This window comes from Serratia sp. PF-27 (genome assembly GCF_030053255.1).
GTDB classification, from domain to species: Bacteria; Pseudomonadota; Gammaproteobacteria; order Enterobacterales; family Enterobacteriaceae; genus Serratia; species Serratia bockelmannii.
This window is the reverse complement of sequence record NZ_JASGBT010000019.1, coordinates 113,397-155,092: the sequence shown is the minus strand read 5'-3', so window position 1 is coordinate 155,092 and position 41,696 is coordinate 113,397. Positions and strand designations below refer to the sequence as shown.

Genomic DNA, 41,696 nt, shown 5'->3' with positions numbered 1-41,696 from the left:
TAAAGCAACGTTGTCTCGCTTCGCGAGGCTCGAACCTCCTGCGGAGGTACTCATCCTCATAAACTACGGGCGAAAAAAAACCTGCTTTAAAAAGCAGGTTTTTCGAATGGTGGTCGGCGAGAGAGGATTCGAACCTCCGACCCACTGGTCCCAAACCAGTTGCGCTACCAAGCTGCGCTACTCGCCGATGCGGGGCGCATCTTACTGCTGGCGGTTATAGGCGTCAATCACTTTTTTTCGCCTGCATTTCAAGTGGTGATAAAAGCGCCATAATGCGCTGCGCCGGGGGCTGCGCAGCAAATTTTACTCAGGCCTTGGCCGGTTTCAGCGCCGGCGTCTGCGCACGCAGGAACGGCAGCAGGAACAGCGCCGACAGGCAGGCGGCGATAGAAATCACCACGAAGAAGCCGTTCCAGTGCCAGACTTCCATCACTCGCGCAATCGGGTAGCCGGACAGCGCTGCACCCAGGTAGGCGAACAGGCCGACGAAACCGGTCGCCGCGCCCGCCGCATCCTTGTGCGAGCACTCCGCCGCCGCCATGCCGATCAGCATCTGCGGGCCGAAGATGAAGAAGCCGATGGCGAAGAAGCAGCAGGCCTGCAGCAGGTAGGTCACGCCCGGCATCAGCCACAGCGCCGCCACCGACAGGAAGATACCGATGGCGAAAATCAGGTTCATCGGGCCGCGGTTGCCGCGGAACAGCTTGTCGGAGCCCCAACCGGCCACCAGTGAACCGATAAAACCGCCCACTTCAAACAGCGAGATGGCCGAGTTGGCGGTCATCAGCGAATAGCCCTTTTCCTGCGTCAGATAGAGGTTGCCCCAGTCGTTGATCGCGGTGCGCACGATGTACACCAGCACGTAAGAGACCGCCAACAGCCAGATGTACTTGTTGGTCAGCACGTAGCGTTTGATGATCTCGCGATTGCTCAGCCCCTGGCCTTCCGATTCCTGCACCAGCTCCATGGCGTCGTTACGCCATTTGCCGACGCTCGGCAGCCCCAGGGTGGATGGCTTGTCGCGCAAGCGCCAGCACATCAGCAGGCCAAGCACCACGCCGATGATACCGGGAATGATCATGCCGTAACGCCAGCTGAAGTGCAGCGAGATAAAGCCAACCAGCAGCGGGATCAGCGCCCCACCGACGTTGTGCGAGGTGTTCCAGATCGCCCACCAGCCACCGCGCTCGGAGCGCGAATACCAGCTGGTGAGGATTTTGGAGCACGGCGGCCAGCCCCAGCCCTGGAAGAAGGCGTTGAGGATCCACAGCGTGCCCAGCATCAGCAGCGACGAGCTGAGGCCGAAGAAGATATTCAGCACCCCGGTCATGATCAGGCCCAACCCCATAAAGTAACGCGGGTTGGAGCGATCGCTGATCATGCCGGAAATGAATTTCGAGCAGCCGTAGGTGATGTAGAACAGCGTGCCGAGGATACCGACGTCGGACATCGTCAGACCCAGATCGCTCAGCATCGCCGGCATGATGAAGTTGAAGCTTTTGCGCGTGAAGTAAAACGCAGCGTAGCCGATGTACATGGTGCACATCAGCTGGATGCGCCAGTATTTGTAGCTGGCGTCGATCTGCCGTTGATCGGTGACCTGCGGCGCGTCCGAGCGGCTTTTAAGGAAAGACCACATGTGGAACCTCAGAGGATTGAATAAAGTGCCGCTATGATGCTCCCCGCGCGCGCGGGAGGCTTACGCCGGATTCCCGACGCAGTTAGGAGTTTTTCCTAGTTTTGCGCTTGCTCCGGTGAAACTGTGGGCAAGATCACACTCAAACAGGCGCCCCGCTCCGAGGTGAGCCGCAGGCTGCCGCCGAGGGCGCTGATGCGCTCCTGCATGCCGCGCAGGCCATACCCCGGCTGATGGTTTTCCGCCTCGAAGCCCACGCCGTTGTCGCGGATGGTCAGGGCGATCAGCGGCGCGGCGCCTTTGCGCGGCTGCAGGCGTGCGTCCAGCTCCAGGCGGCTGGCGCCGGCGTGGCGGCACACATTGGTCACCCCTTCCTGGCACACCCGGTACAGCGTGATTTTCAGCGTTTCATCCAGCAGCTCGTCCGGTACCTGCCACTGCAGGCTGCTCACCAGTGACGCGTCCTGCGGCAGCGATTCCCGCAGCATCGCCGCCACCGCCGCCGACAGCGGCAGGTTGTTCAGCGCCGCCGGCCACAGCTGGGTCAGCACGTCGTGCACCCCGTCGTAGACCCGCAGCGCCAACGCATCGATGGTGTCGGCGCAGCCGATCACCGCCGGTTCCGGCGCCAGGCGTTTGACGATGCTGGCTTGGGTGCGGATCACGGTGATGGTCTGCCCCACTTCATCGTGCAGCTCGCGCGCCACCTCGCGCCGGGTTTGCTCCTCCGCCGTCACCAGCGCCCGCGCCAGCTGGCGGTTCTCCGCCAGCCGCAGCCGCAGCTGTTGATTCAGTTCGCGCTGGCGCTGAATGCCGGCGCCCAGCAGCAGCCCGGTCAGGCTTTGAGCCAGCAGCGACAGCAGCAGATCGCGGTGCGACTCCGGCTGCGGCGGCTCGTTGACCATCAGCGCCACGCCGTTGAGCAGCGTCGCCAACAACGCGCCCTGCCAGCCATAGCGATAAGACATGAACACGATAGGAATGGCCAGGCAGAACGGTGCGAAACGCCGCAGCTCGGCGGCGTTCACCTGCTGCTGCAGCCAGATGCTGAATGCAAACAGCAGCAGATAGCTGGCCAGGTGGCCCAGACGCAGCTCCACCGGCTTGTGGATCAGCCCCGGCTCCAGCGGCACCCAGATTTGGCGTGCCAGATAGTGCCACAACAGCAGGCAGGTCGGCGCGATGGTGAAACCGCCGGTCAGGCCGAGCAGCAGCGCACGGGCGCCTTCGCCGCTCACCAGCTGCCACACCAGCGCCTGCAGCAAGGCGGCGGCGGTGACCACCGCACCCTGCAACAGCGGCCATCGCCATTCGCTGTCGCTCTGCTGATGGCGCAACAGCCACGGCGAGGCCAGCAGGCTGAGCAGCACCGTCAGCACCAGCACCGCCACCGACGCCCACAGCGCCGGGCCGTAACCGAACTGGTCCGCCAGTAGCGCCATCAGCAGCAGGTCGGCCAGCAGGATCCCCGGCCAGAAACGGTACGGGCTCTGCAGCAAAATGCCCATGCGCAGGCCGAACGGGAACAGCAGCAGCGCCTGCCAGGGCGGGTCGATCAGCGCGGTGCCGATGCCCCACAGGCAAAACGCGCTGGCGGCATAGATGAAGAACAGCGCCAACTGGGTGATCAGGCGCTGCGTCACAGGTTCAGCATCCGTCTGGCCAGCTCGACGTTATTGTTGATGCCCAGCTTGGCGAACAGGTTGGCGCGATGCACATGCACCGTCTTCGGCGACAGCCCCAAGGCGGCGGCGATCTCGCGCACCTCCTGGCCCTGCGCCAGCAATAGCGCGATCTCGCGCTCGCGGCGGGTCAATGGATCCACCTTCACCCGCGCCAACTGCTGCGCGATTTCCGGCATCAGGTAGACGCCGCCGCCGGCGACGGTGCGCACCGCGGTGATCAGATCTTCCGGTTTGCAACGCTTGGAGAGGAAACCGCTGGCGCCGCGTTCCAGCGCCATTTCCACCAGCGCCGGGTTATCGTGCATCGACAGCATCACCACGCGGATGCCGGAGGGAATGTCCGCCAGCAGATCCAGCCCGCTGCCGTCCGGCATCGAAATGTCGCAAATGCAGATTTCCGCCTCTAGCCCCGGCAGGCCGGCGCGCGCCTGCGCCGCGCTGCTGAACTCGCCCACCACCTGAATATCGGCCTCCAGCGACAGCAGCTGCACAAAGCCCGAACGCACAATGTCATGATCGTCGATAAACGCCACGCGCAGGGTCATGGAAATCTCCGGTTAGAAGGGGAAGTGCGCAAGTATACCGTATGCACACACCGGAATAATTGATGAAGAGAATGTATTGGGTGAAATTACCGGGTGCGCAAGACAGGCACCCGGCGGGAGAGGTTACAGGCGGGCAGGCGCCGTTTTATCCTGCGGCAGATGGCACCAGTTGTTTTTATCCACGATGCCGCCATCGGGAGACGTGTAGCCGAGGCAGCCGAGGATGGTGTCGAACAGCTCGACGTGGCGATGCGTTTTGCCGATGCGCTGCTGCGCCTGCAGCTGCTCAAAGGCGCTGAGGTGCTGCGGGTTTTCGAGGAACTTGTCCGACGCCCACACGATCATCGGCACGCGGAATTGCTCCGGCGGCGCCATTTCGCGCGGCGTGCCGTGCAGGTGCGTATTCTCACCGATCGATTCGCCGTGATCGGCGGCATAGAACACGATGGCCTTCTTGTCCCGCACCTGGTCGATCACATTACTGATAAAGCTGTCGGTATACAGCACCGTATTGTCGAAGGCGTTGATCAACTGGGCCTTGGTGCACGAATCATCCACCCCCATGCACTCCGGCTGATAGCGCGCATAGCTGCGCGGATAGCGCTGCGAGTACAGGTAGTGCGAGCCTTTGGTATGCAGGATCACCAGGTGTTTGCCCTTCGGATAACGCGCCAGCGACTCCTTCATTTCGTCCACCAGCAGCATATCGTCGACCGCCTTACCGTCGTTGCGCTTCTCGGACGCGATCATCTCGCGGAACGAATAGTTGTTCACCTCGGTGTTGTTGTAGAACCACACCTCGCTCTGCATGGCGAACAGCTCGGAAGAGAAGCCCAGATCCTTCAGCACCGCGAACACGTTCTGCTCTTTCAGCGTGCGCTGCGGGTTGTCTTCGGTGCCGCCTTCGCGCACGAACATGCAGCGCAGCGACAGCTTGGTAGCGGTGTCACACGACTCGCCGCGGAACGCCACCAGATTCTTCTCTTTAGACAGCCGCGGCGTGGTATCACGCTCATAGCCCAGCATGCCCATGTGATCCCAGCGCGTGGTCTCACCGATGATGAACACCACGTAGGTATCGTCGATATCCGCCGGTGGTACATAAGTGAAGTGTTTGCCCGGATCGAACATCGTGCTCTGGTCCTGGCTTTCGTCATAGCGGGTGTAGGCAAACAGCCCCAGCGCCGACAGCCAGTTGGACGGCAGATACGAGTGCGCTACCACGCCGCCGTAGCTCGGCAGATCGACGTTGGAGAGCTTCTCTTGCACGCTTTGCTCATCGTCCAGCATGCGCAGCGGCAGCCAGACCAACGCCACCACCGCCAGCAACACCATCAGCGGTTTGATGCGATGGCCGGGGGTTTTCAGCTGTTCGATCAGGGTGTAACGCAGGCTGTTTTTCCAGATCAGCAGCAGCGGCAAGGCGCTGAGCGCCACCATCCACAGCACAAAGTGCAGGCCAACCACCTCTTTCGACAGATCGATGTCGGTGGTCATCACCGACACCACGATGCCGTAGCCAATCACCACGTTGAAAAACGTCATGTAGTAGCTGGCAGCCACCGAAATCAACACCAGCAGCGAGGCGACGATGCGATAAAACAGCCGGCCGCCGAGCGATACCAGCCGCATGATGAAGAATGTGAACAGGACGATAGCGATGACTTCCGTCACCGCCGAAATAAGCTTAATCCCCTGAATGCCATGCGCCAACGAATCAAAACGGCGATAGAAAACGGACAGGTTGAGAAAGATGCCGATATAGATCGCTAACAATAACGATAAATTCTGCTGCGATAGCGATTTAACTTTGTTCATGTAACGCGGTGGCTCCGGGGGCGGTGTAGCGGTTCTGACTCAGTCAGACACTGATTGCGGCTTCTGGTTCAGCCAACCGGCAATAAGCGTTATTTTGCGGGTAATAATCAAGAGAATTCTCACAAAACGGACAAAATTTACCGTTTTTTTGAACGATTTTCAGGCAGGGCACGCAAGAAAATGGAGGGACAAACCCTCCATTTTTTCCATATTTCGGCAAAAATCTTACTTAACGTTCAGAGTCACATCGATATTTCCACGGGTAGCGTTGGAGTATGGGCACACCACGTGCGCCTTTTTCACCAGATCTTCCGCCACGCTGCGCTCGATGCCCGGCAGCGAGATATCCAGCTGCACTTCGATGCCGAAGCCGTTCGGGATCTCACCGATGCCGACGGTGCCGTCGATCTTGGCTTCGGCCGGGATTTTGACCTTTTCCTTCGCCGCGACAAACTTCAACGCGCCGAGGAAACAGGCCGAGTAACCGGCAGCGAACAGCTGCTCGGGATTGGTAACTTCGCCGCCGGCGCCGCCCATCTCTTTCGGCACGCCCAATTTCACGTCCAACACGCCGTCGGAGGAGGTCGCACGGCCGTCGCGGCCGCCGGTTGCGGTGGCGTGAGCGCGGTAAACCACTTTCTCAATAGACATCGTTCATTCCTTCTTGCTGGTTGGCGAGATGACTACGGCTTCCACGAGGTAAAGCCGGTCACATATTTATCTTTTGCGATTAAATCGCGCACTACTTATTTTTGACACTTATTAACCAGTGTAGACCACCCGTGCCGTTCTTGCGTCCGGCGGCGGTGGGTCAAATCTGATCGATCAGGCTGCCGCGCAGCTTTTCCAGCTGCTGTTTGAGCGAGACGATCTCGTCCAGGCTGCAGTCGGTAGCGCACATCACCGCCTCGGGCACCGATTGCGCCCGCTCGCGCAGCGCGCGGCCGGCTTCGGTGAGTGCGATGATCACCTGCCGCTCGTCGGCGGTGGCGCGATAGCGCACCAGCAAACCGGCGGTTTCCAGCCGCTTCAGCAGCGGCGTCAGCGTGGCGGAATCGAGGAACAGCCGCTCACCGATATCCGATACCGTCACCCGATCGCGTTCCCACAGCACCATCATCACCAGGTATTGCGGGTAGGTGAGTTCGAGCTGACTCAACAGCTTGCGGTAGACTTTGTGCAGCGCCAGGTTGGCGGAGTACAGCGCGAAACAGAGCTGCTGATCGAGCTGTAGCAGGTTCTTCGCCTTGGGTTGTTCGGTATCGGTGCTTTTCATGTGTACGAATATAGATAGCGCACGATGTAATCGCAAGCTATTTCTTGTGAGGTATGCTACCTTTTTTTATGCAGAGGATGCTCGGAGGGAAAGGAAATGACGAACACGCTTGTAGAACGCGCGCGCCGCTACGCCACCAAGGCGCATGCGGCCATCGATCAGCGCCGCAAATACACCGACGATCCGTATATCGTCCACCCGCAGGCGGTGATGGAGCTGGTGCGCAGCGTGCCGCACACCGAAGAGATGCTGGCGGCCGCCTGGCTGCATGATACGGTGGAAGACACGCCCACCACCCTCGGCGACATCGACAGCCACTTTGGGCCAAAAGTGGCGGAACTGGTGCGGATGTTGACCAACGTCAGCCACGCCGAGGACGGCAACCGCTTCGAGCGTAAAAACCGCGATCGGCGCCACAGCGCCGGCGCGTCGCCGCAGGCCAAAACCATCAAGCTGGCGGATCTGATCGACAACACCCGCTCGCTGCTGGACTACGACAGCCACTTCGCCCAGACCTACCTGATCGAGAAACAGCGCCTGCTGGAGGTGCTGACCGAAGGCGACCCGACGCTGTGGCGCCAGGCCAGCCATATCGTTGAACAGGGGCTGCTCAGGTTGCAGCAGCCACCGCACAACGTGCCGGCCAGCTGGTTCGAACACGCCCGCCGGCGCTACCGCGAGAGCGACGCGGCCTGATCAGAAGGTCACCACCGTTTTCAACGCCGTCACCCAGGCATCCTGCGTCTCGCTGACGCCCGCCGGGTGATGCCAGTACTGCAGGCCCGGCTGCAGCTGTAGCCACGGCGTGACGTTAACGCGGTAATACAGCTCCGCCGTCACCGAGTGGCCCGGCACTGGCCGGTAGTTCGGATCGTGATAATCACTGATGCCGCTCATCTGGTTGAGATACCGCTGATTGTCTTTATAGCGGTCGCTCAGTTTCACCACCGAGACGCCGAGCCCCAGCCAGTCGTCCGGCCGCGCATCGAACAGCCCGCGATAGCGAATGCCGGTCGAGGTAGACCAGTGCAGGTAGTTACTGCGCTGATCTCCCAGCCCCAGGCTGTAGAACACGCTCAGGCCGCGGTTGACGTCATCCGCATGGCGCGTCACCTGCTGGTTGAAACCGGTATACAGGAACCAGGTGCGATCGTGGTTGCGATAGCCCTGCGGATCGCTGGCGCCCGGCCCGCCGGACACCCCTTCATAAAGATCGCTCTGGCGCGCGTTGGTGAACAGCACGCCCAGGTTATACACCCCCGGCAGCTGGTTGACGGCGTGGGTTTTCAGCTCCAGCTCCATCGGCAACAGGAAGCCTTTGCTGCCCTTGGTGGACCAACTCCAGGCGTGGCTGCGGCTGGGGGCGCTCGGGTTCTGCTCCATCACCCCGCCCTTGAGCGTCAGGCCATCGGTCAGTTTGTACTGCAGCGTGGTTCCCCAGTAATGCACGTTCCAGTTGTACCAGGTCAACGAGTTGGCGGACTTGCCGCCGCACAGCGTCAGCGTCTGAAAATCGCAGGGGATGATCTGATCGAAATCCTGCACCTTGTTCATCATGCCGATGCGCCACTGCAGCCGGCTGTCGAGGAAAGAACGGCTGAAGGTCAACCAACCCAGCCGGGTAATCGACTGTCCGCCATAGCTCTCCTGCGACAGATCGGTCAGGCCGACGCGCGGATCCTGCAGCCGATCGCGGGTCAGGTTGTTGTCATGGTTGCGGTTGACGATATTGCCTTCGATCGCCGCGTCCGGAATGCCGGTCAGCGCCTGCAGATCCTGGCTGAAGGTCAGCGAAAATTGGTCGATATACGACGCCTGTTTATCGTGGTTGTAACCGCCGCCGGCGTTATACGACAGCTGGCTGAGGTAGCCGAGGTTATAGTGGAAGCCATGATCCTCCAGGATCGGCCTGATCCCCAGCATATCCCCCAACAGCCCAGGCTGCGGCGGTTCAAAACCGAGCGCCACCCCTTCCCATTTAGCGGTGGGGGCTTCAACGTCCTTGCCGGTTTGCAGCGTTTCCGCCTGCGCCTGGCTGCACCACAGCGCCAGCGCCGCCAGGGTCATGGAACGAGGTAATAAGCTTTTCATCATTATTATATTTCTCCGCATAACGGCTGACTGCGGGCAACAGCATTCCCTGGGAGAGAATTTCCCATCATGAACAGCAGCGAATAACGTTAGGTTAACGCCCGGCGCTTGCCGCCGGGCTGAAGGGTTACCGTCGGTCTTTCAGACTGGCGCCATTGCTGTGGATCACATCGCGGTACCAGTAGAAACTCTTCTTGCGGCGGCGCTCGAGGCTGCCGTTGCCGGCATCGTCTCTGTCGACGTGAATGAAGCCGTAGCGCTTCGACATTTCGGCCTTCGAGGCGCTGACCAGATCGATCGGCCCCCAGCTGGTGTAGCCCATCACCTCGACGCCGTCGTCGATGGCTTCCGCCACCTGCACCAGATGGTCATTGAGGTAGTTGATGCGGTAGTCGTCGTTGATACTGCCGTCCGCCTCGACGCGGTCTTTGGCGCCCAGCCCGTTCTCGACGATGAACAGCGGCTTCTGATAGCGGTCGTACAGCACGTTGAGCAGGTAGCGTAGCCCGATCGGGTCGATTTGCCACCCCCACTCCGAGCTGGCCAGGTGCGGGTTCGGCACCATATCGAGAATGTTGCCGCGCGCCGTCTCGTACTGCTCCGGGTCGGCGGTGACGCAGCCGCTCATGTAATAGCTGAACGAGATGAAGTCGATGGTTTCGCGCAGCGTTTGCCGATCTTCCTCGGTGATCGTCACCTGAATGCCGTTTTCACGGAAAAAGCGCTGCATATAGGCCGGGTAATAGCCGCGCGCCTGCACGTCGCCGAAGAACAGCCAGTCGCGGTTTTGCCGCTGGGTTTCCAGCAGATCTTCCGGCTTGCAGCTCAGCGGGTACAGAATGCCGCCCAGCAGCATGTTGCCGATTTGGCCCTCCGGCACGATCTCGTGACAGGCCTTCACCGCTTTGGCGCTGGCCACCAACTGATGGTGGATCGCCTGATAGACGGCGCTCTTGTCGCTCTCCTGCGGCAGGCCAACCCCGGTGAAGGGCGCGTGCAGCGACATGTTGATTTCGTTGAAGGTCAGCCAGCGTTTGACCTTGTGCTTATAACGTTCGAATACGGTGCGCGCATAGCGCTCGAAGAAATCGATGGTGCGCCGATCACCCCAGCCGCCGTAGCGCTTCACCAGACCGTAAGGCATCTCATAGTGCGACAGCGTGATCAGCGGCTGAATGCCGTATTTCGCCATCTCGTCGAATAGCCGATCGTAAAACGCCAGCCCGGCTTCGTTCGGCGTCTCTTCGTCGCCCTGTGGAAAAATGCGCGTCCAGGCGATCGAGGTGCGCAGGCACTTGAAGCCCATTTCGGCGAACAGCGCGATGTCCTCCGGATAACGATGATAGAAATCGATCGCCACGTCCTTGATGCCGCTGTCGCCCGCCATGCGCGGCGTAATCGCGCCGAAGATGCCCTGCGGCTGCAGATCGGAGGTCGACAGCCCCTTGCCGTCAGCCTGATACGCGCCTTCTACCTGGTTCGCCGCTACCGCGCCGCCCCACAGAAAATGTTGCGGAAACTTGCCGTTCATCGCTTGCTCCTCAATTAACGTAATAAAGTCAGCAGCGGCGCCTGTTCCTGCACCGGAGACAGGCCGCTGGTCAACACGTCCACGTAGTCATCGCTGTTGCTGATGATGATCGGCGTGGTGGTGTCATAGCCGGCGGCATGGATCGCCGCCTGGTCGAACTCGATCAGCAGATCGCCCGGGGCGACCCGCTCGCCTTCCCGCACGTGGGCGGTGAAATGCGCCCCGTCGAGCTTCACGGTATCGATGCCGACGTGGATAAGAATCTCCGCGCCGTCGTCCGATTCGATGCCGATGGCGTGTTTGGTTTTGAACAGCGACGCCACGCTGCCGCTGACCGGCGCCACTACGCGCCCCTGCTGCGGCGCAATCGCCACCCCTTTCCCCAGCAGGCCGCTGGCGAAGGTCGCGTCGTTCACCTGATCCAGCGGCACGATATCGCCGGCGATCGGGCTGAGAATGACCTGTTTGCGGTTAAGCGGCGCGGCGGCTTCAGGCTGTACCGTCTCTTCCGCCGGTGCGACGCCGAACAGATAGCTGGCCAGCGCGGCGAACACGAACGACAGCAGGGTGCCGCCGATCGCGCCCCATACCGTGGCGTCGATGCCGCCGCCGGGGATAATCTGCGCAAAGGTGAATACGCTCACCAGGCCGAACGAGTAGACCGAGGTATGGAAGTAGCCAATCACCGCACCGCCCAGCGCGCCGCCGATGCAGCCGAAGATGAATGGGCGTTTGTTCGGCAGCGTGACGCCGTACACCGCCGGTTCGGTGATGCCGAAGATCCCGGCGCCGATGGCTGAAGCGGACAGCGCCCGCAGCTTGGCGTCGCGGGTGCGCAGCATCACGCCCAGCGTGGCGCCGACCTGCCCCATCACCGCCGGCAACAGCAGCGGCACCATGGTGTCGCGCCCCAGCACACTCAGGTTGTTGATCATCAACGGCACCAGCCCCCAATGCAGGCCGAAGATCACGCACACCTGCCACATCGCCCCCATAAAGGCGCCGGCGATGATCGGGTTAAAGGCGTAAATGCTCTGATAGCCGTTGGCCAGCAGGTGGCTGAGCCAGGTTGCCGCCGGGCCGATCAGCAGGAAGGTCAAGGGAACGGTGATCGCCAGGCACAGCAGCGGCGTGATGAAATTGCGCAGCGCGCTGTGGATCACCCGGTTAAACAACGGCTCCAGGCGGCAGGACACCCAGGCCGCAAAGATGATAGGGATCACCGACGAGCTGTAGTTGATAAAAGTCAGCGGAATGCCGAAGAAATATTCGCGCACCGCGCCCGGCTGCTGCGCCGCTTCGAACGCCGCCATCATCAGCGGATGCGTCAATGCGCCGCCGATCGCCATGGTGACGAAGGGGTTGCCGCCGAATTTTTTCCCGGCGGTGTAGCCGAGCATGATCGGGAAGAAGTAGAACAGCGAGTCGCTGGCGGCGAACAGCATTTTGAAGGTGCCACCGCTCTCCAGCAGCCAGCCGCAGGCCAGGCTCAGCGCCAGGAAGCCTTTCAGGATCCCCGAAGCGGCCATCACCCCGAGCAGCGGGGTAAAAATGCCGGACACCAGATCGATAAAGCGGCTGAGCAGGTTGTCTTTTTTACCGCCCGCGTCGTCGCTCGGCGCGCCCTCGGCCAATCCGCCGACCCGATTGACCGCGTCGAACACCTCCGCCACGTGGTTGCCCACCACCACCTGGAACTGGCCGCCGCTCTCCACCACCATGATGACGCCCGGGTTTTTCTTCAGCGCTGCCGCGTTGGCACGATTGTCGTCGCGCAGCTTGAAACGCAGGCGGGTGGCGCAGTGCACCAAGCTTTTCACATTGTCGCGGCCACCGACGCCGGCCAAAATCTCACTGGCTAATGTGTCATATTTCATACGGTTATCCTTAGACTTCGCGTTCTGCCGCTCCCCTCCCCGCACTGGCCTGGCGCCGGGGCGAAATGCGGCGCAAAAAAAAACCTAAACCTCGCGGCCTCTGTCCCATCGGGGAACAGAAACGCGAGGTTTAGGTTTTGCCTGCCGCAGCAGTAACAACCCTAAATCGGTTGAGCTATGACGTTAACACCGTGGATTTTGCCGGGGCAAGGCTTTGCGCCGGCAAATTGCCGAACTGTGATCGCGAGGGCAAAACGGCCTCAATGCGCGAAATAATGCATGCCGCCATCTACCGGGATCACCGCACCGGTGATATATCGCGCGAGCGGGGAACAAAGAAACGCCGCCAGATAGGCCATATCTTCCGGTTCGCCGAAGTAGCCAATCGGGATATGTTGCGCAATGAACGCCCGGCGCGCTTCATCGCAAGCGTATAAGCGCTCGCGGATCTGTTCACTGTTGATGCGCCCCGGCTGTAACGTATTGACGGTAATCCCCTGCGCAGCCACGTCGCTGGCCAATCCTTTGGCCCACAGATGCAGCGCGCCCTTGGCGGCGCTGGCGGCGCTCAGGCTGCGCGGCTCCATCGATCCGCTGATATTGATCACCCGGCCCCAGCCTTGCGCCTGCATGGCCGGCAACAGCGCCTGAGTCAACCGCCGGGCCGGTGTGAAGTTCAAAGCAAAGGCGTCATCCCAGCTGCGATCGCTGTCGTTCAGCGTCGTGGGGTGAAACGCACCGACCGCGTTGATCAGAATATCGACTGTCCCCGCCTGGCGCAGCGCCTGCGCCGCCAGCTGGGTTATCGCGTCGGGGTCGGTCACGTCTGCAACGGCTACCCACGGGCGCACCGCCCCTTGCCGTTCAACCTCATCCGCCAGCGCCTGCAGCCGATCACCGCGTCGTGCGGTAGCCACCACCTTGACCCCTTGAGCAGCCAATACCCTGACCATGCCGGCACCGATCCCTTCGCTGGCGCCCGTGACCAATGCCGTACGGTGTTGCAACTGTAGATTCATAAGAAAACCTAACCTAATTTTTCGGTTTTAAAGGGAACGTTCACACATTGAATCACGGCGCGCTCTGTGTGAATATTCCTGAAAATTACGTCGATACCGTGCAGGAATTCACTGATGTTTGACTGGCAGGATTTAAAACACTTCGTGGCGCTGGCGCGTACCGGTTCCTTGTCGGCGGCAGCGCGGGAGCTGGGTTGCGATCACGCCACCGTCGGGCGACGCGTAGCGGCGCTGGAACAGGCGCTCGGCCTGCGTTTGATCGTGCGTCGGCCACGCAGCACGCCCTTGACCCAGGACGGGCAGGCGATTGCCGGGCTGGCGGCGGAGATCGAGGCGCAAAGCCAGGCTATTGCCCGCCATGCGCGCAGCGCCGGCGCAACGCCACAGGCCGGGGTGCGCATCAGTGCGCCGCCGTCGATCGCCGCGCATATTCTCGCGCCGCGCATTGCCGCATTTAACCAGGCTTTTCCACAGATCGTCGTCACGCTGTCGGGTGAATCGGCGCTCGCCGAGCTGGATCGCGGCGAAGCCGACATCGCCGTGCGCATGGTGCGCCCACAGCAACCGGAGCTGTTGACGCAGCGCATCGGCATGATGCGCTACGCGCTGTATGCCGCACCGGAGCACGCGGCTCTGCCCGACGCGGCGCGCCGCTTTCTCGCCTATGACCATCACTATCGGCAGCAGCCGCATCAGCAATGGTTGGTGCAGCTGTTGCAGGGGCGTCCGGTGGTCTTTCAGGCCAGCGATCTGTTTTCACTGCAACAGGCGGCGCGTTCAGGGCTGGGCGCCGCCGTTTTGCCGACGTTCGTCGCCGATGGCGATCCGGATCTGGTCGCATTGCCAACGGCCAACGCCGCGCCAACGCGTGAGCTTTGGCTGGTGACGTATCCCGATTTAGCGCGCACCGCAGCCGTGCGTGCGGTGATGAATTTCCTGGTCGAAACGCTCGGCACAACGTGCCCATTACCGGCATAAAGCATCAGAATGACTAATATAAATACTGGACAAAAGTCACGCAGGGGATTATTACTGGTCAACGCTTAATCGAGAGTAGGGATGGCAGTCACCATGGTGTTGCGTACTGATGTAGGACGGATTCTGATCACCGGCGCCGGCGGCCGGGTAGCCACGGCGTTTCGTCAGGCGATGGGCGATCGCTACCCGCTACGGTTGGCGGAACGGGATGTCAGCCTGCTGCGCGATCGGCAGCCCGGCGACGAAGTCATCAGCTTCAACATCGCCGATCTCGACGCCTGCCGCGCGGCCTGCGCCAATATCGACACCGTGTTGCATCTGGCGGCCGATCCCTCCCCCGATGCCGACTTCTGCGGTTCGTTGATGGACAACAACATTCTGGGCACCTTCAATATCTTCCGCGCGGCGAAAGACGCCGGCTGCCGCCGGGTGGTGTTCGCCAGCAGCGCGCAGGCGGTGGAAGGCTATCCGCTCGACTATCAAATCCGCCCGGATGACGCACCAAAGCCGAAAAACCTGTACGGCGCCAGCAAGGCCTTCGGCGAAGGCATCGCCGCCTACTTCGCCCATCAGGAAGGGCTTTCCGCCCTGTCGGTGCGCATCGCCAACTTCACCACCCTGAGCCGGGGCGAACAGCTTAGCGCCCGCGACATGAGCGCTTTTCTCAGCCATCGCGACGCCGCCGATCTGCTGGAGCGCTGCATTCGTGTCGAAGGGGTGCAATATGCGGTGGTGCACGGGGTTTCCAACAACCGCTACAAACGTTTATCGCTGGAAGAGACCCGACGCCTGCTCGGCTACGCCCCGCAGGACGATGCGTTCAGCCTGCTGGGCTTTGAGTGAGCGCGGCGGGGAACCCCGCCGCACGTTATCGTTTAACCGTTGACGTAGGCCACTTTTTCGGCCTGACGGTGGGTGAACAGCACCAGCAGCAACGCCAATCCGGCAATAATTGCGCCCATCACCGGCACGAAGCTGTATCCCAGCCCGGCGGAGACGACCGCGCCACCGGCGGCGGCGCCCAGCGCATTGCCCAGGTTAAAGGCACCGATGTTGACCGAGGACGACAGGCCCGGCGCTTCGCTGGCGACACGCATCACGCGCATCTGCAGCGGCGGCACCACGGCAAAGGTCGCCGCGCCCCAAATCACCATGCTGACTGCCGCGCCGATTTCACTGCGCGCCAGGAACGGGATCACCAGCATAATGACCACCAACAGCAGCAAGAAGCCCTTCAGCGTCGCGCTCTCGGAACGGTCGGCGAATTTGCCGCCCAGGTAGTTGCCGATGGAGAAACCGACGCCGATCAACACCAGCATGGACGTCACGAACAGCGGCGTCGCATCGGTGATGTGCTGCAATACCGGCGAGATATAGGTATAGAGCGTGAACATCGCGCCCGCGCCCAGCACGGTCGTCAGCAAGGCGGACAGCACCTGCGGGCGTACCAATACCGACAGTTCGCGCTTCACATCCGGGCGCGCGCCGGCGCTGCCTTTCGGCAACGAGAACCACAGCCCCAACATGGCGATCACCCCTAACCCTGCGGTGGCCAGGAACGACATACGCCAGCCGATGGTTTCACCCAGCCAGGTCGCGGCAGGCACCCCGCCGATATTGGCGATGGTCAACCCCATAAACATGGTCGCCACGGCGCTGGCCTGTTTCTCCTTCGGCACCACGCTGGCGGCCACCACGGAACCGAGGCCAAAGAACGCGCCGTGGTTCAGGCTGGTGATGATGCGCGACAGCATCAGGGTGGTGTAGTCAGGCGCAATGGCCGACAGCACGTTACCCAGGGTAAAGATCGCCATCAGGAAGATCAGCGCGCTTCTGCGCGCCCGGTGCGAGAGCAGCAGCGTCATCAGCGGTGCACCGACCATCACGCCAACGGCGTAGGCGCTGATCAACATGCCGGCCATCGGGATGGAGACATCCACCCCTTTGGCGATCGTCGGCAGCAACCCCATCGGGGAAAACTCGGTCGTGCCGATGCCGAACGCCCCCACCGCCAGGGCTAATAAGGGAAAGTTAATTTTCATTCAACAACTCCGGTTAACCGCTGCCGAAGCGCGGGAAAGTTAAGATGCCAAAAGTATGACATTGATCACACCAAAGATAAGCAGGCAGGAGGCTAAAAGACTTTTGCGATTTTGTTAAAAATCGTGGGGAAAAACAGCCGCCGACTCTATCTCAGCAATGCGCCGACAAGCAATAGCCGCCGTCGCCCGAGCGCACATCGGGTTCATTCTCACCACCTGTGCAAGCCGCCATACCGGCCCATCGGCGGCTGCCGCAACTATTGAACACAGAGCAAAAGTGTTTTGTTATTGTGCGCGTTTTTAGAATTAAACGACGAAATATAATGGCCTCAGTAAAACATCAATGCCCTACGACCTAATTCACATAGAGGGAAGCGCCATGCTTTTTGACTCGTATTCTTTAAACGGTTTATCGCTGAACAATCGCATCGTCATGCCGCCAATGACCCGCTCTCGGGCCGGCGCCGGCGACGTCGCCACCGACATGATGGCTGAATATTATGCCCAGCGCGCCAGCGCCGGGCTGATCGTCAGTGAAGGCACGCAGATCAGCCAGCAGGGCCAGGGTTATGCCTGGACACCCGGCATTTACTCCCCGGAACACATCGCCGGTTGGAAAAAAGTGACCGACGCCGTACATCAGGCCGGCGGCAAGATCTTCGCGCAGCTTTGGCACGTCGGCCGCGTGTCGCATACCATTTTACAGCCTGGCCACGCCGCGCCGGTCTCCTCCTCCGCCATCCAGGCCGACGGGGTCAAGGTGTTCGTGGATGTCGAAGGTCGCGGGCCGGAACATGGCGTGGGTGAAATGGTGCAGCACTCCGCACCGCGCGCCTTAACGCGGGAAGAAATTCCGGCGATCGTTAACGACTACGCTCAAGCGGCACGCAACGCTATCGCCGCCGGTTTCGACGGCGTAGAGCTGCACGGTGCGAATGGTTATCTGATCAATCAGTTTATCGACTCGCGGGAAAACCAGCGCGACGACGAATACGGCGGTTCACTGCAAAATCGCCTGCGTTTCCTGCGGGAAGTCGCGCAGGCGGTAGCGGACGCCATCGGCAAAGAGAAACTGGGCGTGCGCCTGGCGCCGCTGACCACCCTGATGGGCTCGCAGGACGATACCCCGGAAGCCACCTATCTGGCAGCGGCCAGCGTGCTGAACGATATCGGCGCCGCTTACATTCACATCGCCGAAGCGGACTGGGATGATGCCCCGGTGATGCCGGCAGCGTTCAAAGAATCGCTGCGCCTGATTTTCCGCGGCACGCTGATTTACTCGGGCAAATACACGCGTGAACGCGCTGAAGAAGCGCTGGCCAAAGGCTGGGCGGATCTGATCGGCTTCGGTCGCCCGTTCATCGCCAACCCGGATCTGCCCCACCGCCTGCAACACGGGCTGGCGCTGAATGCGCCAATCAAAGAGAAATTCTTCGGCGGCAGCCGGGAAGGCTACACCGATTACCCGACGGTCGGGTAACGATTGCCGACAACGCCGGCTCAAGCCGGCGTTATTTTTTCTGTGCTTCGATCCAGTCGAGAAATCGCATCATTCTGTCGCTAAAATCCGCGTCATTCGCCTCTCCCACCGCGTGCGCTAACCAATAGTCCATTTCATCTCGCTGCTCTACATAAAGCGCCAACAGCTGTTCGGCATAGTCGGTTAACGTTATCGGCCAGAACGGGCTTCCCTCGGCGCGCAGCATATTGGTGGCTCGGATCAGTTTTCTGGCCGCTTCGCGCTTTAAGCGCCTCTCATCCGATACCGTCCTGGCCTGCAGCAGTTGCTCCCGATAACGCGCCAATACGCGGGGCAAATCGGCATTGACCGCCAACGCGATGCGCCGATCGGGCTGAAACAGCGGAAAAGCGGCGGACAGGTCTTCGCCCCACAGGCAGCGGCAGTGATGCTTCAGCCAAAATCCCCAGGAATCGTGATGCTCCGGCGCCAACGCCTCATCAACGCTGCCGATATCAAAGTCGACCTTGCTCACGATCCGCTGCTCCAGCTGAAAGGCTTGCCGCCATGCCTCAAGGCGCTGTAACGCCTCACTATCGGCTGGCTTGTTGAGCAACAGCGTGATGTCCAGATCGGACACGCCGGGAAGGGCTTCGCCACGCGCGACGCTGCCGTAGAGGTAAATGCTGTGGATGAGTGCCGGGAATTGGCGTGGCAGCCCCGCCGTCAGCGCTTCCAGCAGCGGGATAAAAGCCCGCTGCAGCGGAAATGCCGCCACCGTGGGAATCAGCGCCACCTCATGCCCTCCCGTTGCGCACTTTGCCCGAGCGCATTTCGATGTTCCGCTGCAGTTCGCGCAGCCCGCCGGCCAGGAAGCAAGCTTCCGCCAGCACGAACAGCGGGCCGATGATCAGGCCCGTCACGTCGTCCATAAACGCCGGTTTTCGTCCCTCCCAGAAATGCCCGACAAACTGAAACAGCCAGCCGATGACGAAGCCGCCGATGCCGACGCTCAGCCACGCCGCCGTCGACAGCGACGCCACCCAGGCGCCGACCCCGAGGCACAGCAGCAGCAACGCCAACATCATGACGCCAAGGCGCAGGCTCAGCCGCAGGTAATAGAGAGCCGAAACGATAACCACCGCGCAGGCCGGCGAGAACGGCAGCCACCCCGCACCCCATGCCGGCCGGGAGAGCAGCGTCAGCAGGCTGACGACGATCAGGGGGATGCCGATAAAGTGCGTGACGATATTGCGCGCATCACGATGATAGGCGGCGTAAGCGGCAAGTTGATCTTCCAGACTTCGCATGTTGACCTCCGGTATGTACGGCCTTCGTCGCCGAACGCGCGCAGCCGCATGCGGCTGCCCTTACCCATAGCTTAGCGCGGGATCACCAATACCGGTTGGCCAATCTCATCCAGCAGGCCGCGCCTATCTGCCAGAATTATAGAAAGCAATAGAGGTAGATGGATAATATAAAATATAAAATAAAACATCCAAAAACACTAACAAGAAAAAATATCCTCTAAGATAAAACACACCGCCCGCCTTGTTTTATCTTAAAAAAAATATTATTTATAATAATAATAAAATTAAAATTAAAAACATATCAAACATACCGATTAATATAAAATAAAATATAAATAAAAAAACTTAAATTAGTATTTACAATAAAAAACAGGATTGTATTATAAGAAGTCACAGTCAAGGAAGGTGTCATGATGATCGTTTATTACCGGGAAAGAATGGCTATTTTAATACCAGAAAACAATCAGCAGATTATTTTAAGGAATAAAGAATTGAAGCTATGGCATTTTCTTATTGAACAAAGCCCTAATGTATCATCAAGAAAAGATCTCGGTATACATATATGGGAAGGGCGTTATGTGACAGATTTCGCCATCAACCAAACGATAAATTCATTGAGAAGAAAGATTGGTGATGCATCACGTGAAATTATCATTACCGTTCCTAAAAAAGGGTATACGATTAATGCAGAGAAGGTCATCATTAAAGTTGATGATGAAACCGAGTTAATACCCAATACGAGCACTGGCACAGCGGAACTGGGGAGCAATTCGGATAATGATTCAAAACATAAAGAAGAGATATCTCCTCACCGATTTAAGAAGACTCGTGAGGTTCACGAAACTGCATCAGAAAAAGCGACATCCAAACGTGATAAAGTGAAAAGAAGCATGCTGATGATAGCCGTATTGATATGCAGCTATATTATAGGCGTTTGGTTTTCCGTAAAAATAAATGAAGATAAAAATGAAGAAACCTTATACCTTGATGGATACAGGATTCACTCTACTGGCGATCGCATAGAATACGTTCACGGTGAAAAAAAAACCGTTTGTTATCGAATGAAGAGCAATATAAATGACAATAAAAAAAGAGACTACCTTACAGAAATCACGACTTGTAAAAATGAAGGTTAAGGGATTATTTTTAATTGCTTGCATATTACTTTTCATCTGTGGAACTCTAAGTTATAAACAATATATTTTAGAATCAATGAGCAATAGTTACCATGGGTTATTATTTCTGGACGGCGAAGAAAAAATAAAGCTAAACCTATACTTAAACAAAGATAGAGAAACCGCCTACATCAGATTGATTCAAAGTGATGGCAATCACTTACGTTATATCACTGCCGAAATGGAACTCAATGCATTGTTAACGCATTCAATAGCCACAGCAAAAGTGGATTGGCATGAGCGAAATATGACAGAGAGCGCATTCAGCTCCGACAGTCGCAATCGTCTGGTATCGGTTTTGTTGCACAAGAACAGCAAACAATATTTTTTGGTTATAAACAAGGATGACTTCTATATTCCAACAGGTAACAATGATATTAATGAACTGATTTTCCTCATTTTTCCTGATAAATGATGCAATTTTATATTTCATTATTAAATATGATATGACGTTTTTTTTATCACTGAGTAGGATACCCCCGGCCTAAACAACACGCTTCAATTAAAAGCGAGTTTTTAGCGTCATAACCATCCTACTAATATATTTAAAGGAATAAAAAATGTTGAAAAATGTAGCTCTGAAAGCGTATGTCTCTATGGCTTGCCGCAACGTCAAAAACGCAGAACAAAACGAGCGTGGCATCACCGCTATCGAATACGCCATCATCGGTGTAGCGATGGCCTCTGCCCTGTTCTTCATCTTTGACAAAGGCGGATTCATTGAATCCCTGAGCGCGGCATGGAACACCATGGCCACGAAGATCACTGCTTCAGGCAACATCCTGAAGTAATAGTAAACTTTCGTCATATAGCCTTCGACTCTTCGAGGGCTATATTTAAAACCTATATGTTCATAGCGATAATAATCATATCTTTATACATATCACTTAAAGATATCACAGAAAGAAGAATACCTAACGTAGCGCATTTTATGATACTTACGGTGGCATACTGCTATATTTTTTCCCACCCAGGCATTATTGGTGCGGGCCAAATTCTGATATGGCCGTTTGCCATGCTCTTGGTTGGTATCATTCTTTCGTCTTGCAACATACTGGGGTTTGGCGATACCAAACTGCTGTTCATCACCATGCTGGTGGTGCCGCCGGAACAATACGTTAACGTTATTTACCTGACTGTTTTTATGGGTGGCGTATGGGCAATCTTATGGACATATGCCCTGTCAAAAATTTCGCTGATCAAGCGCTATGATAAAGTAAGGAGCGGCGTACCCTACGCCATCCCTATTTTAATCAGTTTATGTACCTATACGTTTATCGGTGCAGTTTGATAAGGAGCATCTGTGCGCTTTAAATTTATTGCAATAGTCGCACTGCTAACCATGTTAGCCGGCGTAGTAGGTATATACAGCGATAAAGGCAACGAGGACGAGGAAAAGACTAAGAACCTCATAGTGAATAAAAGCCTTATCTATTATACCGCAAAGCATAATATTGATGTGGGTGCCATCGTCACCACGGATGACTTCACCGAGAAAGAGATAAAATATCCACCAGGCTCGCCCCCCGCCTGGCTAGACACGATTTTTGGCGAAAAGGACTTTCGCGGACTAATGGCGTCCGGCGGCGTGGCATATCAAAATATTGCCTCCGGCGAACGGGCCTCGAAAGATAACCTTGGCAACCTGTTGCAGAAAATCGATTCGAGCTATTCGATATTGCCTATTTCTGTCACCACCGCCAGCCTGAAGAACCCTAACATCGCGGACTTTGGTTTTATCGATCTGTTCCTGGTCTCCAATGATAACAAAGCCTACCGGGACGATCTTTATCAAAAATCGCGCAGCGATAACGGTACCACGGGGAAAGACTACAAGGACACGCGGGTCAAACAGTTCGCCAGCAAGGTGTGGTTCTTTATGGGCAACGGCAACCTCAATAAGCTGCAAAAGTTCGATCAGTCGGGGCTGGTTTCCAGCCTGATGAAAACAACCAGCGGGGAGAATTCGCTGGCGAATGAGGTGCACAGCAACCGGGCCGTCAGCGATGACAAGTCCTCAACGACCATCGTCTATGCCTACTTCAAGCCCGAGGACGTGGATAAAGTCATTCAGGCGCAAATTATGGGGATGTTCTTCATCACGCCCACCAAGGTTCACAATATCAATGAGGGCATCGCCAAAATAAATAACAGCACAAGAGAGATTACCCCGTCAGACATTGTCTCTGGGGCGCCAATTTCGGAAAGGCAAAGCCGCGTGGTTGAAATCAGGGGAGCGCAAAGTGAAATTCGTAAATATTAACAGGCTGGCGGTTTTTCTTATTGTGATGTTAACCGCCAGCTTTAACGCTGCGGCGCTCGACGTGGACATCAATAAAACGACCGATCTTGAGATTGACTTCAGCGTGAAGTCAATCGTCGTTGGCTCACCGGAAATTGCCGACTTCCGGGTGGTCGATGAGAACCACATCTATGTCTTCGGTAAAAAAAGCGGGCAAACCAATCTCTCCGTTAATGGTACCAACGGTGAGAGTCAAACGCTGCTGATCACCGTGAACGATCTGCAAAAGAAATCCGTCATGTTGAATACCTTGCTGATCAGCGAGGGGTTTAAAGACGTGAAGGTCATCGACATGAGCGACTCGCTGCTGGTCAGCGGCCCGGTATTTTCCACTGAAGATGGCGCACGGATCAAGTCGCTGATCGAAGAGTACGTGGATAGCGATCAGGTCAGGTACTCCTTAGTAACCCAAAAAAATCAGCAAATTAAGATCAGGGTTACGGTCGCGGAAGTCTCGAAGGACGTGACGGAAACCCTGGGCATTGACTGGGGGCGGGGCAAGATCAGCACCGGCGTGAGTAACGATCTGACTATCAACAACGGCATCTACAGCAGCCTGGTTAAGGGGTTTAACTTCGACTCTCTGGGCGTAGCCATCAACGCCCTGGCGAAAAACAGCCTGGCTAACGTGCTGACCACGCCAAGTATCACGGTCACCAACGGGAAGACCGCATCATTTCACGGCGGCGGGCAGATACCTATTTTTCAGCGCAGTGAAAATGGCTCAACGGTTGAATGGAAAAACTATGGCGTCATGCTGAACTTTGCACCGGTGATCAATTCGGACTCCTCGATTAGCATGGACGTGAGCGTCGAATCATCTCAGATCGGCGGGTACTATAAATATGAGAACACCGAGCTGCCGACGATTAACGTGCGTAACGTGAAGACCTCAGTACGAATGCGGGATGGAGAGAGCTTCGTCCTCGGCGGACTGATCGACAACAGCCAAACGCAATATGTTAATAAAGTTCCAGGATTTGCCGACATTCCAGTGCTGGGCGCCTTGTTCAAGTCAACCGGGTTCACATCTGGGCGCAGTGAATTAGTCATCTTCGCCACCGTTGAGTATGTCAAACCCGTAGAGAGAAACTACATCAAGCTCCCCTACGCCAAATTCTCCAGCCCGTGGGAGGTCTTTTTCGATCTCGGGCACAGTGATAACAGCATTACCGATGTCTTTGTCAAAGGAGCCGACTATGTCATTAACTAATTCGCTGCTCCTTATTTTTATCTGCCTGGGCTTAAACGGCTGCGCGTTCGAAAGGCAGCCCGACGAAAGAAAGGCGTATTACGTTAAGTTTGTCGGCAACCCCGACCGCACCAAGATGGCAAAGCTTGAAAACTTTGTTTTAAGCAAGAAAATCGGCTCCATCAGCAGCTTGGCGATTATTTATAGCGATAACCACTATGACCGTGCGATCAGGCTGCAAGAAGAAATACAGAAACAGTATGGCATTAATGCTGTATTGCAAGAGAGCGTGAACTAGCTTGACGCAAACTATATTGCCATCGGTAACCGGCATAAAACCGAGCGAGGTTGCTATCGGTTCCGGCTCTCTGATTTTAACTGGTACAGCTCCGACGAGCAGGCTCTGGATAACTATTCGGAGCGAGAAGTTTGCTCGACCAATGGTAATGATTTCGCTGAGAGAGCACGTTAATGTTCATAGAAAAACTAAAGAGAAAAAACGAGGCCAAAAAGAAAAAGGCCAGCGTGATTGTTTTAACCAAAACTGAGACTGATTTTTTATCACTCTCAGAACCACTCTCATTGTACGACGTCGATACGATGATCAAGCACATCCCCGCTGGCGACCTGCTGGAGTTTATTAATAACGCCCTGACGGGGAAAAATTATTTTGTGCTGGATGCCCAGAGCTACAGCGAGACTGAAATCGCGGACATCGCCATGATGCTGCGTGGTCGCTATCCCTCCATGCTGATCGGCAACGAGGATTCGATCCAGGCAACGTGGCAGGCTCGCGAGCTGGGGTTCAGCAGCTATTTTACCCGCACCAGTGAGATCCGCCTGCTGCTGCTGGGGATAGTGGAACACTTCGGCTATGTGCGCTCCAGAACTTCTCTGGTGATCGGGTTGTGCAATACCTCGCCTGATATCGATATTAATTATCGCGTTTTTCACGATCTCTGTAACAGCGAAATGATGAAAGGCTATTCAATGCTGTTTGTTAACTGCGACATCGCAAACATTTTCTTTGATGCCGCATTGGGGGTAAAGGCCAATAAAAACACCGTTGAGCACGTGCTGGGCTATGAGAATGAACTGGATACCACCTCGTCCCTGAAACTGGTGATGAAAATAAAAGATCACTTCGACTACGTTTCCTTCAACATTGCCAACGACGAGGCGCACGTTGACAACGTTGACGCCTTCCTCAACGGCGTTGAGAAATTCATCGAATCGCTGGCAAACTCCTATGGATTTATTTTTATTAATATCCCCTACTATTTTCTCACGCTGCACGGCGGAATTAATTTGCTCAATGAGAGCGACATCCGTGTGCTGATGACCAATGGGCAGATCGAGTCTATCTATAACCTTAACTATCTCAAGAACCGAATTGGCTTTAAGCAGGATAAAGGGGAGAAAAGAAGGGACAAGCTGATCTCCATCCGAAAACAGGCCGGTAAGCTGGCAACTGAAATCACGGATAAAGAAATCCACACCAAGCTGGGCATCAAGGTGGACTTCAACAATAACGCCAACCTGCTGGGGGGGTTGTTAACCGCTTTCAACCGTAAGAAAGAAAGCAAAAACATTATAGACAGCATATTTAGGTGATGACATGGATATAAAAACCTATGAAAAAATCAGAAACGCGCTGTTAGAGCAAATAAAAATAGAAAACTATGACAGCTCTGCCACTCATGAAGCGCTGATGAAAATTGAAGAACTGCTCATACCGGCGCTCGATCTGGAAAATATTATATTAACCAGAAGAAAGTTTGATGAGCTGATCAAAAGCTATTATGACGACATCTTCGGGCTGGGGCCCATCGAAGATCTGCTGGCCGATCCCAGCGTTAACGACATCATGGTTAACGGGTGTAAATCCATCTACATCGAACGGGCGGGCAAACTCATCAAGCAAGATTCTCAGTTTAAATCTAATGAGCAGATTCTGCGTATCGCGCAGCGTATTGTTGCGCCGATTGGGCGTCGGGTAGATGAAAGCTCGCCGATGGTCGATGCCCGCCTGGCCGACGGTAGCCGCGTCAACATCATCATTCCGCCCGTGGCCCTAGATGGCTGCACCATCTCCATCCGAAAGTTTAAAGAGGATAAATTAGACCTGATCGACCTGATCAACTTTGGCTCGATGAGTGAGGCGATGGGGCACTACCTGAGCCTGATGGTCAGGGCCAAGGCGAACATCATCATCTCGGGGGGGACGGGTTCAGGGAAAACCACCCTGCTCAATGCAATTTCGAACGAAATCGATGATGGCGACCGCATCGTCACCATCGAAGATGCCGCCGAGCTGCAGCTGCAAAAAGATCACGTCGTGCGCCTGGAGTCGCGCCCTAAGGGTGTTGACGGCGGCGGTGAAGTCTCGATTCGTGACCTGGTGATCAACGCGTTGCGTATGCGCCCAGACCGGATCATCGTGGGCGAGTGTCGTGGCGATGAAACCTTTGAAATGCTTCAGGCCATGAACACCGGCCACGAAGGTTCGCTCTCAACCATTCACGCCAATACGCCAAAAGACGCGCTGGTGCGCCTGGAAAGCATGCTCTCCATGGCGAACTCCAATATCTCGGCCAAAACCATTCGCGGCCAAATATCGCAGGCCGTTGATATTATTATTCAATGCGCAAGGTTGCCCTGCGGCTCGAGGAAGATTACCAACATTACGGAAATCGGCACGCTGGAGGGTGAGGTCATTCAAAGCCAGGACGTGTTCCTGCTCGAAAGGCGAAAAGAGTCGGATACGGTCACGAAGTATGCGCATAAGCAGAATATCGCCTACTCCATTCTGGAATCAAAGGCCGCGTTCGCCGGGCTGCTCCCAGAGCTCAAAGGCATCCTGCATGACTAACCTGACGGGCTTCCTCATCACCCTGCTGCTTCTGCTGCTGATGTTCTCATACGTCAGGCAAAAGGCCGCGAAGAAGAAAAAGTGGGAGAACTTTTTCGGTAAAGCGAAGCCGGCTGAGAAAGAGAAAACCAAGGAAATAAAAAAGCTCATCGGCAAGTCTTACCTACCCGACTTCGTGTTTATTTTTGGCACCAAAAGCCTGGTGATGTCTCTGGTGGTCAGCGGCGGCTACATCCTGTTTTGGTGGTTCTGCTGCCTGACCTTCAGCGCCTCGTCGTTTGCCTATGTATTTGGCACCGTGATCCTGGTAGCTATTTCGTTTACCGCGTTGTACGGCATCTACCAGAGCCGTTTCAGCGACTATTTCGAAGCACAGTTCCCCTATGCGCTGCGGCTTATCAGCCGCAACCTGGCCGTGGGCCAGACGATATACGCGGCCATTGATGCAGCGGCGGAGAACCTGAGCGATATCATGAAGCGAGAATTTACCCGCATCTCATTCCAACTGAAAAACGGCGTGTCCTTTGATGACATACTCAGCCGGGGTGAGAAAATCTACCCCTATAAAGGCTACTTTGTTTTTAGTTCGTATATTCGTATCTCCATACAAAAAGGCAGCAGTCTGAAAGATACCCTGCTGTCCCTGGCCAATGACCTGGTCGCCGCTCAAGTCATTAAGAAAAAAACCAAGGCGTTAACCTCAGAGGCACGCGGGGCGGCAAAGATCCTAGCGCTTTTACCGCTGCTGATGCTGGTCGTACTCTATAAGTTCGCCTTTTGGAACTTCGTTTACCTCTTCGATGAGCTTTATGGCCGCTACGTGGTGATTTACGTGGTCATTAGCGTCAGCATCGGGTTTTTCATTATTTCACGCATGATTAAGGGAGTTGAACTGTGATTTTCTTTATCTCAACCTCGCTCTTTATCGTCGGCGTTATTGTGTTTATCTGGGGATTAAAGAGCCACAAGAAAGAAGAAGAGTATTATGATAAATTTTACTTTATCGTTTCCTCACACGAGAACCTCGATGACTACCTCAGCCTGAAAAACAGGATTAAAGACCTGTTCTCTTTATTAATGAGAAAGCTATCATTCTACGTTGAAAACAACCTGTCCCATACGGAATACCATGCTCTCATTAATAAGGCAGGATATTACTCGCTGCAAGAAAGCACCCTATTTTATATTTATATCTCTAGCATATTTCTCTTTTCAACTCTGTCCCTAACGCTGTTAGCCTGCCTGGGTAATCTGTCATTCTATGTCATTCCTGTTTTCATGATCGTGTACTACATTGGCTCAAAGATTTATCTCGAGAGAAAACATAAGAACGAGATCAAAAAGTTCAGGATCAACTTCGTCTACTTTCTCGATCTGTGCGCCACCTGTATCAAAACTGGCATGACGCTGACGGCCGCTTTAGAAACCGTTTCCCCGGTGCTCTATCGCTTCTCCGGTCTGTTAGGCAACAGCATGCAGAACTTTTCACGCACGCTGAAATACAGCGATATAAACATCGCCTGCGAAAAGCTCTATGAAGAGGTTCCCCTAAGCGAGGTCAAGGAGTTTATCGCAACCGTGCGTAACTCCGCCCAGTTCGGCGCTGGCATGCAGTCCGGTCTGCAAGAGTTATCGAAAGAGATCCGCCAGTTTCACTTTATAGAAACCGAAGAAAAAATTGGCTCCGTCAACGCCAAGATGGGGATACCGCTCATTCTCTTTATCATGTTCCCGGTTATTGTTGAAATCATTGCTCCTGGCCTGCTACGCGCCATGGGCAGCCTGTCATTGGAGATGATCTCGTAATGAAAAAGTTAGCCCTCACTTCGATAGTCTTTCTTGCTGCCTGCGTCAACGGCACGCCCGATATGTTGAGAAACGATCGGGAAACGGCGCAGCTGGCGGTCCGCGTCGGCGCCTTTGAAAAGGCCAGGGAGATCGCGGTAGATAGTCTGCAAGCGCAACCGGACAATATCGAGGCACGCTTCTACCTGGCCGATATCTATTCCAAGATGAATAAATATGATATGGAGGGCCAGGAACTGGAGATTATTCAGGGAAAAATTAGCCGCGCAGATGAGAATTACCCAAGGGTGATTATCGAACTAATGAAGAACAGCCTGATGCGGCATCAATATCAGGAAACTATCTCTCTGTATAAACAGAATTTTGCCGAAGGAAAAACGGCGCTTGCCCAGAGCACCACTATGCGCGGCAAATCGCTGATGTATGCCGCCATTGCCTACTGTAAGCAGAATAAGTATGAAACCTGCATCGCCGAACTGAAGCGCGCCAGAACCTACCTGCCGGGCGATCCTGCGCTGGCCGACAACCTAAAGATTGCACAATACATGGCCAAGGCCAGCACAGGGGATATAGACCCTTCTCTGCTGTATGCCGGCTATAGCAATACGGAATCTAAAGAGATGTATGCCAACCTGATCATGGCGCTGATTCGCGGTGACCAAGAGACCCGCGCCTTTGAGTTGCTCAGCATGCGCTATTCCCGCGAGGATTCCATGACGATCATCAACGATCTTAACGGTATGAAAATCGCAAAATGATAAATTTACTCAACAGGGTAAGAAGAGAGGAACGCGGCATCTCGACCATCGAGACCAGCGTGCTGCTGCCGATCCTCTTTATCATACTGATGTTAATTTATGAGGTGCTGAGGTTTCAGAACGATATCTCAATCATTTATTTCAACGAAGAGTTTGCGTCACAGCGCGTCGATCTCTCGTTTTTAGACAACGATGTCGAAAAGATAAATGAAAACTTCCTGGCCGATTTAAACAAGAGCGGCAGTGAGTTTTATTTCAGCGCGCTGCTCTATTCGGAGCCAAAGATAACCTGCTATGAGGATATCAATATCAAAGTCAGCAAAAAGTGCGGAAAGAAAACCAAGCTGATTAACATCGCCTATCAGATCCAACGTGAATACAGCAGCGATTGGATAAGCGACCTACTGTCTTTCCCACAACAATTTGATCGCGAGGTATTTATCGTCAATGATTACTTCCATTAACAGGCTTGTTGATAATGAGGATGGTAGCGTCGCCGTTGAAGGCACCTTTGTTACCCTATTCTTGTCCGTGCTGCTGATTTATACCATGCAGCAGGCTTTGGTCATGTCAGTACAGTTTAGTATTAATAAACTGGCCGATCAAATGGTGAATATTATTTCCCATCGTGACAGCCTGTTTGGCAATGCCAATTTAAGCCAAGGCGACGTCGTTAACGTCGCTAAAATGTTTAGCCAGTTCAAGAACGGCGGAGAAGCGCCGTTTTTCGACGTTTTCGTTGAGGAAATCGCCTACGCAACGGGGCAATACAGCATGTATAAGCTACCCGGGAGCAAAGAAGGCTGCCAGCTCACCAAGCGGCTGACTGACTATGGCATCGATATCAAAACCTCATTCGGCAAATCTAACTCGGTGTATCGGGTTTCCATCTGTAAAAAAACAGAACCGGGATTATTCTCTAAAAATAAAACGCTGCTGGCAGAAAGTGCCATCCAAATTGGCCATCATCATTAGAAGATAATAATCATGAAGAATAAATTCGAGCGTTTTTTAGGTGATGAACAGGGTGGATTAATGCCGCTGTGGGCGATTGGCGGCATGATGGTGGTGATCTCTATTTTTTGGGTCGAAAACTACTCCTCCACCATCATGGAAAAAACGCGAGAAATGCGGCTGACCTCCGTCGTGACCCGTACCTCGATGGTAGAAAGAGGAACGGTGACCGCCAATGCCGGGCGGCTAGCCGAAGCGACAGGCGCCAATATGAATCAGGCAACCCATGCCTTCTCAGCGGAGCTGCAAGAAACCACGCTGGAAAAGCTTCAGGAGCTAAAAGAAAATAAGCGGATCAGCGAACTGCTCGCGACCACTTCCAACGTCAGTCAAAACACTAACGTTCCTTTCGATGAAATAAACAAAACCATTGGCCTCGACCCAGAGGTCAGGATCTCCACGGCGGATAACGCCGTCAAAGTTTTCAGACCGTTACACGTGATTATCGCCGTCGAGGCCAGCAGTCTTAACCGTGCAAACGTGATGCAGGCGCGGGCGGCGCTAATGAGCTCACTATCCCGCCTGTATGCCGAAGCGCCGGCTACCCGAACGACGGTGATCCCATACTCTTTTCGCGTCAACTCCGGGGGCAAATGCTATACCGGGATCGCCCGGAGCGATGCCTTTTCATTTGTCTGGTGGGAAAGCTTCTTTGCGCAAGAAGATTACCTGGCTGAACTTGCAAATACATTAAGAATGGCCGAGGAATATCTCGGAAGATTAAACGCAGAGATTGATTATAGTAATCAGATGATAATATATTTGAATAATGAGCTTAGTCAACATGATCCCGGCACTCAGGAATATAAAGAGCTGACAGAACAAATAAGTTATTATCAACAAGAGATAAGACTTGCTGAGGCGATGCTGCCAATGGCTAATGAAAACATAAAGATTGCCAAAGAAAATGTCGATGCACAGAAAGAAGTTATAGACAACCTTAAGCAACAACAACAGTATATTGATTACTTTCCTCTGGCCAAGCATTACGCAAAAAGGTACGATAACTATTATCTTCTGGATGATTATACCGATAATTTTGCTAACTCTGGAATATTTTCAATTACGCAGAGTGATTTTGAACGCGCCGCAAAGACGACTTACCAAAGTGCGGAATATCTATCCTCCCTCGCGGTCAAACGCGGCGTTTATTTTGGCGATGCCGGCACCTGCCCCGCCAGCACCGTAAAATATGGCCTGACCTCATCCCAAAATGTGAATAGTGCGCTTTCCGGCATCGACTTTAGCACCAATAAGATTAAAACGCTGGAAGGGCTACTGTGGGCGGGGCGCACCGCGTTTTCTGCCTCTCGCGGCATGGCACGCAACGTCATTATTCTGTTTGCGTCGGACACAAAAGAAGTTATCGATCCCGACGAGGTCACCGGCATCCGACAGAGCTGCGCAGCCATTAAGACCGGCTTTATCAATAATAAGTCGGCCAAGCTGATCGTCGTTACCCAGAATCAGGATGGCCGAGATAAGTTCGAAGAGCTGAGCTGCGCTACCCAGTGGTTCACCGATCCGGGCTATATCAACCTTGAAGATATAAACAACGAATCCACGCCAACGCTGGAAGAGCAATTCAACTTTATCTTCTCGCAAGAATCCACCACCAGGAACATTAACGCACATGAATAAAGTTATAACGATCGCGCTGATGCTGCTCTGCGCCCCTTTTTCCTATGCTAAAAGCAGCGACGAGCTCAATCAGTCCAGCTGCCAAACCGGCCCGATATATGAACGCTTCGGCGACGCAAAACGCCAGGCCGGCCTGCTCCGGTTCGACGGCCGCACCAACGCACGGCTGAGCCGTAGCCAGCTGGTGCAGTATCGATTCGTCACCGTGTTGCACGAGTACCTGGGCACACTGTGCCACCAGGAAAACGCTTACGACGCCAACAGCCTCGGCGCCTTGCTACTGACCAAGGAAAACATCGTCATGAGCCATGTCGGCACGGTGCATTTCGCAAGCGGTAGCGCCCTGGTTGATGAGGCGACGCTGGCGCGTTGCTGCTCGCACATCAGCCAGACGTCCGACTACGACGGCATATTTATTGTCAGCCGCACAGACTCAATAGGCAACGCGAGCCACAACCGAGCACTGTCATATCAACGCGGCTACCGTATCGCCGAGCGCTTACCTCAGGCCAGCCCCATTCACCTGATTGCGCTCGGCGCCAGGCCAGCGCGCAGCGGCCAGAGGCCGATCGCCAACCCCAACGATCGGCGCGCCGACATTTATCTCTATCAGCGCCAGTGAGATCCCCCTCCGGCTTAGCGCGGGATCACCAATACCGGTTGGCCAATCTCATCCAGCAGGCCGCGCGTGACGGAGGCGTTCAGCCAGCGCCCCAACGAAGACAGGTGGCGGTGCGAGATGATCAGCAAATCGCAGTTGAACAGCGCCATCTGTTCCGGGATCACCTCGATGGGCGTCCCCGCTGCCAGCAAGCCCTGGGCGTTGAAACCCTGCTGCTTCAGCGCCCGCGTCACCTGACCGACCTGCTTTTCCGCCAGCGCTTCTTCCCGTTGCGCGGCGGGATACTCCTCGCGCTCATCGCTGTCGAAACGCAGGCCGCTGCGGCTGAGCGTAAAGGCATTGTCTACCACCGTCAGCACGATCACGTCGCCGATGCTGCCTTGCAGGCGCACCATAAAATCCAGGGCATTGCCGCTGTGTTCAAAGCAGTCCACCGCCAATAACACTCTCTCAATCATAACCATCCTCACTTGCCTGAGTTAAATCGCGCCCTTGAAGTTGGCTTCGCCCTTTTTCCAATACCCCTTGGCAAACAGCGCAGCGCGGGAGATACCCATTTCGTTGATAAAGCGCGCCTTCAGGTACGCGGCAATCTGGTGTTCGCAGGCCAGCCATACCTGCCCTTCGCCGGACGGCAGTTCGCAATGGCTGACGGCCTGCACCAGCGGGCTGTTCATCACGCTGTCAAAATGTCGGGTGCGAATTTGCCAGCTGTTCACCTGCAAAAAGGAATAATCGACATCCTGAATCTCCTGCGCATCGCCCACTTCGGCGAACCACAGCACCGGCAACGGGTCGGACAGCGAGGCGAGAATGGTGCGCATGGCGGGCAACGCGGTCTCATCGCCCAGCAACAGCAGCCAGCGAGTTTGCGGCAACAACCGGAAGCCGCCGGAGCAAGGGCCGGCGAACCCCAGCTTGTCGCCCGGCATCGCGTCGCGCGCCCAGTTCGACGCCGGGCCTTCGCCGTGCAGCACCATATCGATATCGAAAGTGCGGGCGAGTTTGTCGATGCCGCTCAGGGTGTAAGCCCGTCCGGCCAGCGTGTCGCGCCACGGGAAGAACACTTTGACCCAACTGGCCGGCTCCTGCGCGCGCGGATCGGCGATAAACTTATCCACATCGTCGCCGCTCAACGTGATGCGGCGGATCCGGGCGGTGACTTGCCGCACGGCGCTCACCCGGGCCTCCCGTTTGCGGCGGGTGTCTCTTTCCAGCATCTCGTCGACAATCTTATTCAGCGTGTTGTGCATCAGCCTTCTCCTGTGGCGCCGCCGACGGGTAGGTGTGTTCCCAGCCGCCGCCCAGCGCTCGATAGATATTCACCACGGCGATCGCCGTCTCCTCCTCTGAAACAATTTGCGCGGACTGCAGATCCAGCAGCGCACGCTGCGTGCTCAGAACGTGGATAAAATCGCTCGCACCGTTCAGATAGCTGTCGCGCGCCAGCGCAAACGCGTGTCGGTTGGCGGCCAGCGCCTCGGTCAGGTGCGTCTGGCGGCGCTGCTGGGCGCGATAGCCGGAAAGCGCGTCGTCGATCTCGTGCCAGGCGCGCAACACCGTTTGCTGGTAGGCGATGGCCATTTCCTGCTGCCGGTATTCGCTCAGGCGCACCCGTTGGGTGATTTTCCCCCCGTCGAACAGCGGCAAATACAGGGCGGGGCCGATGGCGAAGGTATGCGTGGACCAACTGCCCATATCCGCCAGTGCCAGTGCCTGATAGCCCGCATTGCCGGTCAGCGTGATGCGCGGATAGTAGTCGGCGGTGGCGATGCCGATCTCGGCGGTTGCCTGATGCAAACGCTCCGCCGCTTCGCGAATATCCGGCCTGCGCAGCGCCAGATCCGACGGCACGCCCATCGGCACCGCGCGCGCCAGCGTCGGCAGGGGCTTCGTCGGCGCCAACATCGCTTTCAGCGCGCCCGGCCGCTCGCCCAACAGCAGGCTGATGGCGTTGATCAAGCGTTCCTGCCTATCGAACAGCGTCGGCAGCAGGGCATCCACCTGCGCCAACTGCACCTGCGCCTGATCGACATCCAGTTCGTTGCCCGCGCCGCTCTGATAACGACTTTGCGTCAGCTGCAGCGTGCGCAGCGCCGTGGCGCGGTTTTCCTGCGCCACCGCCAGCTGTTGCTGCGTGGCGCGCAGGCGTAGATAGTCGCTCGCCACCTCCGCCGTCACCGACGTCAGCAGTGCGCGCCGGTTCTCCTGCGAAGCGGCAAAGCCGGCGCGCGCACTTTCCGACGCGCGACGCAGCTTGCCCCACATGTCCAGCTCCCAGGTGGCGCTGGATCCGCCGCGCCAGAGGTTATAATCCGCCTCTCCGCCGTTGCCGGACGGATCCATGCTGCCCACCGAGGTGGCGCGCTGGCGCTGATAGGCGCCGTCCAGGCTCAGATCCGGCATCAGCGCCGCCTCTGTCACGCCCAGCAAGGCGCGGCTTTGCTGCATGCGCGCCGTGGCGAGCTGCAGATCCAGGTTGCCGGCCGCCGCGCGCTGCACCAGTTGCGACAGCGACGCATCGTTGAATATCGACCACCAGGCCACCGGCAGCGCCCCGCCGCCGGCCTGCTCACCCCAGCTCTCGGGCAGCGCGTTCTGCGGCCGAGCGTAGTCCGGCCCCACCGCCCGGCAGCCGCTCAGCGCAATCAACAGCAGCGGGATCACGGCTCTGTTCATTGCAGGCCCCCGTCCAGCGTATTGATGCTGACGTCCGCAGACATGCCGACGCGCAGGGCGCTCAACAAAGCGGCGTGCTCTTTGTTGATATCAAATACAATTTTCACCGGGATGCGCTGAACGATCTTGGTGAAGTTGCCGGTGGCGTTCTCCGGCGCCACGGCCGCGAAACTGACGCCGGAAGCCGGCGCGATGCTGTCCACCTGCCCTTTCAGCGTTTGGCCGGGAAAGGTATCGATATGGATGTCTACCGACTGCCCGTGCGCAATGTTTTCCAGCTGGGTTTCCTGGTAGTTGGCGATGATGTACAGCTTGTCCTGCGGCACGATGGCCAGCAGCGCATCGCCCGGTTTGACGAACTCCCCGACCCGCAGGCTGTTCTTGCCGATCACGCCGCCGATCGGCGCGGTGATGCGGGTGTAAGACAGGTTCAGCTCGGCCATCGCTTTCTTCGCCTGCGCCAGCATCAGCTCGGCATCGCTGTCCGCCAGCTTGGCTTGCAGCACCTGCTCCATGTTTCGCGCCGCTTTAAGCGTCGCCTCCGCCTGCGCCACATTGGCGGAAAGCGTGTGCACTCGCGTTGTCGCCTGCTGCGCCGCCTGCTGTGAACCCGCGCCGCTGCTGGCCATTCTCTGGTAGCGGTTCTGCTCCTGGCGCGCAAACGCCAGCTCCGCCTGCGCCGCCTGCCGCTCCGCCTGCGCGGCGGCGATCAGCGCGCTCTGTCGGGTCAGGTTGGCCCTGGCGTCGTCCTGGCGGGCGCGGGCGGATTGCTCCTGCGCCGTCGCCTGCGCCAATGCGACGTTGAATTCACGCGGATCGATCACCGCCAGCAATTCCCCCTGTTTGACCCACTGGTTGTCCCTGACCAACACCTGCGCAATTTCACCGGCAATCTGCGGAGAAATACGCGAGATATCGGCGCGAATATAGGCGTCGTTGGTATTCTGCTGTGTCTCTTTAATAAAGAACTTATTGATTAATAACCCCAGCGTAATGACGGCAACCGCCAATACGGCGACGGCGACTTTCTTGTTAGCCATAAAAGTGACTCCAATTAATATTTATTTCTGATGATAAAATGTCAGGCAGCGACCGAACGCGGCGGATAAATACGGGTCGGCATAACTAAAATCAGCGCGGTCAGTAATAACGCCAGGCCGGCAACCAACAGATAAAGATCGGCGCTGGCCAGCACGTGGCCCTGCCGGGCGGCAAGCTGCGCCAGCTGCTCCGCCGACCCCGATGCGCGGCTGTAGGCCGAGCCGAAGCCGTCGGCGATCGTACCGGCGTGATAATCCCCGCGCTGCCGGCTGAGCAGCGCGATGGCGCCGCCGGCAGCGGTGGCGGCGAAACCTTTCACCGCGTTGAACCAGGCCGCCGCAAACGGCCCGTCGGTCGGCAACAGCCCGCCGGTCGCCTGCATCAGCAACGGGATGATCGCCATCGGTTGAGCGACCGCCTGCAACAGCGCGATGACGCGGAACGTGTCGCCGTTCCATTCCGGCGTCAGCTGAGCCGCCAGCACGCAGGCGGTGGCCATCAACAGCAGGCTGATCGCCAGCACCCAGCGGCAATCCACCCGCGGCGTATTGCAAATTATGGCGACGATCGGCAGCGTAATTAATTGCGGCAATGCGACCCACAGCATTAAGTCGGAGGTTTGTTCCTGACGATAACCCTGAATCGCGGCTAAATATCCCGACGTGATATTAACCAGCGACACCATAATTAACAGCACGCCACCCAGCGTAATTAAGGAGAAAGACAAATTCCTTTTGCTTAATAGCTGCAAATTAAAAAAAGGCAGCGGGTGATACCATTCGTTAATCAGAAATAACGCCAATAATCCGCCGCCGCCCAATAATAAAACGTAGATCAGCGGCGAGTTCAGCCAGTCGAGGCGCTCCCCCTGTGAAATGCCCACCGTCAACATGCCGAGCGCCATGCCGCCGAGCAGCAGGCCGCGCCAGTTGAACTGCCGCAGGCGCTCCAGCCGCAGCGGATCCTGCGGCAGGCCGTAACCGATGCACACGGCGGCGATCGCCATCAGCGGCAGGTTCCAGTAGAAATACCCGCTCCAGCCCCAGTGAAAGGCAAAGGCGGCGGCGGTAGCGCCCAGCGTGGCGCTCCAGGCCGAGACCCAGCCGTAGGCACCCAGCCCCAGCACCTTGATCAGCGGCGGCATAAAACGCAGCACCACCGTCATCAGCATCGGCGGCAACGCGCCGCCGGCGAAGCCCTGCAGGCTGCGCACCGCCAGCAGCACGCCATACTGATCTCCCAACCAGGGCGTCAACAGTCCACCGGCCAGGTAAATGCCGCACATCGTCAACGCCACCCGGCGCAGCGAAAAGGTCGGCCAAAAACAGGGCGTGAACCCGGAACCGATCACAAAGCCGGTGACGTAGCATGTGGTCAGCCAGCTGCCGGCATCGAAGCTCAGCAGCATGCCACCCTGTATATCCGCCAGCGCAAACTTGCTGGCGTTTTCCCCCACGCCGCTGGCCATCACCGCCAAAAACACGCCGAACAACCCCAGCCAGGTACGGCCGTTGATTTCACCGGCGCTGGCGAGCCATCGATTTTTGTGGTGCGGCGTAACAGACACCTCAACCATTCCCCACTCCTGCTGTTTCAGCCTCAATCTTTGTTGTCGTGGGCAGTATCCGGAGTTATTTCGATTGTTTAAAATGAAATGATGTAATTAACTAGTTGCACAAAACGCAACCCATTGAGCGCCCCCCCCCGGAGAGGCCATGCCGCAAAAAATTGATTTCAACCTGATCTATGCGCTGAATCTGCTGCTGGAAGAAGGGAGCGTGAGCGGCGCCGCCGAGAAGATGAATCTGAGCGCGCCGGCAATGAGCCGCATTCTCGGGCGCATCCGCCGGCAGTTCGACGACCCGATCATGGTCAGAGCCGGTAAGCATCTGGTGCCGACGCCGCGTGCGCTGGAGTTGAAACGCCAGCTCGGCGACATCATCGAGCAGGCCACTGCGCTGATCGCACCGAGTGATGCGTTCGAACCCGGCAAGCTGACCCGAACCTTCACCATTCGCGCCAACGATATCTTTATCGGCGCGCTGGCGGGCGGATTGCTGGAGACGCTGCGGGAATCGGCGCCGCTGAGCGGCCTGAAATTCATCGCCGAAAGCGACGGCGAGGATGACGCGCTGCGCAGCGGCAAAGTGGATCTGGTGATCGGTTCCTCACGCGACTGGCACCCGGAAATCAAGACGCAGAGCCTGTTCACCAGCACCTTTCAGGCGCTGGTGCGCCCTGGGCACCCGATCATCGGCCGGGTAACGCCCGAAACCCTGACCCATTACCCGCATATCAGCGTTTCTCGCCGCGGACGCACGCAGGGGCCGATCGACGACGCGCTGCGCGATCTCGGCCTGCAGCGCAACGTCGCCCTGACCCTGCCGGGCTTTCATTCGGCGATGATGCTGACCATGAAATCGGACTTTATCCTGCCGCTGCCGCGCCACGTGCTGCAGGGGGTGAGCAACATCCACCTGCCGTTGGCGGAGCTCGAGCTGCCGCTCGAGCTGGAATCGGTGTTTATCGTCCAGGCCTGGCACCCGCGCCTGGATCGCGATCCGGCGCACCGCTGGCTGCGGCAGACCATCAAGCAGTTCTTTTTGCAGCGGGAGTGAGGGGGCTATGTGTTGGGGAGAGGGACGCTCGCTGCAGAACCCAAATACGCCTGCCAGATAAGCCGGTAATATGGCATTTTGCCGAAGCCCTGCGCATACTCAGACGCCTTGGGTAAACCGCGCGACGCGGGCAATGGCATCGGTATTCCATTTCGCCAAGCACGAAACAGAAAGGAACTCATGCCCAGGGAGGCGCAAATGACCAAAGCGTATTATTGGAAAAGTCAGGTGTGGGGCGTGACTTACTTTTTTATCGCGCTTTATTACATCTATTCTTTCCAGGACATGGTGAATATCGCACTTTCGTTGATCCTCTCCATCCTGAGCTTTTTACTGTATCCCTGTGCTAAAAAAGGCACTGAAATGGCCGCCCTGCAGTTCACGAGTGAAGAATTTTGGCACCGCGGACTGTTCGCCGATACCATAGGCAAAAATGGCGTGCTGATCCTGTATTATGCATTCTGTTATGTCATGGCCCTGCCGCTGGGCGCCCTGTATCTGCTTGCCCTGTTTCTCAGAAATAAAAAGGCCGCGTAAGCGGTTTTTACGTCAACGGCTTACTGCCTCATAGTCCTTCTTCATGAACGTTTCTTCTACCCACGCAAGCTGCGCTATCACAAAGCGAAAGAAGCAAACTTACTCTACCGGAGCCGACAATCACAGAGGAGATTGGGAGATATTGATTGGCGGAAGATCACAGGAGTCGAACCTGCCCAGGACCGCTGGCGGCCCCAACCGGATTTGAAGTCCGGCCGCCCCACCGGGGACGAGGATCTTCCTTGGAGAAGAGAAGAAGCAAGGCGCTGATTATAGCGCAGTTTGTTCGCTGCGCTAAGCGGGAAATCGTGCGGCCGCCGGCGATTCGGCGGCCGGGGGGGAGCTACTTCAGGAAATCCTTCACGTCCAGCAGGATGAACTCGTTGTCATCCGCCATATTGGGCTGGCGGCTGGAGGAGAACGGGAAGTTGTTGTCGTTGCCGACGATGATGTGGTTGGCGTCCACCACGTCCACGTTCTCGATGGTGAAGAACGGGAAGGTCAGCACGCCGTCGTTCAGCGGCTTGCGCGCCAGCTTGTTCGGATCCTGAATGTTCATCAGGTCGATATAGCCCAGTTTTTCGACCGGTTTGCCGACGTTGGCGTCCGAGAAGGCGATTTTATATACCCGCTTGAACTTGGCTACCTGGCTGAAGCAGTTGTCGGTCGGCGCACCGGCGGCGCAGGCTTTGTCCGGCGTGCCTTCGCCGTTGTCGCGCTCGATCACCAGCCCGTGGGTGGCGTCGATCATGTTGAAGTCGCCGATGGCGTTCTGGTTGTCTTCCAGCACGTACTGCCAGCTGCGGCCGGTCCAGGCCTGCTGTTTGACATCGAACTCCAGCACCCGCAGGTAGCGTTTACCGCCGACGTTCTCGAACTGCTCGCCGTCCCACAGCGCGCCTTCCAGCAGCGGGTACAGCTTGCTGCCGTCCGGCGAGGCGGCCATGCCTTCAAAGCCCTTGGAACGCGCCACCTGGAAGTTCTGTTTGCCGTCCGGCGCGCCCGGCAGGATCAGCGTCGGGTTGTCCGGCGATTTCACCACCTTGCCGTCCACCTGGGTGTCGAACACCGCCAGCACTTTGCCGTTCAGGTCGGCCTTGATCAGGTAAGGCCCGAACTCTTCACCGATCCATAAGGCATCGTCGGCAAACTGGAAGCTTTCCGGATCGAAATCGCTGCCGGTCAGATAACGCTTCTCGGTGCTCTCGTTGATGATGTGGAACGGCACCTTTTTATCCGGATCGTGCAGGAACACCGTCTTCAGCGGCGCAACCGTGCCGTCTTTGAAATCGATCTTGTAGTGGTTGAGGTACAGCATGGCGTCCGGCGAGTTGGCCTTGCTGCCGAAGCCGTTGTCGGTCAGCACCCAGTAGGTGCCGTCGGGCATGTGCTTGATGCCGGAGTGGCCCTGCAGCGGCTGACCGCTGATCGGCAGGCCGAGGCCGGTCAGGCGATCGGCGGATTTGCCCGCCACGCTGCCCAGCTCGGTGACGCGTTTGCCGCTGGTGTATTTGCCGCTCTGTTGCAGATCGCTCGGCGCGTCCTTCGGCGTGGAAACGGCGGATTTTACCGGCAGCAGCGCATGCCCGGCCAGCGTCGCTTGCACCGGCTGCGCGTCGGCCCACAGGTTGGCGCTCAGCGCCATGCAGCCGACCAGCAGCGCCAGCCGGGTTTTGGTGTTGTGCATGTCATTGTCCCTTTTCGTTGTTATCGCCCAGAAGTAAAAGCAACGTCACTATAGGGAGCGGCAATGACAGAAATATTATTCGGCGAACGCCCGTCGGTAGCTGTGCGGATGGAAGCGCCAGGTGATGGCGATCAACACCACCACCAGCAGCGCGTGGATCTGCCAGTCCAGCACGAAGCCGCCGCTGTAGTCGCGCAGCAGGCCGGAAAGGTAGGGCGTCACACCCGCCAGCAGGAAGCCGACGCCCTGCATAAAGGCCACCAGTCGCCCGGCCGCCGCCGGCTGGTGCAGGTGATCGAGCGCCAGCACCAGGCACAGCGGGAACGCGCCGCCCAGCCCCAGCCCGGAAACCAACACCCACAGCCACGGCAGCGTCTGCGGCAGGTAAATCAGGCCGATAAAGCCGATCAGTTGCATCATCAGCGCCAGCAACAGCAGCGGCCGCCGGTCATGATTGCGCGCCAGCGCCGGCAACAGCAGCGCGC

At 56.7% G+C, this 41,696-nt stretch carries 42 protein-coding genes, 2 tRNA genes and 1 other RNA gene (2 of these 45 cut by a window edge); 22 read left to right on the top strand and 23 right to left on the bottom strand.

Features of this window, described 5'->3' with window-relative positions:
* From QMZ29_RS12350 to QMZ29_RS12315, 8 genes are all read right to left on the bottom strand, one after another.
* A non-coding RNA gene (locus QMZ29_RS12350) (RtT sRNA) lies at positions 1–11 on the bottom strand; it reaches 119 nt to the left of the window's first position.
* Between the two features lie 99 nt (positions 12–110).
* A tRNA-Pro gene (locus tag QMZ29_RS12345) sits at positions 111–187 on the bottom strand.
* Positions 188–307: 120 nt separating this feature from the next.
* Positions 308–1,639, bottom strand: a complete 1,332-nt coding sequence (locus tag QMZ29_RS12340) for an MFS transporter (protein WP_261426273.1) — start codon at positions 1,637–1,639, stop codon at positions 308–310.
* Between the two features lie 95 nt (positions 1,640–1,734).
* A complete protein-coding gene (gene uhpB / locus QMZ29_RS12335) occupies positions 1,735–3,279 on the bottom strand; it encodes a signal transduction histidine-protein kinase/phosphatase UhpB (RefSeq protein WP_043142285.1) in 1,545 nt (514 codons plus the stop codon).
* Positions 3,276–3,866: a response regulator transcription factor UhpA gene (gene uhpA / locus QMZ29_RS12330; protein WP_019452588.1), complete on the bottom strand. Its 591-nt coding sequence runs from the start codon at positions 3,864–3,866 to the stop codon at positions 3,276–3,278. The genes uhpB and uhpA overlap by 4 nt, the downstream gene beginning before the upstream one ends.
* 123 nt (positions 3,867–3,989) lie before the next feature.
* Positions 3,990–5,684 carry a kdo(2)-lipid A phosphoethanolamine 7''-transferase gene (gene eptB / locus QMZ29_RS12325; protein WP_060434831.1) on the bottom strand — a complete coding sequence of 565 codons (1,695 nt, stop codon included), beginning with the start codon at positions 5,682–5,684 and terminating at the stop codon, positions 3,990–3,992.
* Between the two features lie 225 nt (positions 5,685–5,909).
* Positions 5,910–6,335, bottom strand: coding sequence for an organic hydroperoxide resistance protein (locus tag QMZ29_RS12320; RefSeq protein ID WP_004934114.1), 426 nt, complete (start codon positions 6,333–6,335; stop codon positions 5,910–5,912).
* Positions 6,336–6,495: 160 nt separating this feature from the next.
* The gene (locus QMZ29_RS12315; protein ID WP_049209001.1) at positions 6,496–6,960 is read right to left on the bottom strand and encodes a MarR family winged helix-turn-helix transcriptional regulator; all 465 of its coding nucleotides are present in this window, start codon (positions 6,958–6,960) and stop codon (positions 6,496–6,498) included.
* 96 nt (positions 6,961–7,056) lie between these two features.
* Between QMZ29_RS12315 and QMZ29_RS12310 the strand changes: the two genes are divergently transcribed.
* Positions 7,057–7,656 (top strand): HD domain-containing protein, encoded by a 600-nt coding sequence (locus QMZ29_RS12310; RefSeq protein ID WP_025304829.1) that lies wholly within the window; start codon positions 7,057–7,059, stop codon positions 7,654–7,656.
* Here the strand turns inward: QMZ29_RS12310 and QMZ29_RS12305 are convergent, their stop codons facing one another.
* From QMZ29_RS12305 to QMZ29_RS12290, 4 genes are all read right to left on the bottom strand, one after another.
* The gene (locus QMZ29_RS12305) at positions 7,657–9,027 is read right to left on the bottom strand and encodes a carbohydrate porin (RefSeq protein ID WP_373408032.1); all 1,371 of its coding nucleotides are present in this window, start codon (positions 9,025–9,027) and stop codon (positions 7,657–7,659) included.
* 151 nt (positions 9,028–9,178) lie between these two features.
* The gene (locus tag QMZ29_RS12300) at positions 9,179–10,582 is read right to left on the bottom strand and encodes a glycoside hydrolase family 1 protein (protein ID WP_025304827.1); all 1,404 of its coding nucleotides are present in this window, start codon (positions 10,580–10,582) and stop codon (positions 9,179–9,181) included.
* A 14-nt stretch (positions 10,583–10,596) separates the two neighbouring features.
* A complete protein-coding gene (gene bglF / locus QMZ29_RS12295) occupies positions 10,597–12,459 on the bottom strand; it encodes a PTS beta-glucoside transporter subunit IIABC (protein WP_043142315.1) in 1,863 nt (620 codons plus the stop codon).
* A gap of 260 nt (positions 12,460–12,719) precedes the next feature.
* Positions 12,720–13,478, bottom strand: coding sequence for an SDR family NAD(P)-dependent oxidoreductase (locus tag QMZ29_RS12290; protein WP_043142316.1), 759 nt, complete (start codon positions 13,476–13,478; stop codon positions 12,720–12,722).
* A 114-nt stretch (positions 13,479–13,592) separates the two neighbouring features.
* On the opposite strand from QMZ29_RS12290, the gene QMZ29_RS12285 reads away from it, so the two are divergent.
* Together QMZ29_RS12285 and QMZ29_RS12280 are read left to right on the top strand one after the other, a co-directional pair.
* Positions 13,593–14,456, top strand: coding sequence for a LysR family transcriptional regulator (locus tag QMZ29_RS12285; protein ID WP_043142318.1), 864 nt, complete (start codon positions 13,593–13,595; stop codon positions 14,454–14,456).
* Positions 14,457–14,549: 93 nt separating this feature from the next.
* Positions 14,550–15,299, top strand: a complete 750-nt coding sequence (locus QMZ29_RS12280; protein WP_043142321.1) for an NAD-dependent epimerase/dehydratase family protein — start codon at positions 14,550–14,552, stop codon at positions 15,297–15,299.
* A gap of 32 nt (positions 15,300–15,331) precedes the next feature.
* On the opposite strand, the gene QMZ29_RS12275 is transcribed toward QMZ29_RS12280, so the two are convergent.
* Positions 15,332–16,498 carry an MFS transporter gene (locus QMZ29_RS12275; RefSeq protein ID WP_149570503.1) on the bottom strand — a complete coding sequence of 389 codons (1,167 nt, stop codon included), beginning with the start codon at positions 16,496–16,498 and terminating at the stop codon, positions 15,332–15,334.
* Positions 16,499–16,877: 379 nt separating this feature from the next.
* Between QMZ29_RS12275 and QMZ29_RS12270 the strand changes: the two genes are divergently transcribed.
* Positions 16,878–17,978 carry an alkene reductase gene (locus QMZ29_RS12270; protein WP_025304821.1) on the top strand — a complete coding sequence of 367 codons (1,101 nt, stop codon included), beginning with the start codon at positions 16,878–16,880 and terminating at the stop codon, positions 17,976–17,978.
* Positions 17,979–18,009: 31 nt separating this feature from the next.
* Here the strand turns inward: QMZ29_RS12270 and QMZ29_RS12265 are convergent, their stop codons facing one another.
* Positions 18,010–18,753 (bottom strand): nucleotidyltransferase domain-containing protein, encoded by a 744-nt coding sequence (locus tag QMZ29_RS12265; protein ID WP_149570502.1) that lies wholly within the window; start codon positions 18,751–18,753, stop codon positions 18,010–18,012.
* A gap of 1 nt (position 18,754) precedes the next feature.
* Entirely contained in the window at positions 18,755–19,267 is a 513-nt protein-coding gene (locus QMZ29_RS12260; protein WP_049205736.1) for an Mpo1 family 2-hydroxy fatty acid dioxygenase, read from the bottom strand.
* Between the two features lie 410 nt (positions 19,268–19,677).
* Here QMZ29_RS12260 and QMZ29_RS12255 point away from each other — a divergent pair, with 410 nt between their 5' ends.
* From QMZ29_RS12255 to QMZ29_RS12180, 16 genes are all read left to right on the top strand, one after another.
* Positions 19,678–20,403: a winged helix-turn-helix domain-containing protein gene (locus QMZ29_RS12255; RefSeq protein ID WP_049205755.1), complete on the top strand. Its 726-nt coding sequence runs from the start codon at positions 19,678–19,680 to the stop codon at positions 20,401–20,403.
* A complete protein-coding gene (locus QMZ29_RS12250; protein ID WP_154618046.1) occupies positions 20,393–20,857 on the top strand; it encodes a hypothetical protein in 465 nt (154 codons plus the stop codon). Before QMZ29_RS12255 ends, QMZ29_RS12250 begins: the two co-directional genes overlap by 11 nt.
* A gap of 145 nt (positions 20,858–21,002) precedes the next feature.
* Positions 21,003–21,233, top strand: a complete 231-nt coding sequence (locus QMZ29_RS12245) for a Flp family type IVb pilin (RefSeq protein ID WP_049205753.1) — start codon at positions 21,003–21,005, stop codon at positions 21,231–21,233.
* Positions 21,182–21,733 carry an A24 family peptidase gene (locus QMZ29_RS12240; RefSeq protein ID WP_080440187.1) on the top strand — a complete coding sequence of 184 codons (552 nt, stop codon included), beginning with the start codon at positions 21,182–21,184 and terminating at the stop codon, positions 21,731–21,733. The genes QMZ29_RS12245 and QMZ29_RS12240 overlap by 52 nt, the downstream gene beginning before the upstream one ends.
* A 12-nt stretch (positions 21,734–21,745) precedes the next feature.
* Positions 21,746–22,705, top strand: coding sequence for a hypothetical protein (locus QMZ29_RS12235; protein ID WP_060448365.1), 960 nt, complete (start codon positions 21,746–21,748; stop codon positions 22,703–22,705).
* A complete protein-coding gene (locus tag QMZ29_RS12230) occupies positions 22,686–23,957 on the top strand; it encodes a type II and III secretion system protein family protein (RefSeq protein WP_142105465.1) in 1,272 nt (423 codons plus the stop codon). The genes QMZ29_RS12235 and QMZ29_RS12230 overlap by 20 nt, the downstream gene beginning before the upstream one ends.
* Positions 23,944–24,234 carry a hypothetical protein gene (locus QMZ29_RS12225; protein WP_261426289.1) on the top strand — a complete coding sequence of 97 codons (291 nt, stop codon included), beginning with the start codon at positions 23,944–23,946 and terminating at the stop codon, positions 24,232–24,234. Before QMZ29_RS12230 ends, QMZ29_RS12225 begins: the two co-directional genes overlap by 14 nt.
* Before the next feature lie 173 nt (positions 24,235–24,407).
* Positions 24,408–25,550, top strand: coding sequence for a hypothetical protein (locus QMZ29_RS12220; RefSeq protein ID WP_142105463.1), 1,143 nt, complete (start codon positions 24,408–24,410; stop codon positions 25,548–25,550).
* A 4-nt stretch (positions 25,551–25,554) separates the two neighbouring features.
* Positions 25,555–26,808, top strand: coding sequence for a TadA family conjugal transfer-associated ATPase (locus QMZ29_RS12215; protein WP_043140903.1), 1,254 nt, complete (start codon positions 25,555–25,557; stop codon positions 26,806–26,808).
* A complete protein-coding gene (locus QMZ29_RS12210; protein WP_261426292.1) occupies positions 26,801–27,706 on the top strand; it encodes a type II secretion system F family protein in 906 nt (301 codons plus the stop codon). Before QMZ29_RS12215 ends, QMZ29_RS12210 begins: the two co-directional genes overlap by 8 nt.
* Complete coding sequence (locus tag QMZ29_RS12205; protein ID WP_043140897.1) at positions 27,703–28,614, top strand: type II secretion system F family protein; 912 nt, start codon at positions 27,703–27,705, stop codon at positions 28,612–28,614. Before QMZ29_RS12210 ends, QMZ29_RS12205 begins: the two co-directional genes overlap by 4 nt.
* Positions 28,614–29,372, top strand: coding sequence for a tetratricopeptide repeat protein (locus QMZ29_RS12200; RefSeq protein ID WP_141996962.1), 759 nt, complete (start codon positions 28,614–28,616; stop codon positions 29,370–29,372). The genes QMZ29_RS12205 and QMZ29_RS12200 overlap by 1 nt, the downstream gene beginning before the upstream one ends.
* Entirely contained in the window at positions 29,369–29,836 is a 468-nt protein-coding gene (locus QMZ29_RS12195) for a TadE/TadG family type IV pilus assembly protein (RefSeq protein ID WP_261426306.1), read from the top strand. The genes QMZ29_RS12200 and QMZ29_RS12195 overlap by 4 nt, the downstream gene beginning before the upstream one ends.
* The gene (gene tadF, locus QMZ29_RS12190) at positions 29,820–30,347 is read left to right on the top strand and encodes a tight adherence pilus pseudopilin TadF (protein WP_072008262.1); all 528 of its coding nucleotides are present in this window, start codon (positions 29,820–29,822) and stop codon (positions 30,345–30,347) included. Before QMZ29_RS12195 ends, tadF begins: the two co-directional genes overlap by 17 nt.
* 12 nt (positions 30,348–30,359) lie before the next feature.
* A complete protein-coding gene (locus QMZ29_RS12185) occupies positions 30,360–32,027 on the top strand; it encodes a hypothetical protein (protein ID WP_049205744.1) in 1,668 nt (555 codons plus the stop codon).
* Positions 32,020–32,649 carry an OmpA family protein gene (locus QMZ29_RS12180; RefSeq protein ID WP_060434853.1) on the top strand — a complete coding sequence of 210 codons (630 nt, stop codon included), beginning with the start codon at positions 32,020–32,022 and terminating at the stop codon, positions 32,647–32,649. Before QMZ29_RS12185 ends, QMZ29_RS12180 begins: the two co-directional genes overlap by 8 nt.
* A gap of 14 nt (positions 32,650–32,663) precedes the next feature.
* Here the strand turns inward: QMZ29_RS12180 and QMZ29_RS12175 are convergent, their stop codons facing one another.
* Genes QMZ29_RS12175 through QMZ29_RS12155 form a run of 5 tightly spaced genes read right to left on the bottom strand, consistent with a single transcriptional unit; the run spans position 32,664 to position 37,945 of the window.
* Entirely contained in the window at positions 32,664–33,107 is a 444-nt protein-coding gene (locus QMZ29_RS12175; protein ID WP_060434948.1) for a universal stress protein, read from the bottom strand.
* A 21-nt stretch (positions 33,108–33,128) separates the two neighbouring features.
* A complete protein-coding gene (locus QMZ29_RS12170) occupies positions 33,129–33,902 on the bottom strand; it encodes a siderophore-interacting protein (protein WP_025304817.1) in 774 nt (257 codons plus the stop codon).
* A complete protein-coding gene (locus QMZ29_RS12165) occupies positions 33,883–35,328 on the bottom strand; it encodes an efflux transporter outer membrane subunit (protein WP_025304816.1) in 1,446 nt (481 codons plus the stop codon). Before QMZ29_RS12165 ends, QMZ29_RS12170 begins: the two co-directional genes overlap by 20 nt.
* The gene (locus tag QMZ29_RS12160; protein ID WP_060434858.1) at positions 35,325–36,368 is read right to left on the bottom strand and encodes an HlyD family secretion protein; all 1,044 of its coding nucleotides are present in this window, start codon (positions 36,366–36,368) and stop codon (positions 35,325–35,327) included. Before QMZ29_RS12160 ends, QMZ29_RS12165 begins: the two co-directional genes overlap by 4 nt.
* Before the next feature lie 41 nt (positions 36,369–36,409).
* A complete protein-coding gene (locus tag QMZ29_RS12155; protein WP_016929546.1) occupies positions 36,410–37,945 on the bottom strand; it encodes an MFS transporter in 1,536 nt (511 codons plus the stop codon).
* A 139-nt stretch (positions 37,946–38,084) separates the two neighbouring features.
* Here QMZ29_RS12155 and QMZ29_RS12150 point away from each other — a divergent pair, with 139 nt between their 5' ends.
* The gene (locus tag QMZ29_RS12150; RefSeq protein ID WP_025304814.1) at positions 38,085–38,987 is read left to right on the top strand and encodes a LysR family transcriptional regulator; all 903 of its coding nucleotides are present in this window, start codon (positions 38,085–38,087) and stop codon (positions 38,985–38,987) included.
* A gap of 198 nt (positions 38,988–39,185) precedes the next feature.
* Positions 39,186–39,524 (top strand): colicin E1 family microcin immunity protein, encoded by a 339-nt coding sequence (locus QMZ29_RS12145; protein WP_033645080.1) that lies wholly within the window; start codon positions 39,186–39,188, stop codon positions 39,522–39,524.
* 147 nt (positions 39,525–39,671) lie between these two features.
* On the opposite strand, the gene QMZ29_RS12140 is transcribed toward QMZ29_RS12145, so the two are convergent.
* The 3 genes from QMZ29_RS12140 to QMZ29_RS12130 form a co-directional block, all read right to left on the bottom strand.
* A tRNA-Sec gene (locus QMZ29_RS12140) sits at positions 39,672–39,766 on the bottom strand.
* A gap of 101 nt (positions 39,767–39,867) precedes the next feature.
* Positions 39,868–41,211: an esterase-like activity of phytase family protein gene (locus QMZ29_RS12135; protein ID WP_261426320.1), complete on the bottom strand. Its 1,344-nt coding sequence runs from the start codon at positions 41,209–41,211 to the stop codon at positions 39,868–39,870.
* Between the two features lie 75 nt (positions 41,212–41,286).
* A protein-coding gene (locus QMZ29_RS12130; protein WP_282980711.1) for a cyanate transporter crosses the window boundary here: on the bottom strand, positions 41,287–41,696 show its 3' end. The gene runs 790 nt beyond the window's last position; only the last 410 of its 1,200 coding nucleotides appear in the window; its start codon lies off the right edge, out of view; its stop codon occupies positions 41,287–41,289.

What these genes read in the sequence shown, in the direction of transcription:
- QMZ29_RS12185 (WP_049205744.1), top strand. Translation starts at nt 30,360, where the DNA reads ATGAAGAATAAATTCGAGCGTTTTTTAGGTGATGAACAGGGTGGATTA.
- QMZ29_RS12175 (WP_060434948.1), bottom strand. Translation starts at nt 33,107, where the DNA reads ATGATTGAGAGAGTGTTATTGGCGGTGGACTGCTTTGAACACAGCGGC.
- uhpA (WP_019452588.1), bottom strand. Translation starts at nt 3,866, where the DNA reads ATGACCCTGCGCGTGGCGTTTATCGACGATCATGACATTGTGCGTTCG.
- QMZ29_RS12340 (WP_261426273.1), bottom strand. Translation starts at nt 1,639, where the DNA reads ATGTGGTCTTTCCTTAAAAGCCGCTCGGACGCGCCGCAGGTCACCGAT.
- QMZ29_RS12255 (WP_049205755.1), top strand. Translation starts at nt 19,678, where the DNA reads ATGATGATCGTTTATTACCGGGAAAGAATGGCTATTTTAATACCAGAA.
- QMZ29_RS12170 (WP_025304817.1), bottom strand. Translation starts at nt 33,902, where the DNA reads ATGCACAACACGCTGAATAAGATTGTCGACGAGATGCTGGAAAGAGAC.
- QMZ29_RS12250 (WP_154618046.1), top strand. Translation starts at nt 20,393, where the DNA reads ATGAAGGTTAAGGGATTATTTTTAATTGCTTGCATATTACTTTTCATC.
- QMZ29_RS12290 (WP_043142316.1), bottom strand. Translation starts at nt 13,478, where the DNA reads ATGAATCTACAGTTGCAACACCGTACGGCATTGGTCACGGGCGCCAGC.
- eptB (WP_060434831.1), bottom strand. Translation starts at nt 5,684, where the DNA reads ATGAACAAAGTTAAATCGCTATCGCAGCAGAATTTATCGTTATTGTTA.
- QMZ29_RS12165 (WP_025304816.1), bottom strand. Translation starts at nt 35,328, where the DNA reads ATGAACAGAGCCGTGATCCCGCTGCTGTTGATTGCGCTGAGCGGCTGC.
- QMZ29_RS12145 (WP_033645080.1), top strand. Translation starts at nt 39,186, where the DNA reads ATGACCAAAGCGTATTATTGGAAAAGTCAGGTGTGGGGCGTGACTTAC.
- QMZ29_RS12320 (WP_004934114.1), bottom strand. Translation starts at nt 6,335, where the DNA reads ATGTCTATTGAGAAAGTGGTTTACCGCGCTCACGCCACCGCAACCGGC.
- QMZ29_RS12305 (WP_373408032.1), bottom strand. Translation starts at nt 9,027, where the DNA reads ATGACCCTGGCGGCGCTGGCGCTGTGGTGCAGCCAGGCGCAGGCGGAA.
- QMZ29_RS12275 (WP_149570503.1), bottom strand. Translation starts at nt 16,498, where the DNA reads ATGAAAATTAACTTTCCCTTATTAGCCCTGGCGGTGGGGGCGTTCGGC.
- QMZ29_RS12300 (WP_025304827.1), bottom strand. Translation starts at nt 10,582, where the DNA reads ATGAACGGCAAGTTTCCGCAACATTTTCTGTGGGGCGGCGCGGTAGCG.
- QMZ29_RS12270 (WP_025304821.1), top strand. Translation starts at nt 16,878, where the DNA reads ATGCTTTTTGACTCGTATTCTTTAAACGGTTTATCGCTGAACAATCGC.
- QMZ29_RS12285 (WP_043142318.1), top strand. Translation starts at nt 13,593, where the DNA reads ATGTTTGACTGGCAGGATTTAAAACACTTCGTGGCGCTGGCGCGTACC.
- QMZ29_RS12180 (WP_060434853.1), top strand. Translation starts at nt 32,020, where the DNA reads ATGAATAAAGTTATAACGATCGCGCTGATGCTGCTCTGCGCCCCTTTT.
- QMZ29_RS12160 (WP_060434858.1), bottom strand. Translation starts at nt 36,368, where the DNA reads ATGGCTAACAAGAAAGTCGCCGTCGCCGTATTGGCGGTTGCCGTCATT.
- QMZ29_RS12150 (WP_025304814.1), top strand. Translation starts at nt 38,085, where the DNA reads ATGCCGCAAAAAATTGATTTCAACCTGATCTATGCGCTGAATCTGCTG.
- QMZ29_RS12200 (WP_141996962.1), top strand. Translation starts at nt 28,614, where the DNA reads ATGAAAAAGTTAGCCCTCACTTCGATAGTCTTTCTTGCTGCCTGCGTC.
- QMZ29_RS12195 (WP_261426306.1), top strand. Translation starts at nt 29,369, where the DNA reads ATGATAAATTTACTCAACAGGGTAAGAAGAGAGGAACGCGGCATCTCG.
- QMZ29_RS12225 (WP_261426289.1), top strand. Translation starts at nt 23,944, where the DNA reads ATGTCATTAACTAATTCGCTGCTCCTTATTTTTATCTGCCTGGGCTTA.
- QMZ29_RS12135 (WP_261426320.1), bottom strand. Translation starts at nt 41,211, where the DNA reads ATGCACAACACCAAAACCCGGCTGGCGCTGCTGGTCGGCTGCATGGCG.
- QMZ29_RS12240 (WP_080440187.1), top strand. Translation starts at nt 21,182, where the DNA reads ATGGAACACCATGGCCACGAAGATCACTGCTTCAGGCAACATCCTGAA.
- QMZ29_RS12215 (WP_043140903.1), top strand. Translation starts at nt 25,555, where the DNA reads ATGGATATAAAAACCTATGAAAAAATCAGAAACGCGCTGTTAGAGCAA.
- QMZ29_RS12220 (WP_142105463.1), top strand. Translation starts at nt 24,408, where the DNA reads ATGTTCATAGAAAAACTAAAGAGAAAAAACGAGGCCAAAAAGAAAAAG.
- bglF (WP_043142315.1), bottom strand. Translation starts at nt 12,459, where the DNA reads ATGAAATATGACACATTAGCCAGTGAGATTTTGGCCGGCGTCGGTGGC.
- QMZ29_RS12310 (WP_025304829.1), top strand. Translation starts at nt 7,057, where the DNA reads ATGACGAACACGCTTGTAGAACGCGCGCGCCGCTACGCCACCAAGGCG.
- tadF (WP_072008262.1), top strand. Translation starts at nt 29,820, where the DNA reads ATGATTACTTCCATTAACAGGCTTGTTGATAATGAGGATGGTAGCGTC.
- QMZ29_RS12155 (WP_016929546.1), bottom strand. Translation starts at nt 37,945, where the DNA reads ATGGTTGAGGTGTCTGTTACGCCGCACCACAAAAATCGATGGCTCGCC.
- QMZ29_RS12280 (WP_043142321.1), top strand. Translation starts at nt 14,550, where the DNA reads ATGGTGTTGCGTACTGATGTAGGACGGATTCTGATCACCGGCGCCGGC.
- QMZ29_RS12245 (WP_049205753.1), top strand. Translation starts at nt 21,003, where the DNA reads ATGTTGAAAAATGTAGCTCTGAAAGCGTATGTCTCTATGGCTTGCCGC.
- QMZ29_RS12260 (WP_049205736.1), bottom strand. Translation starts at nt 19,267, where the DNA reads ATGCGAAGTCTGGAAGATCAACTTGCCGCTTACGCCGCCTATCATCGT.
- QMZ29_RS12315 (WP_049209001.1), bottom strand. Translation starts at nt 6,960, where the DNA reads ATGAAAAGCACCGATACCGAACAACCCAAGGCGAAGAACCTGCTACAG.
- QMZ29_RS12210 (WP_261426292.1), top strand. Translation starts at nt 26,801, where the DNA reads ATGACTAACCTGACGGGCTTCCTCATCACCCTGCTGCTTCTGCTGCTG.